Origin of the sequence: Enterococcus sp. AZ063 (assembly GCF_051715045.1) — a bacterium.
In the GTDB taxonomy this organism is placed as follows: Bacteria; Bacillota; Bacilli; order Lactobacillales; family Enterococcaceae; genus Enterococcus_D; species Enterococcus_D casseliflavus.
Map to the genome: position 1 here is coordinate 2,580,001 of NZ_JBIOTA010000001.1, position 57,671 is coordinate 2,637,671.

The 57,671-nt window shown below is 39.5% G+C and carries 61 protein-coding genes, 1 tRNA gene, 1 rRNA gene and 1 pseudogene (2 of these 64 only partly in view); 13 read left to right on the top strand and 51 right to left on the bottom strand.

Annotated elements, in window-relative coordinates; translation table 11 throughout:
* The 9 genes from IGK61_RS12080 to dnaE all read right to left on the bottom strand — a co-directional run.
* Window positions 1-1,167: ribosomal RNA gene (locus IGK61_RS12080) — 16S ribosomal RNA — on the bottom strand (it extends 392 nt beyond the left edge of the window).
* Between the two features lie 614 nt (window positions 1,168-1,781).
* The gene (locus tag IGK61_RS12085; RefSeq protein WP_034696083.1) at window positions 1,782-3,287 is read right to left on the bottom strand and encodes a HAMP domain-containing sensor histidine kinase; all 1,506 of its coding nucleotides are present in this window, start codon (window positions 3,285-3,287) and stop codon (window positions 1,782-1,784) included.
* A gap of 14 nt (window positions 3,288-3,301) precedes the next feature.
* Window positions 3,302-3,988 carry a response regulator transcription factor gene (locus IGK61_RS12090; protein WP_005229193.1) on the bottom strand — a complete coding sequence of 229 codons (687 nt, stop codon included), beginning with the start codon at window positions 3,986-3,988 and terminating at the stop codon, window positions 3,302-3,304.
* Between the two features lie 139 nt (window positions 3,989-4,127).
* Entirely contained in the window at window positions 4,128-5,549 is a 1,422-nt protein-coding gene (gndA, locus tag IGK61_RS12095) for an NADP-dependent phosphogluconate dehydrogenase (protein ID WP_005229192.1), read from the bottom strand.
* A gap of 184 nt (window positions 5,550-5,733) precedes the next feature.
* Window positions 5,734-5,913, bottom strand: coding sequence for a 50S ribosomal protein L32 (gene rpmF / locus IGK61_RS12100; protein WP_005229191.1), 180 nt, complete (start codon window positions 5,911-5,913; stop codon window positions 5,734-5,736).
* Window positions 5,914-5,969: 56 nt separating this feature from the next.
* Window positions 5,970-6,530 carry a YceD family protein gene (locus IGK61_RS12105; protein ID WP_010749661.1) on the bottom strand — a complete coding sequence of 187 codons (561 nt, stop codon included), beginning with the start codon at window positions 6,528-6,530 and terminating at the stop codon, window positions 5,970-5,972.
* A 195-nt stretch (window positions 6,531-6,725) separates the two neighbouring features.
* Window positions 6,726-8,510, bottom strand: a complete 1,785-nt coding sequence (gene pyk / locus IGK61_RS12110; protein ID WP_005229179.1) for a pyruvate kinase — start codon at window positions 8,508-8,510, stop codon at window positions 6,726-6,728.
* Window positions 8,511-8,592: 82 nt separating this feature from the next.
* Entirely contained in the window at window positions 8,593-9,555 is a 963-nt protein-coding gene (gene pfkA, locus IGK61_RS12115; RefSeq protein ID WP_005229169.1) for a 6-phosphofructokinase, read from the bottom strand.
* A gap of 161 nt (window positions 9,556-9,716) precedes the next feature.
* A complete protein-coding gene (gene dnaE / locus IGK61_RS12120; protein ID WP_074535991.1) occupies window positions 9,717-13,028 on the bottom strand; it encodes a DNA polymerase III subunit alpha in 3,312 nt (1,103 codons plus the stop codon).
* A gap of 147 nt (window positions 13,029-13,175) precedes the next feature.
* Between dnaE and IGK61_RS12125 the strand changes: the two genes are divergently transcribed.
* Window positions 13,176-13,358, top strand: a complete 183-nt coding sequence (locus IGK61_RS12125; RefSeq protein WP_008377814.1) for a YjzD family protein — start codon at window positions 13,176-13,178, stop codon at window positions 13,356-13,358.
* A gap of 47 nt (window positions 13,359-13,405) precedes the next feature.
* On the opposite strand, the gene IGK61_RS12130 is transcribed toward IGK61_RS12125, so the two are convergent.
* Both IGK61_RS12130 and IGK61_RS12135 read right to left on the bottom strand, forming a co-directional pair.
* Entirely contained in the window at window positions 13,406-14,611 is a 1,206-nt protein-coding gene (locus IGK61_RS12130) for a multidrug efflux MFS transporter (protein ID WP_005231893.1), read from the bottom strand.
* Window positions 14,612-14,712: 101 nt separating this feature from the next.
* Window positions 14,713-16,152 carry an NCS2 family permease gene (locus IGK61_RS12135; RefSeq protein WP_005237180.1) on the bottom strand — a complete coding sequence of 480 codons (1,440 nt, stop codon included), beginning with the start codon at window positions 16,150-16,152 and terminating at the stop codon, window positions 14,713-14,715.
* A gap of 261 nt (window positions 16,153-16,413) precedes the next feature.
* On the opposite strand from IGK61_RS12135, the gene IGK61_RS12140 reads away from it, so the two are divergent.
* Window positions 16,414-17,217: a Cof-type HAD-IIB family hydrolase gene (locus IGK61_RS12140; RefSeq protein WP_005229159.1), complete on the top strand. Its 804-nt coding sequence runs from the start codon at window positions 16,414-16,416 to the stop codon at window positions 17,215-17,217.
* 51 nt (window positions 17,218-17,268) lie between these two features.
* Here the strand turns inward: IGK61_RS12140 and asnB are convergent, their stop codons facing one another.
* A complete protein-coding gene (gene asnB, locus IGK61_RS12145) occupies window positions 17,269-19,164 on the bottom strand; it encodes an asparagine synthase (glutamine-hydrolyzing) (RefSeq protein ID WP_010749664.1) in 1,896 nt (631 codons plus the stop codon).
* A gap of 466 nt (window positions 19,165-19,630) precedes the next feature.
* Here asnB and IGK61_RS12150 point away from each other — a divergent pair, with 466 nt between their 5' ends.
* Window positions 19,631-19,780 carry a hypothetical protein gene (locus tag IGK61_RS12150; RefSeq protein ID WP_005229155.1) on the top strand — a complete coding sequence of 50 codons (150 nt, stop codon included), beginning with the start codon at window positions 19,631-19,633 and terminating at the stop codon, window positions 19,778-19,780.
* Between the two features lie 59 nt (window positions 19,781-19,839).
* On the opposite strand, the gene IGK61_RS12155 is transcribed toward IGK61_RS12150, so the two are convergent.
* Window positions 19,840-20,028: a hypothetical protein gene (locus IGK61_RS12155; RefSeq protein WP_074535993.1), complete on the bottom strand. Its 189-nt coding sequence runs from the start codon at window positions 20,026-20,028 to the stop codon at window positions 19,840-19,842.
* A gap of 228 nt (window positions 20,029-20,256) precedes the next feature.
* On the opposite strand from IGK61_RS12155, the gene IGK61_RS12160 reads away from it, so the two are divergent.
* Window positions 20,257-20,916: an Ltp family lipoprotein gene (locus tag IGK61_RS12160; protein WP_074535995.1), complete on the top strand. Its 660-nt coding sequence runs from the start codon at window positions 20,257-20,259 to the stop codon at window positions 20,914-20,916.
* 214 nt (window positions 20,917-21,130) lie between these two features.
* On the opposite strand, the gene IGK61_RS12165 is transcribed toward IGK61_RS12160, so the two are convergent.
* A tRNA-Ser gene (locus tag IGK61_RS12165) sits at window positions 21,131-21,218 on the bottom strand.
* 84 nt (window positions 21,219-21,302) lie between these two features.
* Window positions 21,303-21,869 carry a TetR/AcrR family transcriptional regulator gene (locus IGK61_RS12170; protein ID WP_010749693.1) on the bottom strand — a complete coding sequence of 189 codons (567 nt, stop codon included), beginning with the start codon at window positions 21,867-21,869 and terminating at the stop codon, window positions 21,303-21,305.
* A gap of 278 nt (window positions 21,870-22,147) precedes the next feature.
* Here IGK61_RS12170 and IGK61_RS12175 point away from each other — a divergent pair, with 278 nt between their 5' ends.
* The 4 genes from IGK61_RS12175 to IGK61_RS12190 all read left to right on the top strand — a co-directional run bounded on the left by IGK61_RS12175 (window position 22,148) and on the right by IGK61_RS12190 (window position 26,136).
* Window positions 22,148-22,906, top strand: coding sequence for a threonine/serine exporter family protein (locus IGK61_RS12175; RefSeq protein ID WP_074535996.1), 759 nt, complete (start codon window positions 22,148-22,150; stop codon window positions 22,904-22,906).
* Window positions 22,903-23,373: a threonine/serine exporter family protein gene (locus IGK61_RS12180; RefSeq protein WP_016608602.1), complete on the top strand. Its 471-nt coding sequence runs from the start codon at window positions 22,903-22,905 to the stop codon at window positions 23,371-23,373. The genes IGK61_RS12175 and IGK61_RS12180 overlap by 4 nt, the downstream gene beginning before the upstream one ends.
* 188 nt (window positions 23,374-23,561) lie before the next feature.
* Window positions 23,562-24,161 (top strand): TVP38/TMEM64 family protein, encoded by a 600-nt coding sequence (locus tag IGK61_RS12185; protein ID WP_005229140.1) that lies wholly within the window; start codon window positions 23,562-23,564, stop codon window positions 24,159-24,161.
* 172 nt (window positions 24,162-24,333) lie between these two features.
* Window positions 24,334-26,136, top strand: coding sequence for a glycerophosphoryl diester phosphodiesterase membrane domain-containing protein (locus IGK61_RS12190; RefSeq protein ID WP_074535998.1), 1,803 nt, complete (start codon window positions 24,334-24,336; stop codon window positions 26,134-26,136).
* 61 nt (window positions 26,137-26,197) lie between these two features.
* Here the strand turns inward: IGK61_RS12190 and IGK61_RS12195 are convergent, their stop codons facing one another.
* Window positions 26,198-26,407, bottom strand: coding sequence for a hypothetical protein (locus IGK61_RS12195; protein ID WP_005237189.1), 210 nt, complete (start codon window positions 26,405-26,407; stop codon window positions 26,198-26,200).
* A 664-nt stretch (window positions 26,408-27,071) separates the two neighbouring features.
* Between IGK61_RS12195 and IGK61_RS12200 the strand changes: the two genes are divergently transcribed.
* The 3 genes and pseudogenes from IGK61_RS12200 to IGK61_RS12210 all read left to right on the top strand — a co-directional run bounded on the left by IGK61_RS12200 (window position 27,072) and on the right by IGK61_RS12210 (window position 27,881).
* Window positions 27,072-27,425 carry a hypothetical protein gene (locus IGK61_RS12200; RefSeq protein ID WP_438844866.1) on the top strand — a complete coding sequence of 118 codons (354 nt, stop codon included), beginning with the start codon at window positions 27,072-27,074 and terminating at the stop codon, window positions 27,423-27,425.
* Window positions 27,425-27,691 carry a hypothetical protein gene (locus IGK61_RS12205; RefSeq protein ID WP_438844867.1) on the top strand — a complete coding sequence of 89 codons (267 nt, stop codon included), beginning with the start codon at window positions 27,425-27,427 and terminating at the stop codon, window positions 27,689-27,691. The genes IGK61_RS12200 and IGK61_RS12205 overlap by 1 nt, the downstream gene beginning before the upstream one ends.
* Window positions 27,585-27,881: pseudogene (locus tag IGK61_RS12210) on the top strand (hypothetical protein). Before IGK61_RS12205 ends, IGK61_RS12210 begins: the two are co-directional and overlap by 107 nt.
* A gap of 18 nt (window positions 27,882-27,899) precedes the next feature.
* Here the strand turns inward: IGK61_RS12210 and IGK61_RS12215 are convergent.
* From IGK61_RS12215 to IGK61_RS12360, 30 genes are all read right to left on the bottom strand, one after another.
* Window positions 27,900-28,373, bottom strand: coding sequence for a hypothetical protein (locus IGK61_RS12215; RefSeq protein ID WP_434237991.1), 474 nt, complete (start codon window positions 28,371-28,373; stop codon window positions 27,900-27,902).
* Window positions 28,345-29,307 carry a hypothetical protein gene (locus IGK61_RS12220; RefSeq protein WP_438844868.1) on the bottom strand — a complete coding sequence of 321 codons (963 nt, stop codon included), beginning with the start codon at window positions 29,305-29,307 and terminating at the stop codon, window positions 28,345-28,347. Before IGK61_RS12220 ends, IGK61_RS12215 begins: the two co-directional genes overlap by 29 nt.
* A gap of 685 nt (window positions 29,308-29,992) precedes the next feature.
* Entirely contained in the window at window positions 29,993-30,808 is an 816-nt protein-coding gene (locus IGK61_RS12225; protein ID WP_438844869.1) for an N-acetylmuramoyl-L-alanine amidase, read from the bottom strand.
* Between the two features lies 1 nt (window position 30,809).
* A complete protein-coding gene (locus IGK61_RS12230) occupies window positions 30,810-31,064 on the bottom strand; it encodes a DUF5960 family protein (protein ID WP_438844870.1) in 255 nt (84 codons plus the stop codon).
* Between the two features lie 38 nt (window positions 31,065-31,102).
* Window positions 31,103-31,546, bottom strand: a complete 444-nt coding sequence (locus IGK61_RS12235; RefSeq protein WP_438844871.1) for a phage holin family protein — start codon at window positions 31,544-31,546, stop codon at window positions 31,103-31,105.
* A 55-nt stretch (window positions 31,547-31,601) separates the two neighbouring features.
* Window positions 31,602-31,805, bottom strand: coding sequence for a hypothetical protein (locus tag IGK61_RS12240; RefSeq protein ID WP_438844872.1), 204 nt, complete (start codon window positions 31,803-31,805; stop codon window positions 31,602-31,604).
* A 13-nt stretch (window positions 31,806-31,818) separates the two neighbouring features.
* Window positions 31,819-35,514 (bottom strand): hypothetical protein, encoded by a 3,696-nt coding sequence (locus IGK61_RS12245; RefSeq protein WP_438844873.1) that lies wholly within the window; start codon window positions 35,512-35,514, stop codon window positions 31,819-31,821.
* Complete coding sequence (locus IGK61_RS12250) at window positions 35,514-37,004, bottom strand: distal tail protein Dit (protein WP_438844874.1); 1,491 nt, start codon at window positions 37,002-37,004, stop codon at window positions 35,514-35,516. Before IGK61_RS12250 ends, IGK61_RS12245 begins: the two co-directional genes overlap by 1 nt.
* Entirely contained in the window at window positions 37,001-39,721 is a 2,721-nt protein-coding gene (locus IGK61_RS12255; protein WP_438844875.1) for a phage tail protein, read from the bottom strand. The genes IGK61_RS12250 and IGK61_RS12255 overlap by 4 nt, the downstream gene beginning before the upstream one ends.
* A complete protein-coding gene (locus IGK61_RS12260; protein WP_438844876.1) occupies window positions 39,714-40,265 on the bottom strand; it encodes a Gp15 family bacteriophage protein in 552 nt (183 codons plus the stop codon). Before IGK61_RS12260 ends, IGK61_RS12255 begins: the two co-directional genes overlap by 8 nt.
* 27 nt (window positions 40,266-40,292) lie before the next feature.
* Window positions 40,293-40,736 carry a hypothetical protein gene (locus IGK61_RS12265; RefSeq protein WP_438844877.1) on the bottom strand — a complete coding sequence of 148 codons (444 nt, stop codon included), beginning with the start codon at window positions 40,734-40,736 and terminating at the stop codon, window positions 40,293-40,295.
* A 45-nt stretch (window positions 40,737-40,781) separates the two neighbouring features.
* Window positions 40,782-41,096: a fibronectin type III domain-containing protein gene (locus IGK61_RS12270; protein ID WP_438844979.1), complete on the bottom strand. Its 315-nt coding sequence runs from the start codon at window positions 41,094-41,096 to the stop codon at window positions 40,782-40,784.
* Between the two features lie 25 nt (window positions 41,097-41,121).
* Window positions 41,122-41,580: a phage tail tube protein gene (locus tag IGK61_RS12275; protein WP_438844878.1), complete on the bottom strand. Its 459-nt coding sequence runs from the start codon at window positions 41,578-41,580 to the stop codon at window positions 41,122-41,124.
* Entirely contained in the window at window positions 41,580-41,987 is a 408-nt protein-coding gene (locus IGK61_RS12280) for a phage tail terminator protein (RefSeq protein ID WP_438844879.1), read from the bottom strand. The genes IGK61_RS12275 and IGK61_RS12280 overlap by 1 nt, the downstream gene beginning before the upstream one ends.
* Window positions 41,987-42,319, bottom strand: coding sequence for a minor capsid protein (locus tag IGK61_RS12285; protein ID WP_438844880.1), 333 nt, complete (start codon window positions 42,317-42,319; stop codon window positions 41,987-41,989). The genes IGK61_RS12280 and IGK61_RS12285 overlap by 1 nt, the downstream gene beginning before the upstream one ends.
* Window positions 42,319-42,657, bottom strand: coding sequence for a putative minor capsid protein (locus tag IGK61_RS12290; protein ID WP_438844881.1), 339 nt, complete (start codon window positions 42,655-42,657; stop codon window positions 42,319-42,321). Before IGK61_RS12290 ends, IGK61_RS12285 begins: the two co-directional genes overlap by 1 nt.
* The gene (locus IGK61_RS12295) at window positions 42,657-43,046 is read right to left on the bottom strand and encodes a hypothetical protein (protein WP_438844882.1); all 390 of its coding nucleotides are present in this window, start codon (window positions 43,044-43,046) and stop codon (window positions 42,657-42,659) included. Before IGK61_RS12295 ends, IGK61_RS12290 begins: the two co-directional genes overlap by 1 nt.
* A gap of 29 nt (window positions 43,047-43,075) precedes the next feature.
* Entirely contained in the window at window positions 43,076-43,306 is a 231-nt protein-coding gene (locus tag IGK61_RS12300) for an Ig-like domain-containing protein (RefSeq protein ID WP_438844883.1), read from the bottom strand.
* 26 nt (window positions 43,307-43,332) lie between these two features.
* On the bottom strand, window positions 43,333-44,193 hold the full coding sequence (locus IGK61_RS12305) for a capsid protein (RefSeq protein WP_438844884.1): 861 nt from the start codon (window positions 44,191-44,193) through the stop codon (window positions 43,333-43,335).
* A gap of 2 nt (window positions 44,194-44,195) precedes the next feature.
* Complete coding sequence (locus IGK61_RS12310) at window positions 44,196-44,762, bottom strand: phage scaffolding protein (protein WP_438844885.1); 567 nt, start codon at window positions 44,760-44,762, stop codon at window positions 44,196-44,198.
* Window positions 44,763-44,884: 122 nt separating this feature from the next.
* Entirely contained in the window at window positions 44,885-46,033 is a 1,149-nt protein-coding gene (locus IGK61_RS12315; RefSeq protein WP_438844886.1) for a phage minor capsid protein, read from the bottom strand.
* A 4-nt stretch (window positions 46,034-46,037) separates the two neighbouring features.
* A complete protein-coding gene (locus IGK61_RS12320; protein WP_438844887.1) occupies window positions 46,038-47,552 on the bottom strand; it encodes a phage portal protein in 1,515 nt (504 codons plus the stop codon).
* Between the two features lie 11 nt (window positions 47,553-47,563).
* On the bottom strand, window positions 47,564-48,877 hold the full coding sequence (locus tag IGK61_RS12325; RefSeq protein WP_438844888.1) for a PBSX family phage terminase large subunit: 1,314 nt from the start codon (window positions 48,875-48,877) through the stop codon (window positions 47,564-47,566).
* On the bottom strand, window positions 48,870-49,679 hold the full coding sequence (terS, locus tag IGK61_RS12330) for a phage terminase small subunit (protein WP_438844889.1): 810 nt from the start codon (window positions 49,677-49,679) through the stop codon (window positions 48,870-48,872). Before terS ends, IGK61_RS12325 begins: the two co-directional genes overlap by 8 nt.
* A 47-nt stretch (window positions 49,680-49,726) precedes the next feature.
* Window positions 49,727-50,533: a hypothetical protein gene (locus IGK61_RS12335; RefSeq protein ID WP_438844890.1), complete on the bottom strand. Its 807-nt coding sequence runs from the start codon at window positions 50,531-50,533 to the stop codon at window positions 49,727-49,729.
* 35 nt (window positions 50,534-50,568) lie between these two features.
* Complete coding sequence (locus IGK61_RS12340) at window positions 50,569-50,775, bottom strand: hypothetical protein (protein ID WP_438844891.1); 207 nt, start codon at window positions 50,773-50,775, stop codon at window positions 50,569-50,571.
* Window positions 50,776-50,968: 193 nt separating this feature from the next.
* Window positions 50,969-52,168: a site-specific DNA-methyltransferase gene (locus tag IGK61_RS12345; RefSeq protein ID WP_438844892.1), complete on the bottom strand. Its 1,200-nt coding sequence runs from the start codon at window positions 52,166-52,168 to the stop codon at window positions 50,969-50,971.
* Window positions 52,169-52,577: 409 nt separating this feature from the next.
* Window positions 52,578-52,991: an ArpU family phage packaging/lysis transcriptional regulator gene (locus tag IGK61_RS12350; protein WP_438844893.1), complete on the bottom strand. Its 414-nt coding sequence runs from the start codon at window positions 52,989-52,991 to the stop codon at window positions 52,578-52,580.
* 192 nt (window positions 52,992-53,183) lie between these two features.
* The gene (locus tag IGK61_RS12355) at window positions 53,184-53,375 is read right to left on the bottom strand and encodes a hypothetical protein (RefSeq protein ID WP_438844982.1); all 192 of its coding nucleotides are present in this window, start codon (window positions 53,373-53,375) and stop codon (window positions 53,184-53,186) included.
* A gap of 83 nt (window positions 53,376-53,458) precedes the next feature.
* Window positions 53,459-53,869, bottom strand: coding sequence for a hypothetical protein (locus IGK61_RS12360; RefSeq protein WP_438844894.1), 411 nt, complete (start codon window positions 53,867-53,869; stop codon window positions 53,459-53,461).
* A gap of 641 nt (window positions 53,870-54,510) precedes the next feature.
* Between IGK61_RS12360 and IGK61_RS12365 the strand changes: the two genes are divergently transcribed.
* Window positions 54,511-54,894: a hypothetical protein gene (locus tag IGK61_RS12365; protein WP_434229490.1), complete on the top strand. Its 384-nt coding sequence runs from the start codon at window positions 54,511-54,513 to the stop codon at window positions 54,892-54,894.
* Here IGK61_RS12365 and IGK61_RS12370 read toward each other — a convergent pair.
* Both IGK61_RS12370 and IGK61_RS12375 read right to left on the bottom strand, forming a co-directional pair.
* A complete protein-coding gene (locus IGK61_RS12370; protein ID WP_429970196.1) occupies window positions 54,878-55,060 on the bottom strand; it encodes a hypothetical protein in 183 nt (60 codons plus the stop codon). The genes IGK61_RS12365 and IGK61_RS12370 overlap by 17 nt on opposite strands.
* A gap of 322 nt (window positions 55,061-55,382) precedes the next feature.
* Window positions 55,383-55,625, bottom strand: a complete 243-nt coding sequence (locus tag IGK61_RS12375) for a hypothetical protein (protein WP_438844895.1) — start codon at window positions 55,623-55,625, stop codon at window positions 55,383-55,385.
* Between the two features lie 119 nt (window positions 55,626-55,744).
* Here IGK61_RS12375 and IGK61_RS12380 point away from each other — a divergent pair, with 119 nt between their 5' ends.
* Window positions 55,745-55,930, top strand: a complete 186-nt coding sequence (locus tag IGK61_RS12380) for a DUF6440 family protein (protein ID WP_003126526.1) — start codon at window positions 55,745-55,747, stop codon at window positions 55,928-55,930.
* Window positions 55,931-55,986: 56 nt separating this feature from the next.
* On the opposite strand, the gene IGK61_RS12385 is transcribed toward IGK61_RS12380, so the two are convergent.
* From IGK61_RS12385 to IGK61_RS12395, 3 genes are all read right to left on the bottom strand, one after another.
* Entirely contained in the window at window positions 55,987-56,943 is a 957-nt protein-coding gene (locus IGK61_RS12385; protein ID WP_438844980.1) for a tyrosine-type recombinase/integrase, read from the bottom strand.
* Between the two features lie 64 nt (window positions 56,944-57,007).
* Entirely contained in the window at window positions 57,008-57,286 is a 279-nt protein-coding gene (locus tag IGK61_RS12390; RefSeq protein WP_438844896.1) for a hypothetical protein, read from the bottom strand.
* Window positions 57,287-57,297: 11 nt separating this feature from the next.
* Window positions 57,298-57,671, bottom strand: the 3' portion of a protein-coding gene (locus IGK61_RS12395) for a RusA family crossover junction endodeoxyribonuclease (RefSeq protein ID WP_438844897.1). It continues 34 nt past the right edge of the window; 374 of the gene's 408 nt are visible here — the last part of the coding sequence; its start codon lies off the right edge, out of view; it ends in the stop codon at window positions 57,298-57,300.

Consider the following 57,671-nt stretch of genomic DNA (forward strand, 5'->3'; position numbering starts at 1 on the left):
AGAGTGCCCAACTAAATGATGGCAACTAACAATAAGGGTTGCGCTCGTTGCGGGACTTAACCCAACATCTCACGACACGAGCTGACGACAACCATGCACCACCTGTCACTTTGCCCCCGAAGGGGAAGCTCTATCTCTAGAGTGGTCAAAGGATGTCAAGACCTGGTAAGGTTCTTCGCGTTGCTTCGAATTAAACCACATGCTCCACCGCTTGTGCGGGCCCCCGTCAATTCCTTTGAGTTTCAACCTTGCGGTCGTACTCCCCAGGCGGAGTGCTTAATGCGTTTGCTGCAGCACTGAAGGGCGGAAACCCTCCAACACTTAGCACTCATCGTTTACGGCGTGGACTACCAGGGTATCTAATCCTGTTCGCTCCCCACGCTTTCGAGCCTCAGCGTCAGTTACAGACCAGAGAGCCGCCTTCGCCACTGGTGTTCCTCCATATATCTACGCATTTCACCGCTACACATGGAATTCCACTCTCCTCTTCTGCACTCAAGTCTCCCAGTTTCCAATGACCCTCCCCGGTTGAGCCGGGGGCTTTCACATCAGACTTAAGAAACCGCCTGCGCTCGCTTTACGCCCAATAAATCCGGACAACGCTTGCCACCTACGTATTACCGCGGCTGCTGGCACGTAGTTAGCCGTGGCTTTCTGGTTAGATACCGTCAAGGGATGAACATTTTACTCTCATCCTTGTTCTTCTCTAACAACAGAGTTTTACGATCCGAAAACCTTCTTCACTCACGCGGCGTTGCTCGGTCAGACTTTCGTCCATTGCCGAAGATTCCCTACTGCTGCCTCCCGTAGGAGTCTGGGCCGTGTCTCAGTCCCAGTGTGGCCGATCACCCTCTCAGGTCGGCTATGCATCGTTGCCTTGGTGAGCCGTTACCTCACCAACTAGCTAATGCACCGCGGGTCCATCCATCAGTGACGCAAAAGCGCCTTTCAACTTTCTTCCATGCGGAAAATAGTGTTATACGGTATTAGCACCTGTTTCCAAGTGTTATCCCCTTCTGATGGGCAGGTTACCCACGTGTTACTCACCCGTTCGCCACTCTTTTTCTTTCGGTGGAGCAAGCTCCGGTGAAAGAAAAAGCGTTCGACTTGCATGTATTAGGCACGCCGCCAGCGTTCGTCCTGAGCCAGGATCAAACTCTCATAATGATTTGTTTGAATGACCATACGGTCATTAAGCTCATAAAAATTAACTTTGCTAGCTATTGCTTGCATGTATTTGTTTCAATAAATTGAAACGTCCTACACATTGGTTCGTTTGCTTGCTTTGTTCAGTTTTCAAAGGTCTACCGTGCTGTGTTAGCAACTTTTATATCATATCAGAGCGACGTTTGTTTGTCAACTCTTTTTTGAAAAGTTTTTTCAAGAAGTTGTTATTTAACTTCTTTCTTAACCTCAGCGACTTTTTTATCTTACCATCTCAACCGTTATATGTCAAACACTTTTTTGAAAAGTTTTTTTGATTTATTAGGTTTTTCAGAGATGATATTTTTTCGACTTTGTTATAATAACACTTGTAAAATGTTTCGTCAACAACTAATTTCAAAAAAGATCAATCAGTGTTTGTTACAAATGCCTTAACAAGGACAAGTAATAATATAGCAATTCTTAAAGGAAAAATCAACTAAAAAAATAGGCTTTTTGGCAACTATTTTTATAAGCGAATTATTCATTGTCAAACGATTCGAACGTTCGTTTATAAGAAGTATTTTGCGGCTAAATCTATCATTAATGGATAAAAAAAGAGAACTTAAGCTTTTCGCCTAACGTTCTCTTTTCGTCCGATCTTCTGATTGAACGATCGGTATATAGATTCGAAAGATCGTTCCTTGACCGATGACACTCTCTGCTGAAATTTTTCCTTTATAGCTTTCCAATAACTGTTTCGCAATAGAGAGCCCTAGCCCGTTTCCGCCTTTGGTTCTAGCACGGGCTTTATCTACCCGATAGAAACGATTAAAGATCTTGTCGAGGTCTTCTTTGGAGATTCCCTCACCAAAGTCTTGAATGGCAATTTCAAAGGATTGCCGATCCAACGAAATGGATAGATGAACTTCTTTTCGATCAGTGGAATATTTCACTGCGTTATCCAAGACAATAATAATGATCTGTTCAAAATGATTGCGATAGATTTTCAGCTTCAACTCATGGTATAAGTCATCATCCAATGTAAAAACAAAATCCGGATACAGTATTTTAAAGTTATTGAAGACTTGATAGACAACTTCTTTTGCATTGGTTGTTTCATTTGCATAATGAACATCCACTTGTTCCGCTCTTGAGAGATCCAACATTTCCTGTACGAGCGTCTTCATCCGACTGATCTCTTGCATACTGGCTGCCAGAGACTCATCCAAAATCTCTGGATCGTCTTTTCCCCAACGCTGCAACAGATTCATATGTCCTTCAATGATCGCCACAGGCGTTCGCAACTCATGAGAAACGTCTTCGACGAATCGCTCTTGCTGTTCAATGTATAGGCGCATGCGATCCAGCATTTCGTTAAAGATATCTGCTAAATCAGACAGTTCATCGTTCGTATTTAATTCTGGCATATGCACCGTTGACTGTGGGTTTTTCCGAACGGTTTCCATCGTATCTCGCAAGACCTTTAATGGCTGAAGGAAATACGCTGATAAAAAGAACCCAAGCACACTACTAAGAATCAGAGAAACGACTTCTAAGATAATCAAAGTCAGCAGCAGTTTGCTGCGTATTTCGTAAAAAGAAGTCAATTCATAAAATGTTTGTGCATAGCCAATCCGCTCTCTGGTGCCTTTTGAATAGATGGGTTGGATCGAGAGAAAGCCTGTGATACCATCCAGCGTTACGATGGTTGGCGCTTTGCGCTGCGTGTCGATCAGTGCTAAATCATTTTCATGGGTTTTAAACACAAGATCCTCATTCAAATTATAAACAAACAAGCTCAACGGCGCTTGGCCTAATTCCGAAATAAAGGAATCGATTTTCATTAAGTTGCCATCGATCGTTGAAGTGCGATCATAAATGCTCGTCGTCCCCGCATCATTTTTGGTTAAATTACGATATGTTCGAACCAATGTTAGTTCTTGATCCGAATTGGCTAAACGAGAAGCAACCTCTGACATCGTGCGCTCCACATTATTTTCTTCTTTAGCAACGATCAAATTCACCGATGTTTTATAGGTGATCACAGCAAAGATCGTAAATACGACGAATATAAAGAAAGAACTTGCGAAGGCCCACTTTACAGTTAAAGAAGGCCCCTTCAGTTCTTTTAATTTTTTCATTCTTTTTTTAAGGTTCACGACCGCATCACATAACCTGTACCACGAACGGTTTGGATATAGCTTTCCTCCCCTGGCACATCAATTTTATTTCGTAAGTAGCGGATGTAAACATCGACAACGTTGGTTTCAACTTCTGTCTCATAGCCCCAGACTTTGTTTAATAAAACATCTCTGGCTAAAACGACATTGACGTTTTCCATTAAAGTCAACAATAGCTCATATTCGCGTTTTGTTAGTTCAATGACATCTGTTCCACGTCGAACGACACGGTTTTCTTTTTCAATCGTTAGATCGCGGTAAGTGATCGTGGTTTGTTTTGCGACGTTTTTGTCCCCTTCGATATCGATACGGCGAAGCAACGCACGTAAGCGTGCCAGCAATTCTTCAATTGCAAAAGGCTTCACAATATAATCATCAGCACCATGATCCAAACCTGATACTCGATCAATCACAGAATCTCTCGCGGTCATCATGATGATCGGGGTGTTCTTCGATTGACGCACACGTCGGCAAACTTCTAACCCATTTAGCTCTGGAAGCATTAGATCCAATAAGATTGCATCCCATTCATTATTCAGCGCAGCATCCAGTCCCGTCCGTCCGTTGTAATGAACTTCGGTATTATACCCTTCATGCTTCAATTCTAATTCCACAAATCGAGCTAAGTTCTTTTCATCTTCAATGATTAGAATATTACTCATTATTGATAGCCCCTTTATTGATTATTCTGCCTTTAAAATAGACATTATCTGTCTTATTTTATCATGTATCTAAAAAATAAAAAAGAGATTGACCGAAAGTTCTCACTTTCGGCCTTTCTCTTTTGGATTCTCTTAAAGCTTACGCTTCGTCATACCATGAATAATGGAAAATTCCCTCTTTATCTGTCCGTTCATACGTATGCGCGCCGAAGTAATCCCGTTGTGCTTGGATCAAGTTCGCTGGCAAACGATCAGAACGATACGAATCAAAGTACGCGATCGCAGAGGAGAACGTCGGCACAGGGACACCCGCTTGGACAGCTAGCGCAACTACTTCACGTACAGAAGATTGATAGCGTTTCGTGATGTCTTTGAAGTAATCATCTAATAATAAGTTTTCGATGTCAGCATTCTTGTCATAAGCATCCGTGATTTTTTGTAAAAATTGCGCACGGATGATACAGCCTGCACGCCAAATTTTGGCAATCTCACCAAAAGGAAGATCCCAATCGTACTCTTTTGATGCTGTACGTAATTGCGCGAAACCTTGTGCATAGCTCATGATTTTACTGAAGTATAAGGCTTCACGGATCTTATTGATAAATTCTTCTTTGTTCCCTTCAAAAGCAACCGCTTCTGGTTTCGGTAATACTTTGCTGGCATTGACCCGTTCTTCTTTGTAAGCTGAGATATAGCGAGCAAAAACAGATTCAGTGATCAATGGCAATGGAACACCTAGGTCTAAGGCACTTTGGCTCGTCCATTTCCCAGTTCCTTTATTGCCTGCAGCATCTAAGATGACATCAACGATCGGTTTGCCTGTTCCTTGATCATCTTTACGTGTCAAGATATCCGCTGTGATCTCAATTAGGTAGCTATCCAATTCACCTTTGTTCCATTCGGCAAAGATATCAGCCATTTCATCAACAGATAAACCTAAAATGTTTTGCATCAAGTCATAAGACTCCGCAATTAGCTGCATGTCGCCATACTCGATCCCATTATGAACCATTTTTACGTAATGGCCTGCACCATTTGGCCCAATATAAGTTACACAAGGTGTACCATCTTCAGCTTTTGCTGAAATTTGTTCCAAGATCGGTGCAACCAATTCATATGCTTCTTTTTGTCCACCAGGCATGATCGAAGGACCTTTCAAGGCGCCTTCTTCTCCACCAGAAACACCCGTACCGATAAAGTTGATTCCTGAGTTTGCCAACTCTTCGTTACGACGAACAGTATCTTTAAAGAAGGTATTTCCGCCATCGATCAAAATATCGCCTTTGTCTAGATGAGGCAATAGTTCTTGGATCGTAGCATCCGTCGCAAATCCTGCTTTTACCATTAATAAAATACGACGTGGCTTTTCAATTGATTGAACAAATTCTTCTATCGTATAAGTTGCTTTAAAATTTTTATCTGGATGTTCTTTTACTACTTCTTCTGTCTTTGAACCAGTACGGTTAAATAAGGCAACTGAATAACCGCGGCTTTCGATGTTCAACGCTAAGTTTTTGCCCATAACAGCCATACCGACAACGCCGATTTGTTGTTTTGTCATCTTTCATCCTCCTAAGATTCAATTATCTTTTTCATTATAGCGCAAATGTACCTGCTTTTGAACTATTCTCTTTCGATGGACAAAAAAATTTCTGAAAAGTTCCATCTTTTCCAAAAAAAACAAAAAAACCTCAGGCTCCATGGTTAGCCTAAGGTTTTAGAATCCTCTTTCTGAAAAAAAGGAATTATGCTTCTTTTGTTGCTACGTCTTTGCCATCGTAATGACCACAGTTAGAGCAGACATGGTGGCTTTTTTTCATTTCACCACAGTTTGCACATTCGTTCAAACCGTTGATTGTCAATTTGTAATGTGTACGACGTTTTGCTTTCTTCGCTTTCGAAGTTTTTCTAGCTGGTACTGCCATTTTGCTACACCTCCTTGTTAATGAACGCAACCTTGAGGCTGCAATTTATTCCAATCCTACGCGTTATCGTCATCTGATTCATTGAATAATTCGGATAATTTTGCAAGACGAGGATCAACTTGTTGAGCTTGCGCTTCTTTTTGATTTGCAAAGTCTTCTTCTGACAAAACAGCCCAATCGTTGCCAGATGGCATTGCTGAACCTTGTTTTTCTTCTTCTGTCAGGACTTGCAAAGGAATCGCAAGTAATAGGTTATCAGCGACCGATTCATCTAAGCTGATGGTTTGACCTTCAATGATCAAAACTTCTTCTTCGACGATCGTTTCATCGCGACGCTGAAATTGCTCTGGTGTCATGAATTGTTCATCCACTGAAAAATCAAAAGGAATCGCTACAGGTGTCAAAGAACGAGTAGATGGCAATGTCATCGTCGTTTCCACTTGATAGTGCAGCAAGTATCCTTGCTTATCAACACTCATCAGCCCTTTTACTTTTACAGGAGACAAATCAATGATCTGTCCATCGCGTTTTATCAGTTGACTTTTTAGGTCAAGTGTTTCTTCAAACATCAGCGGTGTCTCTTGGTATTTTTTTAATTCCAATAAAGACCATTTCATTTTTATCACCCCTAAGCAACAAAAGCAATTATACAGGGCTTCTGAGGCTTTGTCAATGAAATTTTCTTGACACCTTTTTCATTTTTGATCGTGTCATTTTAATGCCTTTTCTCAAGGGATTTCGACACTCTCAAAAAAACAACAGGAAGCGCACAACGTGCACTTGCCTGTTGCTTGATCAATCGTTAAAAATCATTAGATCGCTGTTGTTTCTCCACGATAAACGATACCGCGACGAGAATCAAGAGTAACCAATTCGCCATCTTTGATGGTTGTTGTTGCGTCTTTGGCACCAACGATCACTGGTAGATCTTTCGCGATTCCGACAACTGCTGCATGAGAAGTCAAGCCGCCATCTTCAACAACTAAAGCTGCTGCTTTTTCGATTGCTGGCATATATTCTTTATCTGTTGTTGGTACAACTAAAATCATGCCATCTTTTGCTTTCGCAATTGCTTCTTCGGCACTGTGAGCGATCACGGCATTGGCAACAACTGATTTTTCACCAATTCCTTGCGCTTCAAGCAATTTTGATCCGATCAATTGGATCTTCATTACGTTGGTTGTTCCGCGTTCACCAACAGGAACACCGGCTGTGATCAAGATTAGATCGCCTTCTTTAGCAAAGCCTAAATCCACTGCTTGTTTTGCTGCTAATTCAAACATTTCATCAGTTGTTGATGGTTTTTCAGCAACGGTTGGGTACACACCCCAGTTAAGCATCAAGCCGCGTTTTGTGCGTTCGTCAAATGTGACAGCTAAAATGTCAGCATCTGGACGATATTTAGAGATCATTTTTGCAGTGTAGCCAGATTCAGTGGCAGCAACGATTGTTTTAACCCCTAAGTTTTTCGCTGCACGAGCAACAGATAAACCGATTGTTTCCGTTACATCTGTTTTATCAAATTGGTTGATTTGGAAAGTGCTGTTTTCTGATAAAGCTTTTTCTGCTTCCACGTCGATACGTGCCATTGTTGCTACTGCTTCAACAGGGTAGTCACCGTTTGCTGACTCACCAGAAAGCATTGTTGCATCAGTACCGTCAAAGACAGCATTGGCAACGTCAGAAGCTTCTGCACGAGTTGGACGTGGGTTTTGTTGCATTGATTCTAACATTTGTGTTGCTGTGATAACTGATTTACCAGCAGCGTTACATTTTTTGATGATGCTCTTTTGAACCATTGGTACTTCTTCAGCAGGGATCTCAACACCCATGTCACCACGGGCAACCATGATACCATCAGAAACTTTGATGATTTCATCGATATTATCGATACCTTCTTGTGATTCGATTTTAGAGAAGATTTGCACATGAGTCATGTCTTTTTCTTCTAAAATTTCACGAATTTCTAAAACGTCTTGCGCTTTACGTACAAATGAAGCGGCAATGAAGTCGATATCGTTATCAAGACCAAAACGGATATCTTCTGCATCTTTTTCAGTAATACCAGGTAAGCTGATTGATACGCCAGGAGCATTGACCCCTTTACGTGATCCTAACATTCCAGCATTTTTAACGACAACCACTAATTCACGGGTTGCTTCGTCTTTTTCTTTGATTTCCATGTCGATCAAGCCATCATCAAACAAGATGTGTCCGCCCACATGAACATCTTCAAATAAACCAGGATAAGTTACAGCAATTTTTTCTTTTGTTCCTTTGTGTTCTGGATCCATTGAAATACGTGTTTCATCGCCAACGTTGAATTGGATGTATCCAGCACGACCAAAGTCTGCTTCTGTCGTATTTTGTACAGTTGTACGGATTTCAGCACCTTTTGTATCTAAAAGGATACCGACATCTTTACCAGTTTTCTTTACGGCTTCACGAACCATTGTCATACGCGCTAATTGTTCTTCATGATCTCCATGAGAGAAGTTAAAGCGGAAGACATTCGCACCGGCTTCAATCAGTTGAGAAATAATTTCCACACTGTTACTTGCTGGTCCTAATGTACTTACGATCTTTGTTTTTTTCATTACTAAACGCTCCTATTCATTTATTTAAAATAGCTAATAAGCTTTTTTTACAAAATTACTGTTGCGTTGCTTAAAAATCTCTTTAGAATGAGATTTCTTTGTTCAAGTTATACAAGCTAAGATCTGGTTTGTGACGATTGTTTTCAAGGGTATCGATGATATCAGAAGCAATCATTTCATTGTTTTCGATACCGATACATAGACCGCCTTTGCCTTGTTGCAATAATTCAACGGCATATGAACCAAATTTACTTGCTAACACACGGTCACGAGCGCTTGGTGAACCACCACGGACAACGTGTCCTAGAATTGATACACGGGTATGGAAATCGCCGTATTCAGAAAGTTTGTCAGCAAAATCATTTCCGCCCATCACACCTTCGGCTAAAACGATCAAGCAATGTTTTTTCCCGCGGTCGCGTCCTTCACGGATACGATCAGCAACAACTTGCATGTCAAAATCATGTTCTGGGATGATGATTTCATCCGCACCACCGGCCACACCTGACCATAAAGCGATATCGCCAGCACCACGACCCATTACTTCGATCACGAATGTGCGGACATGTGATGTCGCTGTATCACGGATACGGTCAATCGATTCCAAGACAGTATTGATCGCTGTATCAAAACCAATCGTGAAATCTGTTCCTGGAATGTCATTATCGATCGTTCCTGGAATCCCGATCGCTGGGAAACCGTGACGAGTAAGTGCCATCGCACCATGGTAAGACCCATCTCCACCAATCACGACTAGCCCTTCGATGCCAAATTTCTTTAATTGTTCGATTCCTTTTAATTGTCCTTCTTGTGTCGCAAATTCTGGATAACGTGCTGAATATAAGAATGTTCCACCACGTTGAATTTTGTCACCAACATCAGCAACATCTAAGCGACGAATGTCGCCTGCGACTAGTCCGGCATAGCCATAGTTGATTCCGTATACTTCAAGTCCGTCAAAAATACCCTTTCTGACAACTGCGCGAATCGCTGCGTTCATTCCTGGTGCATCGCCGCCACTGGTTAGAATTCCAATGCGTTTCATTATTCTTTCACCTCATCAAAAGATTTTGTTTAGGGAAGCCCCTGTTTGCTAGTTTTCAAGTAATAACCACGAGACATATTCTACCATTATTCCATGAAAATGTCTTGAAATAGTGGGAAAAAGTTGAAAAAAGTGTAAGTTGAATTACCGTTTTCGGAAAATTACTTGTAAATTACATTTCCATTTCCTAATAATGCGATCAGTTGTTTGACAAAGTTCGGCTCATCCGTCACCCAGTTTTCTTCTGCTAATAACACTTTTTTGCCACTGCTTTCATAGAACATCACCACTGGAATATTTCCGTGGTGCTGCTTCATTTCCTTCGACAATGCTTGCAGGTGCGACGTTTCAGCTTCAGCAGAAATCTTTAAGTAACAAGTTTGTGACGCAATTTTATTTTGAACGTTTTCTGCTAAGTCTATTTTATCAGCAATGAGTTGGATTTCACCATTGTAACGACTTACCTCGACCTTTCCTTCGATGTAGAGAACAGCATTTTCTTCAATCAAGGAACGTACTTGTCGATAAACGATGGGAAAAATCGTTACTGACACTTCTTTGCTGGCATCTGTTCCTTCGACAAACGCCATTTGTTCGCCCTTTTTCGTTCGAATCTCTCGAATCTTGCGCACATATAAAAGGATACGCACCCGTTCATTCGGAACCAGATCAGCAATATCAGTGATTTGTTTTAATTGGTGCAATTTTTGAAACTGTTCCACGGGATGGCCAGACAAATAAACACCTAAGTATTCTTCTTCCAAAGCCAGTTTTTCTTCTAGTTTGTAATCGGCAACGGCTTCTTCTTTTAATGCCATAGTTTCTAAGAGATCCAAACTGCCGCCACTATAAGTAATGTTTTGGATCTTTCCTTCTAGCTGGATCAGTGCTTGTTTTCGATTGGGGGCGATCCCATCGAATACGCCGATGCTCAAAAGCGGCAATAAATAATCCAATTTTAACCATTTGCTGTTCCGCTGATTCAAGCGAAGCAAAAATTGATCCATAGACGTGAAATTACCATGCTCTTTTCTTTCTGCCAAAATGTCTTGGATCATGTCGCGTCGGATTCCTTTGATACTGTTGAAACCAAAACGAATTTGTTTTTCATTTTGCAGTTGAAAACTAAACCCACTGGCATTGATCGAAGGCGGCAGTACTTCTACGCCATAACGTGCGGCTTCATTTAAATATTCTTTCATTTTGCTGGCGGTGTTGCGTACCGAGTGTAAGATCGAAGCAAAAAATGGTGCAGGATAGTGTACCTTCAGATAGGCCATTTGAAAGCCGATAAAGGAATAGGCAAACGCATGGGATCGATTAAACCCGTAATTGGCGAACCGCTCGATATAATCATAGACCAAATTGGCGGTCTTTTCATCGTACTGATTGGCTAAGGCGCCTTGCACAAAATGACGACGTTCCTCATCCAAGACGTCTTTTTTCTTTTTACTGATTGCTCGACGCAAAATATCTGCTTGTCCTAAGCTGAAACCAGCCATTTTGGAAGCTACCTGCATGATCTGCTCTTGGTAGACAATGATTCCGTAAGTGTTTTGCAAAATCGGAATCAAGCTGTCATCTGGATAAGAGACACGCTCTTGTCCTTTTTTCCGCTTAATAAAGGTATCGATATTTTGCATCGGTCCTGGACGATACAAGGCATTGACTGCGGCAATATCCTCGATGCTTTCTGGTCCTAACTTACGCAGCACATTGCGTATCCCCGCTGATTCAAATTGGAAGATCCCTGCGGTCTCGCCTTTTTGAAACAAGCGCAATGTTGCTGGATCATCAAGAGGAATCTCCTTTTGGGTAACGATTTGTTGGCTGATTCGTTTAATGCCTTTCAAGGTATTATCAATGATCGATAAGTTTCTCAAGCCTAAAAAGTCCATCTTCAATAGGCCGATGGCTTCTACGTCATTCATGGTAAATTGGGTCAGCCAGATCCCATCGCTGCCTTCTTGTAAGGGAACCAGATCAAGCAAATTCTTGTCACTGATCACCACACCAGCGGCATGAGTCGATACGTGACGTGGCAAGCCTTCTAAAATTTTGGCGACTTGAAACATTATTTGGTTTCGCTCATTAAACGACACCAATTCTCGCAGCTGATTGGATTGTTCATAAGCAAGATCTAAGGTCATTTTCAAGGCATTGGGGATGGCTTTTGACCAGCGATTGGCTTCACTTTGCGAAAGACCAAAGACACGAGAAACATCTCGCAGAACCATTTTGGCCGCCATAGTGCCAAACGTCGCAATCTGTGCCATATATTCTTGCCCGTATTTTTGGCGCACATACTGTAAAATCTCGTCTCTGCGATTGTCAGGAATGTCTAAATCAATATCAGGCATCGTGTAACGTTCTGGATTCAAGAATCGTTCAAACAAAAGATCGTATTTGATTGGATCTACGTCGGTGATCGATAAAACATATGCCACCAGTGCTCCAGCAGCCGATCCCCGTCCAGCGCCGGTAACGATCTCTTGTTGGTGGGCAAAGTCCATGACGTCCCAAATAATCAAGAAATAGTCATCAAAGCCCATCTTATGGATGACGGACAACTCATAATCCAAACGCTGTTCGTACGCCGATGTAACGTGGGCAACACGCTGAGGCAGACGCTCAAAACAAATTTTCCGCAAATAGTCCGCAGCACTTTCTTCGGCTGGTAGCGGGTAATGAGGCAACAGCCGCTGATGCAGCGGCAGCTCGACAGCGCATTCAGCTGCAATCCGCTGATTATTCATCAATGCCTGCGACCATTCTTCAAATGCCGCGGTCAGTTGGTCTGCTGGTTGTAGAAAAAGCTGCGCAGCCCCTTGCTCTTTAGCCTGACGAAAGTCTTCAATTTGCGAGCCCTCTTTGATATGCGTCATCACTTTGACTGCAAAGGCTTCTTCTTGTGCTAAAGCCGCGATTGGTTGATACGCACATGGTGCAATGTTTTGCTCGTTAAACCAAGCGATCGTTTCTGGATCTAACCCTTTGCTAGTAATACCTAAAAACAAGCTCTCAGAATCAAATTTATGGCTGATTGCTCGCAGTGCTTCTTGATTGGCTTCTAGATCATCGTGCTGAGAAGGCAGAAATCCCTCGCCTTCAGGCAGCAAACCAAAGAGGTCCTGCAAAGAATCACAAGAAGCCAAATTCAACTGCTCGGTGATCATTTTTTCACTTGATAAACGCATCAAGGTTTGATAGCCCTTGAGGTTTTTTGCAAATACGTACAATGGAAAGGACATTGATCCCTCTCCGAAGGTACAGTCGAACAAAGCGCCAAAAATCGGCTTGATGCCCTGTGCTAGGCATTGCTGATAAAACTCGACCGCGCCATAGAGAACATTATGATCGGTCAGACCCAACGTCTGATAGCCCATCTTTTTGGCTTGCTCTATATAGTGAGGAATTTTGATCGTACTTTGCAGCAACGAATAGGCGCTTAAGGTGGTGAGCTGTGAATACATTGAAATCCCTCCAAAAATGAAAATTCTCTTTCTTTCTGCTAGTAATTAGATTTGAAAAACAAAATGAAAAAGTGAAAATCTTTACAATAAATATTTTTGTGATAAACTAAAGTCGAAATGGAAGATACGCAGAAAAGAGGTGTCGTCATGCGTTACTTAGTCACTTTATTTTGGACTTTTGTATTAGGTCAAGTCGTTGGCTATCTAGGCAGCTCACTTGCTGGAGCAACTTATGATTTTCAATTAACTTCAATCATCTCTTTGGTCACAGGTGTGGTGATCATTCTTGTTGGTATTATCGCACCAGCGCCTGAAAAGACAAGCCATTAAAAAAAAACCAGTTACCTTTATTGTAACTGGTTTTTTTTTCTTTTCAACTATTCACTGATGTCCGTTTTACGCAAGCTTTTACGGAAATTAAATCCTGAGATAAAAATATTGATCAGTACAAACCCGCTAGTTACCCAAAAGACGGCGGGATAACCAAAGCCAGCTGCCACCGTTGAGCCGACCATCGGACCTAACACTTGTCCAAAGTTAGAGAACATTTGGTTGTAGCTGTAGATGCGGCTGACCCCTTCCATCGGGGTGATCTTGCTGATCAGTGTGTTGATCGACGGCATCAACGCACCTGTCGAAAAACCAAGCAAGAAGCGCAGCACGCCCAACTGAAACGGTGTGGAGACAAAGCCCATCGGAATGAAACAGAAAAATGACAGCAATAAACCGCCTAACAATACCTTGTGATTGCCGTAACGATCACCGATTTTGCCTAAAAATGGCGAAGAGATGATTGCCGAAACACCAGCAACAGAGACGATCAATCCGCTGACAAACAAAATATTGCCACTGTTCCCGCTTAGATCACGAATATACAATGTAAGGATCGGGCTGATACTCGTTACACCTAGCTGTAAAATCAGTGACGTAATAAACAAACCGACAAGCAACTGCATATTTTTGATTTGACCAAAAATTTCTTTGATGGACAGCAAATCGCCCTTTTCAACCGGCTCAAAATCTTCTTGAACGAGAAAAATCGTAAGCAAGAGCGTAATTAGCAGCACAACACCAGTAATGATAAAAACATTTTTCATGCCGAACCATTGCGCCAACGCCCCACCCATCGATGGACCGATCAAATTCCCTGCGATGGCTCCTGTAGCCAATGTCCCAAGCGCCCAACCGCTTTTTTCTCGAGGCGCCTGCGAAGCAATCAATGCAGTCGCATTGGGAATATACCCCGATAAAATTCCGGTAAAGAAACGCATGATCAACAACCAATAGACATTCGGTACAAAAGCCAAAGACCCCATCGTCACTGTCATCCCCGCAGCCGCGCGAATCATCATTAAGCGACGACCTTTTTGATCTGCTAGATTTCCCCATACTGGAGCAATGATAGCCGCCGCAAACGCCGTTACTGAGATTGCTAATCCAGAAAACAACTCAATTTGACTCTCTGGAGCGCCTAACTCTTCTATATATAAGGGAATGAATGGCATGACAAGACTAAAACTGGCACCCGTAAAAAAACAACCTACCCATGAAATCAGTAGATTTCGTTTCCAATCAATCTTCATTTACAAACCTTCTTTCACAAATACTATACCGTATCGTGAGTAATAATCAAATAAAAAAATCTTTCTGCAGGTAACATACAGAAAGATTTTCTTCATTAAACTTAACTGATCAAAGCCAAAATGACAAAGTTTAGGATAAACAACGCATTGACGACCCAGATGATCGGAGACACTTCGTTGGCTTTTCCTTTCACTACTTTCACTAATGCGTAGAAAATGAAACCAACAGCGATCCCATTGGAAATACTGTAAGACAAGCCCATAAAAATAGACGCGAAGAAAGCGGGAACTGCTTCTTCTAGATCGGTCCACTTGATGTCTGCAAACGAAGCCATCATCATTACCCCAACTAAGATCAACGCTGGTGCTGTCGCTTGTGCGGGAACGATTGAGATCAGTGGAGAAAAGATACTGCTGATTGCAAAGAGTGCTGCCACTACAACAGAAGTCAAGCCCGTGCGTCCACCAGCACCGATACCAGCTGCTGATTCCACATAAGTCGTTGTATTTGAGGTCCCTACGATGGCACCTACAGAAGTGGCTACGGCATCTGCAAAAAGGGCTTTATCCATCTTCGTGTTCAACCCGTTACTGTTTTCAACCGCTTCTTCATCTTTTTTCGAAAAGATCCCTGTACGACGTCCAGTCCCGATAAAGGTACCGATCGTATCAAAGACATCAGATAAGCTAAACGCTAAAATCGTCATGATTACTTGAGGGATTTTGGCAGAATCACTGAATAGTGAGCCCATTCCTTCAGAGCCAAACGCAGCGCCAAATGTGATGCCTAGTTCGCTGATGGAACTTCCTAATGAGTTCCCGTGCCAATCAATGGCACTTAAATCCACCACACCCATCAAAATACCGATGATCGTCGTTCCTAAAATACCAAAAATAATTGCCCCACGAACATTTTTCACCACTAATAAAGTAGTCACTACTAAACCAATCACTGCTAACAAAACAGGTGCATTATTGAAATTCGCCAAAGCTGGGACGATCCCCCCATTAAAATTGGCACTCACGATCGTCTCACCGTCGACAACTGAACCCGTCACTGCCGCAGTGTCTGCACTGAAGTTTAGCAAGTTGGCATTTTTGATCCCTACATAAGCCACAAAGATCCCGATCCCGCCGCCGATTGCATGCTGCATGCTTTCTGGAATCGCATGGATGATCATTTTTCTGATACGAGTGACCGTGATAAAAATGTTGATCAAGCCGCAGATGAAAACCATCGCTAATGCTTGCTGCCACGTATACCCCAAACCAAAAACGACGGTAAAGGTGAAGAATGCATTAAGGCCCATTCCAGGTGCTTGCGCGTAAGGCACATTTGCAAATAAGCCCATGATCAGGGTACCAATCACTGAAGCGATGATCGTTGCTAAGAAAACAGCTTGAAACGGCATGCCTGCAGCAGATAAAATCGTCGGATTCACAAACAAAATATAACTCATCGCGAAGAAGGTGGTGACCCCAGCCATCACTTCTGTGGAAACCGTCGTTTTATTCTCCTTTAATTTGAAAAACTTTTCCATGTTATGTTTCACTCCTGAACTTTAATCGTTTCTATGAAAAGAAAAAATGAATAATTGCGCTTTTCATCGAACAATTACAAATTATAAGGGAATAATTTTCGCTTTTCAAACCTTTTTCCGAATAAAACTAACCAAAAACGTTTAATGTTCGTGTTTTGCTTTGTAAATATTATGAAAACTTATCGAAAACTTACTTGTATTGTGAAATGACAGAAATATGTTACACTTAAGCCACTACCATAAGAGAATGGAGCGAGTCTTTTGAAACCAAAAATCATCGCCATTGATTTAGATGGCACAACCTTAAATACTGAATCCCAACTTTCCCCTCGCACACGTGAGGTACTGGTTCGCGCCACCAAAGCGGGACACTTTGTTACCATCGCTACAGGAAGACCTTTTCGTATGAGCGATCAATTCTATAAAGAATTGGCGCTCACAACACCAATGGTCAATTTTAACGGTGGGTTAGTCCATAAACCTCGACAAGTCTGGGCAAATGAAATGGAGCACTCGATCTCTCGAGAAATTGCGTTTGAGCTCATGGCGCAAAAAGAGCAGCTGGGGCTGACGTTTGTGGCAGCAGAAAATCGCGAAACCTTTTTCATCGATGACCTAAGCGGATTTGATCAGCACTTTTTCTTTTCGGGCAATGCTTCCGAAAAAAATCTATTAGCAAATTTAAAAACGGACCCCACTTCATTACTGGTGAAAACCGAAAATGAATTAGCAGAATCTGTTTCTTTACGTATCAAGGATCAATTCGACGATGCGGTCGATGTTCGAACATGGGGCGGACCTCAAGCTATCTTAGAGATCGTACCAAAAGGGGTCCATAAAGCACTTGGTCTTTCGGTGATCGCGGATTCTTTGTCTTTGGATCGACAAGATATCATCGCTTTTGGTGATGAACACAACGATTTGGAGATGCTGGATTATGCGGGTTGGGGCGTTGCCATGGCGAATGGCACGCAACAATTAAAATCGATCGCCAATGATGTTACCGACAAAACCAATGCGGAAGATGGCATGGTCGATTACTTGGAAAAATATTTAGGTCTATAAAAAAAGCCGATGCGGGATGTCCGCATCAGCTTTTTTTCTGCCATATTCAAATCAAAGTGTTTCATAAACGATTTCTTTGGCTTCTGGAATCGATTCATCAATAAAGAATACTTTATACCAGGTCAAGAACGTAAAGATCGTCCAGATTTTTCGCTGAAGATTCGGTTTTCCTTGGCGATGGTCTTCAAGCATTTGTAAAATGGCTGTTTGATCGAAGAAGGTTGCCGCAAAGTCTGACTCAAAAAGGCTCTTGACTGCTTCATATCCTGTTCCTTCTTTCAGCCATGCCTTGATAGGTACAGGAAAACCGAGTTTTTCACGGTTTGCCCACTCTTTTGGCAAATGACGGTTTGACGCTTGTCGAAACACATCTTTGGTGTTGTTTTGATTGATCAAATATTTCGTCGGGATTGTTTGCGACAGCTTTTGCATCTCAATATCCAATAAAGGAACGCGTAATTCCAAGGAACTCGCCATGGACATTTTGTCTGCTTTTAACAAGATATCCTTTGGCATCCACTGATGAAGATCCAAATATTGCATCTTATTGACCTCGTCTTTGAGACCATTGACTTTCTCATAATGAGGCGCAACGATTTCAGCAACAGAGGGTCCTTTTTGATAGGTTGGTTTTAAAAGCTGCAGTGCTTCCTCTTCTTCAAAGACCAGTGCTTGCCCGATAAAGAAGTCTTGGGCAGGTGCCGTTGCTTCATAAAGATGGATTCGACCATGGAAGTTTTTCATTTTGCCGATTTGACGTCCCAAACGAAAGCGGATGTTTTGTGGCAATTTTTTCAACCCTTGGGCAAAAACGCGCACCGCTTTAGAGTTTGTGTGGAAGCCATAAGCAGCATAACCGGCAAATAATTCATCTGCCCCTTCCCCAGATTGAACGACTCGCACTTGCTGTGCTGCCAGATTGGCTAAAAAGTACAAAGGGACACAGCTTGGGTTAGAATCTGGTTCGTCCAAGTGATACTGAATCAACGGGAATGCCTCAAAGGACATTTCACCATCGATGACCGCTGCTGTGTTGTTCAAACCAAGTTTTTCCGTCAATTTGCGGGCCTCGATCGCTTCGTTGTAGGTTTTGTCATCGAACCCGATTGAAAACGAGCGATCTGGTCGCAAGACAGAAGCTACGTAACTTGAATCGACACCACTGGATAAAAATGAGCCGACTTCAACATCACTGATTTGATGAGCGGCAATTGATTCTTGGACTGCTTGATCGATTTTGTCGACCCATTCTTCTCTTGAATGATTTTCTTTCACTGAAAAATCTGCATCCCAATACTGCTTGATCGTCAATCCCTGTTCATTAAACAAATAATAATGCCCTTCTTGCAAACGATGAACGCCTTTAAAGAAGGTTTCTCCGTTCAAAGGCGAGTATTGAAACGTCAAATAAGGTTTCAACGCCTCTTGGTTCAACTCTTTCTTGAAATCTGGATGAGGCAAAAAGCTCTTGATTTCAGAACCAAACATAAAACTGCCATTCATTTGCGCATAGTAATATGGTTTGATCCCAAAGTGATCCCGTGCGCCGAAAAGCTCTTGTTTTTGAGTATCCCAGATGGCAAAAGCAAACATTCCCCGCAGGCGCTGCAAAACATCAATGCCCCACTCCTCATAGCCATGTAAGACTACTTCGGTATCCGCATGGGTAGAAAAAACATGACCCGCTTGGATCAATTCTTCCCGCAACACTTGAAAATTATAGATTTCCCCATTAAAAATAATGACTTTTGTTCGATCCTCGTTAAAAATCGGTTGTGAGCCACCTTCTAAGTCGATGATCGATAAACGACGAAACCCTAACGCTACTTGGTCGTCGGTAAATTTTCCTGAACTGTTTGGTCCGCGATGAACGATCCGGTCCATCATGCGTTCAATAATGATTTCTTTTTGGTCTTTTGAATTGACAAAGCCGACAATTCCGCACATATTTTCACATCCGTTTTCATAATCCATTTTCATTTTTCTAAAGTAAATCATACCATAGAATTCAAGAGATACGATCTCTTTTCCAAAAAAATACAATCAATATATTTTTGCACAAAACATAATTTGGAGATAAACCTTATGATATCAAGGTTTCTAACCAACTCATACTCTCAATCTTACAAATTTGTTATCTAAGAAAATAGCTATCCTCAAAATTCTTAAGAAATTTTTTATGAATTCTATTTTTCTGAAAATATACAAAGATACTTTTCCCGAATTTACTGACTCCAGGAAACTTCTTTTGCTGCCATTCTCAGGCATTGATTTCTTGAAAAGGATCAGTCAGATTCGTTCGTTTGATAGTTTTATTGGACGAATGTGAAAAAAAGTGTTATTCTAACTATGGAATTTCGTTATCAACTAACCGTTGCCTTTCAATGACAAGTTTTAAGAAAGGAGAATGACTATGACATTCTATAACACAGATCTACAATATCGTGTAACTCTGGATACCAAATTGAATTTATTTATCGTTTTCGATAAAAAAGATGCGAATCATTTTGCGACTGGAATTACGATCGAGCAAGCTGTACAAGAATTGAAAAAAACTGCATAAGGAGTTTATCCAAATGAAGGATACCGATTCGTACTGAAAGCACCTCGCTAAGGAAAAAATTAGCTAGGTGCTTTCTTGTTTTTTGGCTCGCTTTTGTCTTTTGCAGTATCCGCTTTTTGCTTCTGTCCACTTTGCTGTTCATCTAGCTGTAAGATTTCATCAACAGATCCTTGCGTAATAAATTTGCTCAATCCCTGTGCCGCAACTTTTGTGTAACGCATAAAATAATCTTTTTCTTGAAAATCCATCTTCTTCCCTCCTACTGATACAACCATACTTTCATTTCGTTTACTAGCGATTTTACCAGTAATTCTTGAGCGTCACTTCTTTAATACATATGAATGATCCATTAATAGCATACACGTTACATTTGTCAAATCATTCTTTTCCTCTATTCATGAAAAGACAAATCTGTTTTCTGATTCCAGACATAGTACTATTAACTTTAGGAAACTGTTTTATTAGGGGGGATGCTTATGGCTACATTTTTCGCTGGTTTGTTTTTTATCGGTTTGATCGGTTTCATTTTTGGCATTATCTTATTTTATATTGGGTTGATAACTCAAAAAAACAAACGAGATCGAAATGTTTTTCTCATTGTCGCTTCCGCCTTTATTGTCTTGTTTTCGTATGGTGGCTTGTCCTTCTACCAAGATGTGACGTCTTTCGATAGCATCACTGCGCAATTCAGCCTTTCTTTACGTAACGAAGCAAGGAAAAATGAATCCTTTGGCGATGCCACTGCTTCCATGGAACAACCACAAGGAGAACAAACAGCTGGCAACAACGAAGCAAGCAGCGCGCAACAAGAAGAACCCGCAAACAACGAGCAACATACACCTCAACTTTCTCGTGAAGAAAGAAATGCACTGAATCGTGCAGAAAGATACTTATCCAGCAATGCGTTTTCTCAGTCGAGCTTGAAACGTCAACTACTCTATGAAGATTTTTCTGAGAGCGCAGCAGACTTTGCCGTAGCCACCGTGGATGCCGATTGGAACGAGCAAGCTTTGAAAAAAGCAATTCGCTACTCGCAAAATTTATCCTTATCAGATGAGCGTGTGGCGAGCCAACTTTCCTTTGAAGGCTTTACTTCTGAACAAATTGAATACGCCTTAGCGCGTTTGCCCGATTGATTCTTTTCGTTTGTTGCCGCACCACAAGAAAAAAGGGTCCAGCGAATTGGCGTACATTTCTGTTGATTTCCCGATTGAGTGTAAGCTGAGGGTTTTTCAGATGGTCATCGAGCAAACTCGGCAGTCAGTTAGCTTCTCGGCCCATTTTTCTGCCCACAACAAACAAAAAAGCCTATCTCGAAAGATAGGCTAAACGCTCCAAAGCGTTGATATAAGGAGAGTACAGGATTTGAACCTGCGCGCCGGGATGAACCGGGTCGGCGGATTTCGAGTCCGCTGCATTACCACTCTGCCAACTCTCCATAACAGTTATTTTCGCTAGTTTTATTAAAAATGTCAAGAAAAATCTGCACCCAATAAGTAATGGGATGCAGATTTTTTGTTCTTTAATCGAAGATGTAGCTATCTTTCTTTTCGATTACGCCTTCAATGGTCTCGTTGATGATTTTGATGATCTGGTCATCGGTGGGTGTGATGATACCCGCCGACATTAAGGAAGCCAAACCAGTCACAACGATCCATGCGCCATTATGTAGTGCATTTACCGCATCTTCTGAAAGATCCGCATATTTTTCTTCTGATTTGATCAAGGATTTGAAATAGGTCGATGAAAAATCATGCATCAATTTCCCACCGCCATAGTCGTCGATAAAAAGGGCGATGTAGAGATTGTGCTGCTCTTGAGCGAAGCGTATATAATTCAGGCCTAAATCAACAAGTTTGTCTCCTGTTCGAACAACTGGAAAAACATTTTCCGATAAATCTTTGAAAACAGCCTCCACCAAGGTATTTTTTAAGTCCTGCATATTTTCGAACTCAAGATAAATCGGTTGAGTAGAAATTCCCATGTGCTTAGCGATATTCCGGGCCGTAAAATTGCCAAAACCTTCTCTATTGATCAGTTCATAAGCGGCCTTCAAAATGTGTTCTCTTGTATAGACCTTCCTTCGCATCAATAAATCCCCCTTTTTATATTTATTTAATTGTAACCGAGATATTCATTTTTTTAAAATAAAACACTCCATCCGTTATCTTATTTCTATTCACTTTGTTCATTAAAAACGAATGTTTACTAATTAAAAGAAGTGCTTCTCCTTTCATTTATCACAAAAAATCCTACGCATTGACTGCTAGTTATTTTTCAAATCTACTTTTCTTCCTTGTTGAAAACTCGCTGAAATTGTACACTAAGAATGTAGTGCGCAAATTCGATTGAAAAAGGAGTTTGGAAATGGCTGAATCAAAAGAGCTATTATTGGAGACCTGTTTGTTGGCAGGAAAAATCATGATGGAAAACGGCTCGGAAGTCTATCGAGTGGAAGATACAATGAATCGAATTGCAGCAAATGCCGGGGAGCAAGGCAGCATTAGTTATGTAACAGCAACTGGACTTTTTATGGGCTTACGCAGTAGCCACTATGCACAAGTAGAAAATGTTCATGATCGAGTCATCAATCTCGAAAAAATTGTTGCCGTCAACGGATTGTCCCGTGCCTATGCTGAAAAAAAAATCTCATTAGTGGAACTGCACGAGGCATTAAAAAAGGTCAATCCAACGACACCAAGTTTTCCTTATTGGCTGCAGGTGTTTAGTGCGGGCGTGGTCAGCAGTACTTTAATGATTATTTTCGGCGGTGCTTGGTTTGATTTTCTAGCAACGTTTGTCATTGGCTGTCTGGGATTTTTATGCGCCTATTGGGTCAAAAAAGTCATCGATATCCGCTTTTTGGATATGTTTTGCGCCTCTTTACTGATCGGCACTTTGTCTCTTCTAGCGGTCTTTCTTCATGTCGCACAAAACGTCGATAATTTGATTATCGGTGCCGTCATGCCCTTAGTTCCTGGTGTAGCGATCACCAATTCCTTTCGGGATATTTTGGCAGGCCATCTCATCAGTGGGACTGCTCGGGGAACTGAAGCTATTTTCACAGCTGCCGCGATCGGTGTTGGCATCGCCACGGTCTTCACCTTATTTGGAGGGATCTCATGACGATTTTTATTCACCTTTCCTTTAGCTTTTTAAGCACCGTGACCTTTGGTATCTTGACCAATATTCCTAAAAGAGCCTTAGTTGCAACAGGCATCGCTGGAACGGTTGGCTGGATGATCTATTGGTCATTGAAAACGATTGGCTACGGTCTAGGAAGCGCCAACTTCTTAGCCGCATTTGCCGTCGGTTGCGTCAGCATCTTTTTTTCCCGCAGAAAAAAAATGCCCATGATCATTTTTAACATTCCTAGCCTCGTTCCTCTCGTACCGGGTGGTCCTGCCTACAAAGCCGTTCGAGAATTCGCTTTGGGCGACAACTTTGTCGGCTTTGAAAATCTGATGATCGTTGTCATCACCGCTGGGGCGATCGCTGGAGGCTTCATGATGACGAGTGTGGTTGAAAAGATCGTTAATCGTTGGCAAATGAAGCGAACGAAAAAACATCCCTCAGATAAAAAAATCTCCTGAAACTATTGGTGCGCAGAAACTATAAATTTTTCTTATTTCAGACTTTAGTACAATGTTTTCTTTTCGGACTTCTTTTATAATAAAGGCATACCTTACAAAACTGTTTGACGTTTGTCATTTGTTTTACTGGATTTTTCTGGTCTCACCCCGTATAGTGGGATTATGAAACATAAAGGAGATGAAGTCCTGTGAGCATAGCAACTTCTCGTCGTATCATTAATACGATTTCTATTATTGGCTTAGGTTTATCTATCGCATTAACGATCTATTTTATCAATCTAGGTGTTTTCAAAGACATTAATGCACTGCGAGGTCTAGTTGGAAATTCCGTTATCTTAGGACCAATCGTCTTTATCCTTTTGCAGATCTTGCAAGTAGTGATCCCGATCATTCCCGGTGGTGTCTCCAGCGCTGCGGGTGTCTTGATTTTCGGTCCTTATCTAGGATTCGTTTATAACTATGTAGGAATCAGTATTGGTTCTGTCATTATTTTCCTGCTAGGCCGACGATACGGTAAACCATTCATTTTAAGTATGATCAGTGACAAGACTTACGATAAATATATTGGCTGGTTAGATAACCAAAGCCGATTTGAAAAACTTTTCGCCCTTGCAATCTTTCTACCAGTCGCCCCAGATGATGCCCTTTGTCTAATGGCTGGCTTGACCAACATGACAGTGAAGAAATTTACGTTGATTATTTTGTTGGCAAAACCTGCTTCAATTTTCTTGTACAGCATGGCTTTGATTTATGGTGGAACATTCTTAACTGGTTTGTTAGGCGGATAAGAAAAATAGGTAAGAAAAACGATCAATTCATTGAGCCGAACATGAAGGAGCTGCTTTTCATACAGGGATCTATACCTGTGGCGAATGTGCTTCTGAAACTGTTCGACTCTTTTTTTCCGCCTTTCTAGAATAAATAGGAACCAAAATACTTACTTTTGTTAGGATGACGACCATGAATTATTTAAAAAACAGCTTAGTCAACACTTGGGATTTTTTGAAAGACAGCAACGCCTACTTCCGTGATGTGTTACTGATGCACGGTGCTTTGTTGTTCTTAGTGATCCCAATCTTATCGGCTTCCACCAAGTTCGTCTTAAAACGCGGGGGCTTGCCTTACCTTTCTTTTGATAATATCGGCAGTATCTTTACCGACCACCCAGTCGTGCTGCTCTCATTAACACTGATTTTACTTTTGATTTTATTAGCCGTCTTTTTTGAGTTTACTTTTTTGCTGCTAAGTGTCTATTTTATTAAAAAGAAACAGCCGATCAGCTTGCGGCAATTGTTACGGATGACTGTTTTGCAGTTGCGTAAATTACGGCCGATGACCTTTTTATTTTTCCTGTTTTACTTCTTACTGATTTTACCGATCGGTGGGTTGAGTTTTAATTCTGATTTACTCGCAAAAATCAAAATTCCCGCATTTATCATGGATTTCATTTTTGCCAACCGTGTCTTGATCATCGGGGCAGTGCTGTTGGTTTATGTTTTGTTGATTTACTTGGGGATTCGCGTGATCTTTGCCTTGCCAGAAATGATATTACGTGATCTGCCCTTTCGAAAAGCGATCAAAGAAAGCCTCCAAGTAACAAAACGACGTTTTTTTGCCATCGTTGGACAATTTGTCTTTATCGGTGGTAGCATCTTGTTGATTTCAACACTGGGCTTCACTTTGCTGATTACCATTCAGGCGGTGATTGAAGTTGTTACACCGGACTATGCGTTGTATAGTGCTGTTTTTATTATGACTTTCTTGCAATTTATCTTGTTACTGAATGTCATTTTATCGACGGTAGCCATTTTTTACATCATCGTTGATTTCATGGATGATGAAGGCTTTTTACCAGAGATTCCTTCATGGTTCCACCAAGAACCATTGAACCAGCGTCATTTCTTAGGTCTAAAAAGTTCGTTGTTTACCTTGGTAACGGTGCTTTTCGGTGTCGGTGTTAGTCTATATAATATGAACTATCTGACTTCAGCTGCTTCAATCCATCCGGTAACGATCTCCCATCGAGGGGTCAGCGACGGACAAGGGGTCCAAAATTCTCTTGAAGCACTACGCTTTACTAGCGAGAAGTACCAACCGGATTACATTGAAATGGACGTCCAGCAAACCGGTGATGGTCATTTTATTGTTTATCATGATTTTTCTTACCGTCCGTTGACAGGTGGTCAGGGCAAACCAGAGCAATTGCCTTTGAGTTACGCCGAATCACTGACGGTTTCGGAAAACAATCAGACAGCACGTATTCCAACCTTTGATGAATACTTGGCGCTTGCCAACCAATTGGACCAAAAACTGCTGGTGGAGATCAAAACGCAGCGAAAAGATACCGAGGAACTTGTAAATGCCTTTTTAGCAAGATATCAAGAGGACCTCCTTACAAATGGTCATATTATGCAAAGCCTCTCCTATACAGTGGTTGAAGAATTAAAAGATAAAGCACCTGAATTGACGTCAGGATACATCATGCCCTTCAATGTCGTGGGGCCACCACTGACTAGTGCCGATTTTCTGACAATGGAATACAGTACGATCAACCGCAACTTCATCGCTTCTGCCCGAACCGATGGCAAGGAAGTGTTCGTTTGGACCCCCAATGATGCGGATACTATCAGCCGGATGCGTTTTTACGGGGTGGACGGGATCATTACTGACCAGATGGGGATCTTAAATGAAGAGTTGAGTGTGACGGAAGAAGATATGACTTATTCAGACAAACTATTGAATTTTGTGATCGGCGTTGGCTGATCTCACACGAAGAAAAATGCTGCTCACGGTGTTCCGTTGAGCAGCATTTTTTGCTAGTTGGTTAGGCAACGTTCGTTTGCGTACAAATTTTATTGAAACTGACGATCATCCGACGATTACAAGCTTCTACTTGTGCTTGATCTTCTTCTTCATAACTTGAAACGACGATCAACGCCGTATGTACGTATAGTTTTTCCACCACACCAATCACAGGCTTGCTCGCCCCGACAGGTTGGCAGACATATTTTTCACCGATCGTAATATTCTCCATATCCTCACCTCAACCGTTTTCTTTCTTAAAGATATAATAACAAAAAAGCATCGAATTGAAAACGTTTTATTTCAATTCATCACGCATTTGTCACCAAAAAATGACAGTTTCGTTCGTTGAAACCCACTGCTTTGTTCGTGCGACTTCTTAAAAAGCATTTTATACTAAAGGAAATCAAAAGGAGATGAGTCAAATGCCAATTATTCAAACCTGTATCTTTGGACTATTGTCTGCTGCGTTGCTTTGGGGATTAAAAGAAGACCGCTGATTTATTGGACCAACGATCTAGTAACACAACAAATGCGAAAATAAAACAACGCCTTGAGCCAATCAGACTGGCTCAAGGCGTTTCTTTATCGAATTATAGACGTTCGTTCAATTCTTTTGCAAGATCTTCAAAACCTGGTTTGCCAAGTAAGGCGAACATGTTTTTCTTGTACCTCTTCCCCATTTCCTATTGTTTCCCATTTACCAAAACCTTTTAATAGCAGTACTTTTATTAGTGTTTTTTGTTTCTAACTTTTCTTATATTTAGATTCACTATCACCAAAACTATCACCAGAAATTTTAGATGTTTCTATCGATTCTAATTTTAAATTTATAATTCTGTTCGCTTTACATAGGGAACAAACGTTCGTATACTTTTTCGTAAGGAGTGATAATTATGGGAATGATTAAACCTTATGAGGATCGTAAAAAATTAAAGTGGATAGGATTCTTCTTATCTGAACATACAACTGATATTGATAGAGTTGACAAAGAGTTAGCTTATGTATGCCCTCCTAAACCAGAAATGGATGAAGAAGAAATAGGAAAGTTTCTTCAAGAAGCGCTTATTAAACACAAAAAGTTAGCCGTGCAACTAAATTATACTCAGTTGGGAAAATTTATGCCTGATATAACCGGGTTTCTGTCTGGTCATAACGATCTGGGAATCTACATCGGATCCACCCTCATAGAATATGGTGAAATTCGAAACATAGATTTCTTTTCTGAGAAAAAGTGGTTTGATGTGTAATGAACATAATCAGTCAATATGAGCAGGGCTACATCTCCTACTCCAAGTTTCTTGAAGAGTTTCCGGATTCGATTTCTGAATCTCAGGAGTACTTATTTGGAACTCGCTGTGTAGAGTTTTATGTTGCCGTCAAATTAGTCAAAACTGATTGTCATTATTATGTGCAAAAATACGGAGGCGATCAATGTGAAATCATTGAAGGGTGTAGTTTCGAAGATACGAGTGTTGAAGATGAGCAAGACCCCTTTGGTGCGGTTCTCGCTTGATGGAGTTAACTGCTTGATTGCAGCGCATAGTTTAAACTTCCTAGCCGATGTAGATGAGGGAATGCAAATTGTGGTTGCTGGTGAGTTTAACGATCGGAAGTAGTTTGTTGTGAAGAAGTACACTGTCATTGGCAAAACGAAGATGATGATTGAATTTGAAACAATGAAAAAAGACCTTAGCTTTCGCTAGGGTCTTTTTATACTTGATTTATTCATGATCTTTTTCGACTTGCGACTCATAATAATGCTCAAAACCTTTAATTAAGATTGCAATAACGTAAAATGTGCTAGCAAATCCCATTGATGTAAAAGAAATCCAAAGTGTAGTTACTATATTTGCAATCAAAGAGTTAGAATTACAATCGAAAAAAAGTAGTATAAAAGTCATCAATGAACTGATAAAAAAAATTAATGTAGATATTAACAATCTATCCATTATTTTTATATCCGTACCTAATTCTTTTAATGCGTTTATAAACTTTGAATTTGAAAAAGCTGGAATAAGCGAGAAACTTGATAGAAACATTGCTGTTGCCAACGCCGAAAAAGATAGAGAAGCAGACATTATGTCAGTAAAATTGTTAATTTTTGAAGGACTAATTTTAAATATCCCCCCCGCCAAAATTGCTGCAATTCCAACTATGAGCACAACTTTATTTCGCTTCATTCTTCCTTTCTTCATTCTGTATTTCCTCACTTTCAATGCGGGATATTTTAAATTTTGTCTTTAGAAAATCATAATGTACATCAAATGCGTTGTTTAATAATCCGTAAGCAGCCTGATCATCAATTTCCTTTTCAAAAAAAATCTTTCCTGAATAATTTAATTTATTCTTAATTAAATCGATACTATCTGTAACTCCATCGGCAATACCATCAACTTTTAAAGCCTTAATTTCAAGATTATCGACAGTCATTAAGTCTTTGACCTTTTTCTTAATGCTAGGTTTTGACAATTGATTAGACTTTAAAACCACATATAGTTCTTCTCCTTTGGCTTGTTTAGCAAATTTAAAATCACCAAACTCATCCCTAGTATCATCCTTATACGATTTAAAATTATCTGGGCTTGCTACTTTATATGAAATTTGGTCGACTATATCAAGTTTTTCTATTCTATTATAGCCATCTTTATTTAATACGATTTCAAATTGTAATCCTCTAACATCAACTAATTTACATATAAATCTTCTTAAATCATAGGTATTTATAGTACCTCTTCTGGCATAAACTGCAAGGATATTTCTGAAAGGATCAAAAATTATTTGAGTGTCAACAACAATTCCTTCATTCTCTTCATGCTCGATCTCGCGTCTTCTCTCATCAATAGTTTTAGATACATCTGCAACTACGATTTCTTGATCAAAATTTACCCGAGAAATTGTTATCAACCAATAATAAACAAATTCTCCATGAAATTTTTCTTCGAGAGTTCTTTTTTGCATAGCTTGTATATAATAATCATCACTGTCTATCCTTAAAGTAGGTATTTTGCTCCATTTTCTTGTTTCAAAATTTGTAAAAGTCGATTCTAACACTTCTCTAAATTCATTTATACCACCTTTTCTTCCGGGGGTCAGTCTAAAAAAATTAACTTTTGCGTCTCTGTTTTCCATATTTGTTTTCTCCTTATTTTTTTATCTGCTAACTAAATTAAACCAAAAGGAAGTCTCAAAAACAAGCGTTTTCTAAGACTTCCACAGCAGATATGATTATAAGAAGATCACATTCCAATTGTACCAAACATAAGTTCTTATTTCAACAACAAACAACCACTCCTGGGGAGGAGTGGCACAATTAGATGAAAAAGTTTTTTATAAGGTGATTTAATTATATGAACTATTTCTAAATCGTTCAAACCATTTGCTCAAAAATAACCCACCCTCAAGGAGAGTGGGCCTGAAAAAAGATATAAAATGAAATAGCCCCGGTCAAGGCTATGATTCCATTCTACAAGAACATAGTTTTTATTTCAACAAAAAGTCCACCCTAGTTATGATAGAGTGGACTAAAAGAAGAGTAAACAAATGAAAAATTGGATTGGTTGGTATGAGTCTACATTACAACTTTTATTAATTAAACTCAACCAATTTATGACGATTTTCTAATCAAGAATATCTATTACATTGAAATAATGCTAAAATAAAAAAATCGAGGAGTACTAGGCACACTTCCCCAAGCATTACCGCCTAATACTCCTCGTAAAGTATTGCACGCACCTACTAATCTATAGGATAAAGTTGGTTATTGCAAGTAAAACGAATATGATTTATGTAAAAGCCCGCCCTAGCGGGCTATTTTTTAAACTACTGTTTTTTGAAGCTCTGTAAAACTTTCTACAGTTTTGATTTGTTCACTCCCACGAGGCCAACGATATTCCCTGCAAGCTGCACCTGTTGCATTACGTACCATCGCTCTAAAGTGTTTGACTTTTTCATCATTGTTCAGATGAAATCGTTTATTCCCCCATACGCCATATCCATCACTGATATTTCCTTTTGCTTGTGGTTGCCAATAAATAAACATGCCAATTCCTCCTAAGATTTTTTCGATTTCTGGTGTATCCTTGATTACTGATTCTTGATTATTTGAATTGATCGTATATCCAAATAATTTAACAACTTCTTGAACTGCCTTATCAAGATTTGGAAGCAACTTATTCATGTCACCCAGATTATCAATAAAGCCCCATTCAATAAGTAATGTGCGCCCATTTGAGTTGCGAATAACGTACAAGCTAGTAGTTGCTTTTGCACCACGGTTAAATAGCCCGGTTACTTTGGCAATAGTAGCAGAGACTTTTTCTGCCATTTGTCTAGCCGATTCATCGCCCGCCCAATACCAAACTTCGACACCGTTCGCAGTACCATTAAAAGCATTCAAGTGATTGCTAATATGATAATCTCCCGGAAAGTTGTTCATATTCGTCACAATATTACCCAAGTTTTGATTGACTGAGGTCGCTTTATAATCTGAAGTATCCGGTGCACCAGTATAAGAGCGCATCAGCTCATTTATTTTATGTGCAATTTCAGCTTCTTTATATCCGCAGCCTAAAGCACCAGGATCCATCATATTTAATCCCCAATGACCACCATGCGAATCTTTAAACGCCATTCTATTCACCTCTTCCTACATAAAAATAATCTTCTAATACTTCGCCTAAATCAGAACCCGTCTTTTCACGCAGATTCTTCGCGAAAATGAAGGATTCATCCTTGCCTGTTTTGCTGAACTCAGTTGGAAGTACATATTTAAGTTCATTTGATTGATTCATTGCATGTGAAGCATCTTCTACTGGATCAACCGTTCGAAGTGTTTGCTCGTTAGCAACTTTTTCAAAGTCACTTATAAAATTCTCTTTGTTTCTCATATTCATCATCCCTTCAAGTTAAAAAGAGCAACCAGTGGCTACTCCTTCTTTTTTGTGAACTCCTGTCCATCACCATAGTCTGGTTTTTCTTCAGTCGGAGTTTCATTATTTACTTTTAATCGTTTCATAATAGGATCAAAGATATTTGTTCCAACACCTAGCTTGTTTAAATTCTCCAAGATACTAATCAATTCATTTACCATTTCTAAGGTGTAAACACTAATGATCACGGTGACTGAAACAATACCAGGCAACACCACTGTTAAAGGAACGATTGCTACCATAACCAAGAGCAAGGCGAATTTCTTCAACAAACCAGTACTCATCTTTCCTGACTTCAAATCATGATTGGTGTAAGCTTGAATAAAGCCAGTCAATACATCAATCGCCATTAGAACCAAAATAAATACCAGCCAAATCACAATTTTCCCGTATTCATCCTTCATCATTTCCTGTGCCCATAACAACATTTTCATATCCATATATCTCACTTTCCTTTTCTATTTTTGACAATTAGCAACATAAAAAGAGCAAGCACTATGCTTGCTCCTCTGTTAACATTTCAATGAGTTTTGCTTTAGAAACACGATTGATTTCACTTAGATCAAGATCTTCTGGTTTAACAGTAATTTGTCCATACGCAGATTCCCTTTGATCATTTTGTGCATCTACAGCAATGTTGTATTCCAAAATTGTCCCGTCTGCTGAATAAACGGGGCTAATGCTGGTCCATCGAAACATAGTCTCTCCTCCTCTACAATGCAATTCTTATCCCACCAAAGGAAACATAGTTTCCTCCATTTGGTGTGTTGATTTGGATTTCCCCAGTTGCCAATACAACTACCCGAGCACCTCTTTTGGTGCTATCCGCAGCGGGTACCAGTTCATTCCTTGTTGGTCTAAATCCAGCAGGTAATATTCCTCCTGTTGGTGAGGCTGATGTACTAAAATCACCAGAAGTCGGCTTAATCTGGCCTCTAAGTTGCAACTCCCAAGATCCGTCAACTAATTGAACTTTCCGATACTGACAAGGGTTATTTTCTGCTGTTGTAAATCCTGATGCATAAGATAAATTTGTCCAACTTGCAGGGTTTAAAGCTGCTGCAGGAAGGTAGCCACCCACACCAGCTTCCACCATATATAATTTTCCTTGCCCTAATTGAGTAACTCTAGAAGGTGCTGAAGGACCAGATTTGTAGGTATCAACAAACCCTTGTACACGATCCATTGTGGTCGTCCAAGTTGATCCGTCTGAACCTGTTCGTGAGATAGTCACATTCCCATCTTTCATAGTAGTAGTTCCAGTATAAGTTACACCAGAATCTGTATAGGAAAATGTATTTACAATCTCTGCTCCTTCTAACCTTTTGAACACCCCATTCTCAGAAAGAATGTTGGTAGCAAGTAAGTTATCAATAGGCATCCCCCACATACTCCAAGCAGTGCCGTCAAATACTTTAATGATCTGAGGAACAACGCTGCTATCTTGCCATAAAGTTCCTTTTGTTGGATTGGCAGGTGCTGTATCAGAGATAACGATCGCATCTTTGCCTTGTTGAGCGACAAGATAGAAATAAGCACTGTAGGTATTGTCCGTATATTTGAATCTGGTACGTGTCCACATATACCATCCCGCTTTAGGTGTGGGTCTTGTCCCTGACCATCCAGACGTTGGCGGAGTTGTTCCATCTTGAGAAATAGCATAGCTGATTTCTTCTGCAGCAACCCCTTTGCCGGGATCTCCGGGGTCGCCTTTTCCACCTTGTAAAGATAGAGCGTAAGAAAACTGCTTCGTAAATGTTTTGCCATCAGCTATGATTGTGATCGGTACAATACCGCTTTTTGATACTAATGCAGTTGTAGCTGTTAATGTGATTATTGATCCACTCACACTAGAGGAGAGTCCTGTCGGCTTAGTCCCTACAGTAATGCTAGTAGGCGTAATTTTATTGATGCCTTTATATACGATCACTTCTGTTGTTGTTGAGCCAGCCAATGCTGAAGTTGTTGATCCGGCAAAGGTGTAGGATTCGTTCGTAAGGAAAACAGTATAAGCATCTGAGCCAGAAGGCCCTTCTCCACCGTCTTTGATTCTAGAAATGGTGAATACATCGCTCACAGTCGCATCTGCCGCCTTGATGGTTAACGTATCAAATACAGCTTTTGTAGGATCGATCGTCACAATGTTACCTGATCGAGTAACTCCTGTAGGAACAGCTGAACCAAAATTGCCACCGTTTAGACTATACGTCCAATTTGAGATAGCGGTGTTCACTGCAGTTCCGGTCACCGCAAAACTAGAAGCTGGAGTGATCTTTCCATCTTTATCAACTGTGATCGCTTGTGTTGCTCCTGATAAAGAAATGAGTGGTGCTGAATCTCCTTTGGGGCCTTGTCCCCCTTGTGGTCCCATGAATGGTGTCCATGGTTTGTAATCGTCAGGATTATCAGACCCAACTTGATTCGTATCTGAATAGAATCCTTCGTACTTAGGATATGCTGCACTATAATTCTCACTAGGCGAAGATGTATCCGCAGTAGCAACTTTCCCCAACTCAACCTTAACATTCTTAATAGTTGGTATACGTCCACTATCGTATACCCCGTAAAATGCCAAGAGCGCTTGGGTCATAGTTGTTCCTGTTTGTAGTTGCGGAGTAACCGTCACACTATAGCGTTTGTATTCAGTTGTTGCTTGGACTGTAGTTGTTCCAATATTGTATTTAGTTCCAGATCCGTTTTGAGAATAAACTTGTATCGGACCTGAAACGGCAGATTTCAAATCAAACGATATTGTATATTCAATCCCGATACCATATTTTTCAAATATAGGAGCTAAATCCCATCTGGAATCATTTACAAATTCCCTAGAAGCAGTTTTTTCGAATCTAGAAATTGAAAGTAAATTCTCATTCGGATAAACCTTGGTAAACGTCCCATCTGCCATCAAATATCCACGATGTGGGTAGTATGTTTCGCCTGGTTCTCCTGGTTGTCCATCGTCAATATTAGTGACTGTCACCTCAGCGCCACCACGCACATTCCCCGAATCATCTGCTACTTCAAAACGAAAGACTGCTTTTTCTTCGATATCTGCAGCATTGATTGTCACTGTCTTGGTATTTGAAAACGAAATACCATCTTTATACCATTTCAGACTAAAGGTGTCTGTTACGTCCTTGATACCATCTCTAACACGAGCAGTTAATGTGGTACTGCCGAATCCATTCTTAAATACGATTCCGCTGCTTGTAAGGATTTCGAAGTTGTATGTTTTGTTCGCTTCAATTAAAGCTTGAACCTGTGCTAACAGCGAAGCATCGATTTCAGAGCTTAATTCTTTTACATTTGAAATAACTGCTTTACGGATAGATGGATTGGAGAGACTCTTTTCAGTTTCAGCCACACGTACAGATAAATATAATGTAGGATTATAGCCGTCATCCTCAACTATGATCGTATCCCCTACATCCACATCGAATTTTCCATCAATTTCATAGGTCACTTCTGGTGTACTTAGCTTTTTGAGTTCAGAAAGCATATATCCTAGTAAAGCTTCTTGCGAAGTATACTCGGTATCATCCGCTTCATAACCAATATAGCGCTCATTTTCACTGGCAAATAAGTTGGATGGAAAATTATCTCTAGCTAATGGGGCATAAATTCTTGGTTGTCCTTTTCGTGTGAAATATTCCAGATTGCCATCTTCGTTGTACCAATTACGTTCGATGTCGTTGATTGAAAGACCGTCTTTTCCATAAGCCAATATAGCGGTATAGATACCATCACTTATATCAGAGGTTTTAGTAATACCTGTTATTCCTTTACCATACTTTAATATGACATCTGAACGATTTTGACCTATCCCTTGATTGTGTCCATCAGAATATTCTTTATAAACATTCAAGGTAACTTGTTTCAGGGTATAGTCATCATTCAATTCTGTTACGAATTCAAGCTCTGCTGAGAATACAGTTGCTAAAGAAAACAATCTGGCAAGGATTGTTTGGGTCCCTTCCCACTTATTCGAAATTTTAGCTGAAGAAACTTCATTTACTCCTACAGCAAGAACATGCTCTGGATCAAAAACATTTAGATACTGTTCGAAAGTCATTGAATTTCCGGTATATTCTCTCCGAGTCTCGTACAGAAGTTCAAACATAGTTGAATAAGCTGTGATCTCAACGACTTTTTCGTCTCTAACAACTTTGACAATATTCAAGTCATAGTCTTTATTTTTCCATCGAAAAGCAAGTTTATTGCCTTCAACAAGATACTGAGAATCTGAATGTTTTGCTGCAGTTTTAAATGTGAACTGACTAGCATTTCCTTTGACATATTCGTGGAGACGATCGTTTTTGAAATGCATCGCCTTTGGTGCTGCATTATTAAAAAAAGCCAGTACTTGATCGTACTGACTCTTTACCGCTATGATTGGAATCTCTGTCATCATCCATACACCTCTCGCATACTTACTACAACATCAGGTCTTGGATCGCTGAAGTCTGAATAAGAAAACTGAATCTTTGTTTCTCCTGGCGGTACAAGAAAGAAATTGCTACCGATTACATGTGCAATTGGTTTCTCATTCTCATAAGCCTTTCCCGCTTCACCGTCAATATAAACATCCGTTGACTTTGCAAAACGATTTGGAACATCTTTGTCATAATACACGTTATCTTTTCTTAACTTGACATAAAGCCACCCCATATTTCGTAAAGGAGTGCTGCTTCCATGTGCAGCAGACATGATTGTCACATTTGTATAGTTAATCGAATCATCGGAATCATTAATTGTATGTGTGCCTCCATCTGGAAACTTAATGACAATTTGCTTTCCTTTTTTGGAAATTTCGAACATGCCACTATCCCAAGCTGTAAATTTGTTCTTAGCTTCTGCTAAATCAAAATACTTGGAAGTAAATTTGGTAGTTGCGGCTCCTTCGTTTGATAGTCCACCATCAAACACAATCATTTTGAAGTTATTATTCCATCGGCGATCTTTTTGGATCATAATGCCTGTCCGATATTTTCCATCTGCAGTAGCCAAGATAATTGCCTGTACTCCTCCACCCTCAATTTGTGTATTCGCAAACCAAGGTTTAAATTGAAGAGCCCACTTGTCACTAACTCCGACCTCTCCATGACTATCGGCAGGCAGTTGTAACTGTTTTGTTACACCATGGTACTTAGAGCCTGTTCCAAGATTTGCCCAACTCAGATATGATTGGCCTTTGTTTGTCTCCGGTCTCCACGAACCACCTGCGACAAAATCTGATGGTTTAAATGGTACAAAACCAGCATTAGTTGTCCAGGTATTTAATGCATCATAACCAATCGCGTTTACTAACCATTCCGACTTTTCAGCAGGAACAGTATCCGTTTCATCAACTTTTCCAAGTTGAATAGCGCCATACTCAGATGCAATCCCAATATAGCCGTTTTCATAGTTCATATGAATATCATAATCTAACCATGCAGATTCTGATCCGTTGTTTGATACAGTCGCTTCGAGAATTCCTTCCGAATTTAATGTTGCTGGAAATTGTTGGACAGTAGTTGATCGAGCGATACTTTCTGGAATCAGCCAATTAATAGTCCCCTTACCTAAGAACACTATTTCATCAAAATTGAGTGTTTCTTTTGGAATTGCATAGAAAACTCTATTTGGAAGATTACCAAATATTAAAGGTTTAGGTTCAGTAACATTTAAAATACGCTGTAAATCATCATACTTTTTGCCTAAATCATTTCTCATGATAAATGGCATCGGTATCACTTTAGATTTATATGTTGTATATTCAAAATCAGATCCTCTAGGAGTTCCTTCTGTTTCTGATATCGATGGCTGCCAATTTGCACCAACAAATGGAGTGAATCCTCGTAATATATCGATATATTCTCCCAGTTCGTATCCATTAAATTTTACAGAAAATGTCATTGTTTCGGTTTCACCCCATTCAGCATGTTTTTAAAAGATTCGGATGTCGCTTGTTCTTCGTTAATTGGTTCAGCGAAGATTCTAGAGAATTCCCTCTTGTCTACCTCTTGTTTGAATACAGCAGGACGATTGGCCAGTTTTACAATAGCATCGATCATACCACTATTTGAATTACCTGTGATGTAGCTAGTATTTATTATCTGATTTAAAGAACTTGTATTCCCAATATTTCCCACGCCTAGAGCAGATTCTGGTGTCACGTTACGCATTAGGTCACTAGAAAGTTTGTTCATAGCCTTTACAGCCTTTCCAGCGTCGGCTTCAATACCAATTGCAATACCTTGAGGAATATATTTCCCTACTTGATCTCTCATCCATCTAGAAGGAGAGTGAATACCCAAGGCTCCGGTGATTTTATCTTTGATTCCTCCAGCAACTTCTGATATTTTATTCTTTACAGCATTTACCATCGATCCGATTCCATTTATTAATCCTTGAATAACATTTTGGCCTATTGAAAATAGATCTATATCTCCGATACTTTTAAAGAATCCTTTGATAGCATCGATTTTCCCAGAAACAACCGACTTCGCAGTTTCTAAAACATTTGTAATAGTATTCTTTATTCCTTCAAGAACCGAAGAAGTTACCTGCTTAATGCCTTCCCATACTTGGGACCAATCACCTTTTATAGCGCCAGTAATAACTTTGATAATCCCTTGAATAACGCCCATAACTGTATTTATTATTATTTGAATGTGGTTCATTACACCGCTAACAACAGCCATTATTGTGCTAAGCGATGATTGAAAAGTAGCTTTGATTGCAGACCAGATAACCTTAACGATTGCTGTAATTGTTGATCCCCAAGTATTCCAAAAATTCTGAATTGCTGTAAGAACAACTGTAACTATAAGTTGAATTGCACCTAAAGCAATTGAAAATGCTACTTGAATAGCTCCCCAAACTGTTTGAACAGTCGTTAAAATCAGTTGCTGATTCTCGTTCCACCAGGTTACAAGCCCGCCCCATATCGACTGAACAAAGGAGACAATAGCGGTTATTATCGGCTGCATAAAAGCTTGTATAGCATTCCATGCTGTTATAACGGCATTTTTAAAGCCTTCGTTAGTGTTCCATAGGTAGATAATAACCCCAACCAGCGCACCGATAGCTAACGCAATCAGCCCAAACGGATTGGCAGCCATTGCAGTCTTGAGTAAGCCAAAACTTACTTTAAGTGTATCGATCGCACCCTTTACGTTATTGATTAAATCAGTAATAGCGAGGTACCCTTTGAACGCTAGGAACGCGCCGCCTACTGCGACAATTGCTCCTGTTAGCAAATCTATGACGCCTTTATTTTGACTAATATAGTCCATGAAATTTTGTAACGCTGGTACTACATTATTCAAAATCGCCTCTGTAACGGTTGAGCTAACAGTCCAAAAAGCATCTACAATGGTATCAAATAGCGGCAACAAAAATTGCTGCAGTTTATCGAATACACCTAGTATAATGTCTATTGCTATCGGTATAGCGTAAGATAGCACTGCCGATATTGCCGTCGCCCAGCCACTAATAATTGCTGATAGCTTTGTAATGGTCGACTGTATTCCTTGTAAAACACTTTGAAATACCGCTTTTATCTTCCCGACTCTATCTTGAATCTGAAGAGAAAGATTTTGCAAATCCAAACTAATCCATTTAATTGCATCTTTTATCCACAAAAATGAACCAGAATTAATTGGAGAATCACCGTTCATCCCTTTTGCTAGATTACCTATAAATTCTTTTCCCACTTGTAAAATCATAGGACCAGCACTTGCAAAAAGAGTTGCAACTGCTTCAGGCAATGCTTTCAAAATATTGATTACCATTGGTAAAAAATTCCCAAGCAAAAAGGTAGAAGTAGTTTCTGCTAAAGCATTGAGTGCTGGTAGGATATCTTGGCCCAAAGCCATTTTACCTAACACATTAGAAGCTGCTGCTTTCATAGCAGCAAATGATCCGCTGAATGTTTCTGCAGCTTCTTTTGCAGTAGTTCCGGTAATATCAAGGTTTTCTTGAATAGCATGAATAGCATTATATACATCACTGAGATTATTAATGTCATACTTAACACCAGTTAATTTTTGTGCATCTGCGAGTAGCCTCTTCATCTCCTCTTGAGTCCCACCATAGCCAAGCTTCAAGTTATCAAGCATCGTATAATTTTGTTTTGCAAAACCTTGATAAGCATTCTGAATGTCTTGCATGTTAGTACCCATCTTGTTGGCATTGTCAGACATGTCAATCATAGCCATATTAGCTACATCAGCAGCTTTTGCTGTATCTCCACCAAGGGACTGTAAAAGACTCGCGCTAAAACTAGTGACGTTTTCCATATAGGCATTAGCTGATAAACCAGCAGTTCTATATGCTTCATCAGCATACTTTTTAACGGTTCCAGCGCTACTTTTAAATAATGTTTCAATGCCACCAAGAGATTGCTGTAAGTCCGCTCCCTCTGTAATAGCAGATGAGATTGTTTTACCTAAAGCAACTCCAGCGGCAGTTACTGTTGCTACTGCCGCACCTAATACAAGTTTTAATCCTGTTCCAATTCTTGATCCAGACTGTTCTGCAGAATCTGCTAAATTTTCAATAGAATCTCTAGCGCTTTTAACTTCTTTATCATTGACTGAAACATCAATAACAATTTTTCCATCAGCCATCAGCATTCACCTCCTTGTTTAAGGAGTATTTGAGTTGCAGTTCTCTCATGCGCTCTTTTTCCTTTTCGCTTTCACCTTTGCTAGGCGACCAGTTGCGGATTTGAACAATTTTTGGAAGAATTGTGTCATCAGGAAGGCTTTCTAGGATAGCTTGAAATTCTTCCCAGTGCATTTTCCCTTGCTCTTCAAAAAGATTAATGCCGATTTGACGAAACGAAGCATATATGTACTTAGCATCTTGGACCAAGTCCATACTTTTCTTATCGCTAGATGATTTAGGTGTTGGCATAGGATTGCCTTCTAAGTCATAAATCACTTTCTCTTGAATCCCGATCTGGATATGTCGATTCAGAATCAACTCCCAAAGCTCCATTTGTTTCTCGAAGGTAAGATTAGATTCACCTACAAGGAGATTGATCGCCAAATCAACCTTTTCCCAAGCCATCAAAGATTTATCAGAGATGGCATCTAAAACATCCAAGACATTATCAAAAGCCAGATCTAGCTGATACACACTGCCTTCAAACTCAATTTCAGTGGTCAATGGGTCGTTCAACCGCATCTAGATCACCTACTTTTTCTTCTTTTTGTTTTTAAGAGCTTTTTTCTTCAGCATATTTGCTTTGCGTTGTGCTAATTTGTCTTCACGCTCTTTTGCATCGTTTTCAATTGCTTTAGCAACGTTCTCAGCGATTGGATCAAACAAATCGAATAGCCGAAGTACATCTTTGTGTTTCGAATAGATTTTTTCATATGAACCTTCGCCTAATAATGCATCATATTGAATAGCATTAAGTTCATTAGAGATCTCAATAAGACTTTCAGCATCACTTTTAGTAATATTTTCTTGATCGATCACTAATTTTTCTCGCTTTTTCACCAATGGCGCAATCTTTTCTTCGACTTCGTCTTGAACATCGAAAAAGCGTGTTAATTCCTCGACTGTTGTTCCAAAGAAAAACTCAATTCCTCCGATGTTTATAGGAAATCCAGAACGTTTAATTTCAAATTGCATTTTTGTTTCCTCCTAATAAAAAAAGAGGGCAATAAGCCCTCCCTTTTAGTCTTTAGTTAAAATTGTTGGCGTTGACCAAGCTGAACCGGTATAAGGACCGTCATGCAAGAAACGAGCTTTCTCAACATCCGTTGCGCCAACACCTTTTTCTCTGTAAGTCTGAGCATAGAGATAAATCTTATCTCCAGCTGTCAAATCTGGTACATCTCCAGTCGCTAAAGTCCATGAGTTTGTTTCTGTATAACCCATATTGACAGCTTGTGTTGGCTCTGACTGATTAGCATTTCCATAGTGGATAATGTAGCTCTGCGCCTCTTCGACAGCATCCCAACTAAGCGAGATTGATCCATCTTCTTTAATTTCCCCGGTTACATTCCGGGGCGCATTAGGGTGTGGCTTCCGTTACTTCCGGTGTTTTATCATAAGTGATGGCACAGCTGAATTCTTCCCAGTCAGAAGCTTCTCCAGAGCCTGCTACGATCTTCTCGCTAAGAGTTCCAACTCCTTCGATTGTCGTTCCGTCTGTTTCAATGATCTTATGCCAAACTTTCCGATCATCACCTTTAGTACGTTTTTTCTTTTTGACTAGTTGTTGAGCTTCTTGCTCTGGATCCCAATAACCAGAAAAATTCCATTTTTCGGTTACGCCAGTAACATCGGTTGATAAAGTACCATCTCCTGCATAATCGGCATAATCTTCTGATTGTACATCGCCATCGTCTTCCACAGTTGTTACATAGCGCCCAAATTTCTTGTAGGCGTCTTCCAATGGTTTAGTGTCTGGCTTCGTTGCATCATAATCAGCAACAAAATGTTGCCGTAAGGCGTTCTTTTTTCTTGCCATTAGTTTGTTTCCCCCTTAGGATAATTTGTGATTTTTGCTTTAATATCAACCAAAAAGATGTAAGTACCTGTTTCATCCAGTTGATTGATGAATGGTTTGTTTGTAATGCTAATAGAGTCGAAATCAAAAGAGCCATCAGAACTATTTAGCTCCGACAGCTCTTCTAGATAATTTTGTACAAGCCAAAGTGCATTACTTATTTTCTGCTGATCTTGTGACTTCATTGCAAATTCAAAGTTCAACTCTTGATCTTTTGTACCGTCAAAGAATTCTTGGGTCACTTGACCGCCTGCTAGAGGATATAAAACAAAAGCCTCATCTTTTGGTGGTAAATATCCCAGAACACATTTAAGCGGTAAATTTGGAATAGTGTTCACTGATTGATTTAAGCGTTCTATAAAGTCCACTATAACCCGGCTCCTTTCTTAAATGCTTTTATCCAGTCACTCATAAAGATTGGTTCTGCTTTTAGATCCCATCTCGGACCGGTGCCTGGCGTTGTGTAATTCCAACCGCCCGGCGCATAGAATTGACGTCTAGCGTAAACGGAAATCCATTCTATCTGGCTACCATCCGGTGCGACATTACTCATTTTACGTAGATCACCGTCTTTTTCAGGAACAAAGTTTTCATTCATTGTTGAATGCATCCTAGATGCCATATTGAATTGACCACGCTCAAAGTTTTCAGTTGACAACTTTTTTCTAACTCCACTTAAATCAACTTTGATCCCGGACATCAGACTACCTCCAGTCGCCAACCGATGGACTGTCCGTTCAAAATTAACGGTTTAGAAGTAATGATAGTAAACTCATCGCCATTGAACTCAATTTTGGTTGCTACTTTGAAATCCGGTAGCGGTCCACAGTATCGATCTGTCATAGTGACTGAAGCGCTTGGAGCATCATCAGTAGAGTTTATTCCTGAACGAGTAAGCTTTGAAGCAAAATTAAACCAGCAGTTTTCAACAGTCCAGTCTTTAAAAATAGGTTTCTGCCAATCATCTTCTCCGATTACTTCCTTATAGGTAATCGTGTGACAAAAAGCCTTTTTAGGTGGCAATCGATAATATCCCACTATCCTAACCCCCTAAACAGTAAACCTGTACCGGATAGAAGTAAGATAGCATCGTCAGACATAATAGAGGGAGACTCGTTTGCTCCTGTATTATTGTATCTGCTAGCTTCAGTTACGCTCATACCATCTACTGACCACGATTGTGGACTATTAATTTCAAGTGTTGAGTTAGCGCTGGCTTGATACATATACTCTATTTGAGCAGCAACCGCCTTCTTAAATTTCTTTTTGCGAAAAGCTATGTCTGATTCTAAATCATTGAACTGATAAAAATTTCTCGTTTGTACATCAACAAGATCACAAGCTTTGTTGACTAACTCATCGAACTCGTCTTCAGTCATTGATGTATATCCGATTTCTTGGTATTCCGTATAAGTCAAGTAAGCCATAAGTCCCTCCTTCCAAAAAAGAGAGCTTATTAAGCTCCCTCCGTCACGGTGACTTGGCAAGTTGCAGTTTTGCCATTTACTGTTGTTGCTGTGATCGTTGTAGATCCAGCCGCTACCGCTGTTACTTTCCCTTGTACAGGAGTGACAGTCGCAATTCCCGTATCGCTTGAACTAAATTGAACTGATTTGTCACTTGCTTCTGCAGGCGAAACGGTAGCTTTCAACGTCGCTGTGCCCCCAACTTCAAGAGATAACGTCATTTGATCTAACGTCACTCCTGATGGGGCTACGCTTTTGGGACGTAAGATACATAAATTGCTTTTTTAGCATTATCAAATACAATCGCATCGTAATAGTCCAAACCTTTAATTGTATCACGGTAGCCATTGCGATCTTGACTAGCCGGAACAGTGTCAACCGTACCAAATTTAACGATTGGAGCAATTGCTGTTAGTGGTGTAATGATAAAGTTTACAGTGTCTTCAATTGTCAAACCAGACATACGGCCTTTTGCAACTTTGATGATTGGCACACCACCGTCAATTTGAGCAACCGTACGATTGATTCCGTTAATCTGCATTTGATTTGTGGAGAAAGTTTTGCTGACTCCATCAGCATTTTTCAATAATCGATAAGTAGCTGCCGAAACAAACATCACATATCCGCCAGGAACTTCATTGTCTGTCATGTATTCTTCTGCAGCGTCATATGCAGTGAGAATATTTGCCGCAGTCAAAGTTTCATTGATTTTTTTACCTGCATTGTCGAACATAACTTGAATAGCCACTTTGTCACGATGAGGAACGGTAATCAATCGTTTATGTTCAGTTACAACATTGTTAATTGTCAACGCTGCACTCTCAGATTGATCTAACTGATCTACATCATATGCAAACCAGTCTTCATGAGTAAGTTTGATCGTTTCCTTCTCAATGCTAACTGCACTTCTAGCATTGTCTTGGTTACGTTTGTATTGTGTTGCTTCCACAAATCCACTCATTTTATTGATTCGAACTTCGTTTGCTCCGACAAAGTCAGCTGTAGTGATGCTCTTTGCTCCTTGAGTCAGAACATCCCAAACTTGAGAATCGGCACGGAATTCCTTATCAATAGTTGCTAAGTCTTTACTGTCTAATACTAAAGCCATATTTATTCACCTAATCTTTCTTGAATTTTTTGTACCATCGATTTTTCATTGCTGCCAGCTCCTTTAGGAATGCCCCCAGCAAAGATCGTAGGAGTTGGTTTATCCTCGTTTTGTTCTTGTTGCTGAAATAAGAATGCTTTGCTTTCTTGTAGGGATTTTAGTTGTTCATCAAATCCTTGTAATTTGCCATCAACGACTTTAATCGTGTCCTTGTCTAATTGAGTAAGGACAATGTCCTCATCAAGCGCCTGTGCTTCTTTAAGCGCCAATTTGATAGCAAAATCTTTCTGTTGTTCAGCAAGTTGCTTTTCGGAATTGGTTTTTGATTCGTCAAACTTTGTTTGTAAGTCAGCAAGTTGCTTTTCGAGATCTTCATTACCTTTTGCTGATTCTTTCAACGTGTCTAATTCAGCTTGGTTGGCTTGCAGTTCCTGTTTCGCACTGTCACGCTCACTTTCTGCTGTAGCTACTTGCGCATTAAGTTGCGTTACTGTCTTACCGTGCAAAGCCATCACATTTTTAGCCATATCTTCGTCAATTCCTAAAGCGATTAAGTCTTCTTTTTTCATCAATATTCCTCCTAAGTGTTTTTAGAGCGGCAACTCCCGCTTCGAGTCCGTCTTTTAGAGACATCCGAGCAGGTCTAAAGCAAAACAAAAAAGCCCAGCAATACTAGACTTTTGGATATGGATTATGAATAAACTTGTTCCCGGTCATATGATCGATGTAAAAGAGTTTTGTTATCTTCAATAAATTGACGCAGGACAGCTTGTCTTGCTCGTACAATCGATTTAAAGTGTTCGATATCTTCTTGATAACCTATCCATTCCGAAGCCTTGAGCGACTTCTTAGCCATTCTAATTGATCGCTCTAATCTTCGTTGTTTAGCAATAATTTTAGCGTTTTGTTGAGCAACTTCAGGAGAAACTGGATCTTTCATGCCAGTATCTTCCATAGGTAGTTGAGAATACCAACGGTGATTACAATTAATACCGTTACATCCGGCAGGTGTCTTCCAACCATAGTCATATACGCTAGGTAAATGTTTGAATTCTTCTGGAGCTTGATTCTTGGGAATCATCAGAACATATCTGCCCTGGATTTTGCTACAAGCGTCACGAGCCGCCGGATGATGGCTCATAAGAGCTGTAACTATTCCATATTCGCTTATACCTCTTTCGATCCTCAAATCATTAAATACAGTGCCTGTTGTTGATTTGATCACTTTACGGACATACGTCTCAAGCGTCCACGACTTCCCTGACTTGTCTTTTAGACTGACATCAATCCCTTTTTGAACCATTTCATAGATTGCCCATCTAAAAGCTTTCTGTGGCGTTACCAGACCCCCGATGATTCTTGCGACCGTATCATTCAGAACTTGCTGATACATCTTTGCAATTGAGTTCACTTGATAATTAGTAGACAAAAGTGTCTGATTGATATGATTTTCAAAATCTAACCATTGACTTTCGAAATATTGGTTGAGTATTTGATCGAGATTCGTCCATTCTTTAACAGGCGTTTTAACCAAATTAGCAAGTTTCTTATTTTCTTTGAGATTTTTCTCATAGCCATCCTTAGTAATAATCTCAGCTAGTTGTTCTTTCGTGACACCATTACACTCTTCAACTAACTCGTTAATGGTATCCCAATTCAAAAGGCCTAACTGATCTAGCTTTTCAAGATACCACTGAAAAACAGTGTCTTGAGAAAGTTCGACATTAGTTTTAATCTTTAATCGATCAACAACTAGCTGCATAATTTCTTGTTCAAGAGTTAAGTAAGAATCTTGTATTGCAGCAGACTTAATGTCTAATTGTCGTTGAGTGATTGCCATTTAATCACTCCATTTCCTCTGGCAGACCTGCATTAGACATCATTCCGGATAACTTATCCGCACTTTGCCGCAATCCTAACTGATAAAGCTCCATCGCTTCGTCTTCTGGGAGATTCAAAATTTTCTCAAAAGCTTTATTAACTGGATAACCTAGCGTTATCAGTTGTTGATAAAACGTGAGTTTCTCACTCGTCGATGTAAATGCTCCATCGTCAAAGTTGACACCTACATCATCAAATGACGGAATTGGACCATCGTAGACATTTAATGATTTACCCAGCTCGCAAACAGTGACGGCCAGTTCCTTAACAAACTTTTCAATATTAGTGATTTGCATCGATCGTGTCTGATAAGTTTGAGAGTTTTCGCTGACCACTTCTGTAGCTGTTTTTGTGGATAACTTTCCAGAACTATCGAAAATAAATGTTCCGCTAGAAAGATTTGTTTCCATTTCCAAGGTTCTCAGATGATGATTGATCGCAGCAACGTACTCAGTTGTTCGAATGTCACTTGTTAGATCTTTGATTGTGTAATCATCCATATTTGCACCTGGGATAATTTGGAATGTGTCTTCGTCATCATCAAAGTACATTTTGACTTGACCATTCTCTACACGACTTTTCAGAAGCATCTCACTCGCAGCGATTCGTCTTTTGCCTCGTCTGATTTCCTCATTGAATTCGTCAAACGTCCGGTTAATGCGGTCTAATGTCTTCTTACAGTTATCACAAACACCTAATCCCAAGGGAGAATATGGAGAAATATTATTAAACCCACTTGTTTTTAGATATGCGAATAGCGGTCTGGACAATACGCCTGTATTGAAAGTTGACTGAGGTTCTAGATCATCATAAAGCAAAGATAAATTGACCTGCGATCCTACTATTTCTGGAATCTCCGATCGATATAGCTCATTTGTGACTGTATACATCCCATTTTCTTGCCATTCATGAAATTCTAGCAATGTGTAATAGACCTGTCTTCCGCCTTCTGTTCGAATAGCCCTGAAAGGAATAGCACATTCACTGATATTGTTCGAATTACTGTCTAATGGATAAAAGGCATCTGCTAATGCCCAAGAAAATTCAATTTGATTGGTTTTCTTATCCAAATACGGTCTACATGCTAGGCCACCAAGTGCAAACATTGGCTCTAGATACTTAGCAAAGTTCTTCTTGAAATCGTTGTGTTCGAATACATTTTCGATGAACTCTTTTGCATCACCATCTACTTCAATTTCACATTGCTCATTGAAAACTACTGTTGCATACTGTCCTGCGACTTTTTTCATCATATTGATGCTAGAAAATGGGCGTTTCTTTTTCCTTCCGTTGCTATTCTTAAATTGAATATCGTCATACTTGCCTTCATAGTATCTAAGGCTTTCAATGATTCTGTTATATTCTTCTGACTCTAAGTTGATCTTCGGATGGTCCAAGATCGAGTTAAGACTTTGAACTGGCAAGATAGCCTCAGCCCCCTTTCTAAATAAACTTTTAATTGACTGAATTAGTCCCAATTTTTCACCTCCTAGACTGCTATTCCTAAAATGGATGCATTATCTACGCAGAAATATTCAAATGCATCACAGGTATGGTCATCTTCTTTGATTACGACCGGGTTATCCGTATCGGCAGTACCTTCTTTGTACCGGTAGTGCTTATGTTCTTCATAGAAAATCTTGTTGCTTTCTGTATCGAGATAATAAAAACGACCTTGCGCAAATAAATTTGTCGCAAAGTCAATCATGGTTTGTTTATCTTTCTTAGCGACTGGATTCCAGCGTATTTGATAATCGAGATAATACTGATTTCTAAGAGCCGCCTCAGCGCTATCAATCGTTCTATTAATAACTTGAGCATTCTTCCACCGATCATCTTCAAGTGTCTTAGAAATGAACTTATGCACCTCTGTGGAAAGCTGGGAAGGTGCAAGCTTCACGCTTTTTCCGGCAGGTGAATAATAGTAAGTGTCTAGCAATACGACTTTTTGTTTTGCCGTCAATCCTAAACAAAGAACTGTTGTTGCTGACTGAGCATGACCACCGTCAAGGGAATAAAAAATAGCGGTGACATAGTCATCGCTAGGCAAATCTACTATTCTTCTGAATGTTTCAACGTTGTACACATTATCCTGGAACCCAACCGGCAACCCTTCATATAGATACAAGTAATAGTCATAATCATTTTCTTTGATCCGGTTGATCTCATCTATCATTTGCTGCGTAACAAAGCCTAACTCATCATCTTTATAGCTTGATGAATGAATCAAGTAATCTTTATGTCCTTCTAATTCCTTCGTCCACTCATTAATCCAGTGATATGGATTTCTTGGAGGGTTGTATGAATAGAAGAACTGAACTTGCTTGGCATCTACAGGCTTCTGCCGCATAAACGTAGCCTTCATTTGGTCAAATTCTTCTGCACTGTTAAACTCTGCAGCTTCTTCGACCCAAACAGCGATGATGCTTCCGATGTCGTTAGATTTCAGCTTTTGAAAATCATCTTGGCCATAAAAATAAAATGTAGATCCTGTTTTCCTATGTTTGATTTTAAATGGAGAAACAGTACAGCTGAACTGACCTAGGAGAAAGAATTTTCCAAGCGCCCATTGGATTTTTAAGAATACTGAATCACGTATCGTATTAGCCACCTTACGAATGATTACAACATTTGCTTTTCTTCCGGTCATAATGTATCCAACCATCATAAAAACAAGCTTAAGCGCAATGACAGACGATTTGAAACTATTCCGCCCACCTCGTAAGATATTGTATGGTTTCTTACTGATCCAAACTGATTTAAAATGAGGGTTTACTTCTTTTTGAATGTCGATTCTATTCATTAGAATCACCCCAAACATCGATAATAACAATATCACCACCGCTGCTGTTCGAATCATCATTAGTAGTTGATTTGAGTTTGGCAGTTTGGGCATCCATCATACTACTGCGCTTATCGTTCATCGTTAGATCAGCAAGCTGCTTAACTGCACGCTGCAATTGTGCGCTCACTCGTGTTAAGGCATCTTCAATGGCCAAGATATCTTCAATTTTCCTGAATAATTTTTCTTTTCTCTCCGTCAAGACTAATTCTGGAATATCAACCTGAATTTTTCTTCCAAATTTTTTTGATTCGACAAGCGTTTTACGCCCTCGTAGCTCTAGAAGCTGTTCAGTTTCTTTCTCTGTTAGTCCGGATTGCACATCAGCAATACGCTTCATCATTCTTCGCTGTCTTATTTTTAACAGTCGAACCTCTTCAGACATAACAAAAAAAGGATCATCATTCAAATTCGAATAAAGATCCTTCTCTTCTTCAGTTAGATAGTCCGCAAATATGGTTTCATACTCACCTGTTTTCAATGCGTTTTTATTGCCTGATGGTGGAGATGCCTGTTTGTTCCCTTTGTTCCCTTTGGCATTTTGATTTCCTGGCGGCGCACCTCCTCGATTGGTAACGTTACTTTTGTCATTGGTAACATTACCTTTCAATTCGGCGGCCCATTTATCCTGTGATTTCCACTTTCGGATTTGGGAATCGGAAACGCCAAGTTCATCAGCGATATCCTTCAAAAGCTTTTCGCCATTAGATCTCAGCCAAATTTCTCTTGCTTGATCCCTTCTCGGATCCCGTTGCCTAGCCATTCAATACACACCACCTCGCGATCACTAATTAGTTGAGTTTTGTTTTCTTACTCACCATTTTTCGCTTTATCCCATTCAATTTTTAAATACAAACTTATGATGATGGAGAACTGATCTATAGCTTTGTGATACCCTTTGAGTTTCTCATCTGCTTTATTACGAGCATTTTCGTTATTATCAAGTTTCTCTTCAATTTCGTAATAATTACTTTCATATCCTTCTTTTGGAAAATAATCATAACTTGTAGCTCTTTCCCCATTATCAAATTCAACTTCTTCTTCAGGAACATATTTAGTAATTTCATTTTGATCAGATAAGAAATTACTGTACGCTTTTAACAATTCCCGCTTGTTCTCTATAGTGACTCTATAACTATCGTTTCTGAAATTATCGACTAATACATCAACACAACTTATCAAATACTTATTTTTTCCTTTGTTATCATCGTTCTTTTCGATAATACTTTTAGCTTTTTCACTAAACGTAATACCTTCATCTCCAAAAGATACGTCATTAGAAATATCTTCAGTGTCATTATAACTAAAGTACAGTTTTAACAACTCTGAAGCTTCTTCTATTTTTAACCATTGTTCATTGTAGTCAATTTCTTTTTTTTGTAAAGATAATAAGAGAGATATTAAATCTGAAGACTTATGACGCACTTCATTGATCCATTCTATTCTTGCTTTTGCTTTTAAATTTGCGTCTATTTGTTGTTTTGCTATTTTCCTTTGTGTGTATATATTCATAATTACACCTGCAAACACAAGGCCAGTAGAGATAACTGAAACAGTAGCTGAAATAGCTGACCATACAATCTCTCCATTTGAATCATAAAAAATATCTGGTAACATTTTATTACCTCCGTTAGTTTTAATTTAATTATCTACTAACTATCAATATCTTTCAACATAAGATCAGCTTCAATCAATACTTTCAAATCACTTACAGAATTGAGCTTAATTTCCCCAGATTGAAGGTTGGACAGCCATTTTCCAAGAGCAACTCGAATAATTCGTTTATACTCATCAACCGTTTCAGCTCTCTCCTCTGCCTTTTTTAGTTCATACTCAAAATCAAAATCTTCTATTCCCATTGTGCAAGCACCCCGCATTAGATATAATGCTAAAAGATACAGAGGGTATCGAAAGACCACGCGTGGGCATTCTCTGTATCTTCGGGGAGCGATCCTCGTGGAAAGGGTCGGTGTTAGCGCACCGGCCTCTTTTTTATTAGTAAGCTCCTTTCAAATGACTTCGTTGCAAGTTCCCAAAAAGGAGCTTTATAACCTAATTTGTTAGTACTGCTTTTTGTCCAGTAAATTTTTCCCAACGATCAATAATCACATCGACATATTTAGGATCAAGTTCCATAAGGCATGCACTTCGTTCATTTTGCTCACAGGCCAGTAATGTGGTCCCTGATCCCCCAAATAAGTCAAGAATCAGATCACCAACTTTAGAGCTGTTCTTTATTTGATAGTCAAATAGCTTGATTGGCTTCATCGTTGGATGTTCCTTGTTAGCTATCGGTCTATCAAAATCTAAAACTGTCGTTTGTTTCCTATCTGAATACCAAGAGTGCGATCCATTTGATGCCCAACCATATAAACAAGGTTCGTGCTTCCAGTGATAGTCTTGCCGACTCATTACCAGAGAATTTTTATTCCAGATTAGCTCTTGCTTTACAAAAAATCCTGACTTTGTCAAAGAGGTATGAAAAATAACAACCTCAGATGATGCATACCATACATAAAATGAAGCCCCATTCTTAAGATTTTCGATGGCAGCAGTAAAAGCGGAAAATAAAAATTTACCAAAGTCAGTATCTTCTTTGTTATCATTTTTAATTTTCATTGATTCCTTGCCTTTACCTTCATAATTCACATTGTAAGGAGGATCTGTGATCAATAAGTCTGCTTTTTGATTCCCTAGCAGTTCCTTCACTTGGGCAATGTCTGTGCTATCGCCACACATTAAACGGTGCCTTCCCAATCGATAAATATCACCCAATTTCGACTTCGGTTCTTCTGGTAGTTCAATTTCATAGTCATCTTCATCAGCTTCTCGATCAATATCGAGTGTTAATTCATAGTTCTTAATTAAGGAATCAATTTCAGGCTCATCAAAACCACTGAAGTTCAGATTATCTTGATCTAAATCTTGTAGTAGTATTGCTAATTTATCCTCATCCCATTGCCCTGAAATTTTATTAAGAGCTAGGTTGAGAGCTTTTTCTTTTTCAATAGGTAAGTCGACGATTGATACTTCTATCTCTTCAAATAGATTTAAATCTCGAGCTACAGCGACACGTTGATGACCTCCTACTAGATTTCCGGTCTGGATGTTAAAGATTGGTGGATCAACAAATCCAAACTCCAGAATGGAATTTTTCAGTTTTTCGTATTCATCCATTCCTGGTACCAAATCGACCCTAGGATTATAATCAGCAGCCTTTAAATCTGATAATTTCATTAGTTTAATTTCCATATTTTGTACCCTTTCTCCATAAAAAAACAGCCCCGAAAGGCTGTTAAGTAGGAAGTATCAAAGATCATGTGAGTAATCCAATCGACAACTCCCAAAGTCACTGGCAAGGATTTGCACCCTGCAAGAGCTACTGACCACATTTAAGGCTATCCCTTCGCTCTCTTCTATACAGCAACATAAAAAGACGGCTAGCGAATGAAGAAAAGGAGTGAATTCAACTCCATTCTATAATAGATTTTTTTTCGCCGTCTTAGTTTAAATACAGGGCGCTGAAAATGAAATTCAGAAAGGAGGTCTGCCAACACATCATAAAGGAGTGCGCCCTGTTATTTACAATAGTTGATACTACAATAATACTACGCAAAATCATGTAAAAACCGCAGTATTTCCACATAAAAACCACATCGATTCAGCAATATTCTATTAATTTTCCTTTTCGATAGGCTTCAGCGAATTCAATCAAGGCGGTTGCTTTGTAATCTTCGATTGTCCTAACCGAATAACCCATTTGCTGAGCAATTCCAACATTTGAGTATCGATCAACAGTGCAATACGAGTAATACAAAACTTGGCGGCTATCTATTCCCAACGCCAAAAGAGCTACTACAATAGCATCCCTTTCTGCCTCTGCATCCATCATCTGAATGATCGCATCTTCTGATTTGTTGCCGTTACTTGGTGTTTTAGGCATATCAGTGATGATCGGTGAGCGGACATCAATCTTAGATCGACCAGCAATCCGCTCCAACCGACGATAATTTCTCAAAATGCTTTTTGCATTCTGCCTAGTCCTACGAAAATCTATCTCTCTTAATAGCTTCATTGCTCAATCGCCCCTTTATTTGGTATAATGAAATTACCTTGGCGGGTACAAAATCATTATTTTGTAGGGCATTGGGCGGCTGCTTAATGCTTTTTTATTTACCTTCTCTTTCGTCCATCTTCTTTCCTACAACGACTGCAACGATTATCAAAAAAACGAATACAGTGAATCCTAACACTGCAAAAGTCATAATCATCCTCCTGCCTCCGCTGCATCACGAACCAGCGGATCATTGATAATAATCTTGTACTTCATCTGCTCATGCTGCAGCTGTTCTTCAAGTTGATCTATTTGCTTTGATTGCGACCAAATTACGTACGTTGATCCCCAACAAGCAATTGCAAGCATTGCTAACAAGATATAAATCACACGTTTACTTTTCATCTGTTTCCCCCTCTAATTCAGCAATTGTATAGGATAGCCAGCTCAAACCAGCGATCGTCAGGAGTATTATGATGATTGAATGGCTAGTTTTCATTGGCTTGCACCAATTCTATTTCTGTCCCAGCTTGCTTTATAACAATATAGTCTCCGATAAGATTTAAATTGTGATCAACGATAATTTCGTAGCATTTATTCATCGAAAAATACTGGGCTAATCTCGATTCAGGATGAAATTTATCCGCATTTTTTAATTCAGACATATGCGCGATCTCGTATTCTTCGCTATACCAAACCACTTGCCAAAAAATCCCTTTGGTTAATTTTCTTCCAACAACTATGCAATATTTTTCTTCAGTATCTAAGCGAAAAACTTCTGTTTCGATCGGCTTATCTGGGATATAACCCTCAAAATAAATATTGTTGCCTGCTAAAGTCATCTTCAGTGCCGTACCGTCATGTTCTCCGTTTATAAAAACATCGTATGCGGTTTTCATCTTATCCCTCCTGTTCATTAAGGTTATTGCTAGGTTTAAATATAAACATTTGCTAAAATTAGTTTGTCAGGCGGAAAACTGACTGTTCACTGTTGAGATGGCGAGTGGTCTGCCATCTCTTTTTGTTTTCTATCGCTGACGATAGCGGAATTAATTTTCGTGTACTAAATGCTTTGTCATTTTGAATTATAATTTCATATCTTGTTCACCAAATTTTCAATTGATATGATACAATCAGAATGTAAAGGTGGTGCTCAAAGTGTGGGATTTTCTTGGCAAGTTCAATTCAATAACTGGGTTTTTTCTATTTTTTACTACTCTAGCTAATCTTTTTATTTCGTGGAAAATTAACACTAAAATACATAGCGCTGTTGATTTACAACGGTTAAAAGTTTCAAAAGACAAGGAAATAGGAACTCTTAAATCTATAATTCGAAAATTGGACGTTGACGAGAAAATTTCGAATGAAAGTAAGCTGAACATATTGAAATGTTTAACTGATATTAGAGCTACTTACCCAGATATAAAAAAACTCAACCAGAAAGATTTCTTAAAAAAAATAGAGTCAGGTAAGTTGGACTATTTAAAGACCCGCGAAAAACTTAGACGCCTAATCACAGAAATAGAAAGGCTGGTATAGTATGGACAATTCTGAAAAAGTAATAGATAAACTACTAGATATTACCGCTAGAGACAACTCTAAGTGGTGGAGCTTTGCCTCATTCCCTGAAGACAAAACTATGCCGTACTACGGTTATCAACACATCGATACTAAAGAATCTTATGGCTATAGCGTTGAAGAAGGGTTCTTTTTTCTAGCTACATTTAAAGCAATGGATTTTGAATCCGGCAAGACGATCAATGAACTCTTATTGGGTTTTAAAAAAAATACCGGTAATTACGAAACGATATCGCAAAATCAACAGAAATTATTTGAGTTAAAATCCTTGATTGAATACGAAGAAACTGTACATGATTTATCAATTTCTGATATTCTTGATAAATTTCTTAACGATGAAAACTAATATCATTTTCTTTTAGCCATTTTAAAATAGACGGATTCATTAACACGTCTATTTTTTTTACGCCTGCATATTTTTTAAACAATCGTAAATTTGTAATTAATTGGATGATTTGAAGCAGCATTGAAAATACTAGTATCAAACTTAATCCTAATTTAATCATCTTCATTCCTCGCTTTCTCCTGTTTACATTTTTTCGAAAAAAAGGCAAAGTGTTAACATTGCATGTGTTGATAGAGTGTTTTTCTGCTATTTCGTCGGATAACCGACTTGGTAAAATATAAAATATGTTACAATACCTAAAAGGAGGTATTGCTTTGGGAACTTTTTTAGCTTTTATTTGGTATATTTTTATAGGATTTATGCTTTATGGAATCATCAGATTGGCAGTTAAACACGGAATTTCAGATTCCAAAAAAAAATAATTTATGATTCTGTTGCTACTCTTTTAGGGTAGTTTTTTTATTTCCACAATTTTGGTGGCTTACTGACTATTCAACAGCTAATTTATAAACACAAAAAGTATCTTCATCTTCACTTTCTGCCTCCATCACTACCGCTTTTAGTCCATAATCAAAATATTCATGATTGACTTCTGCATCAAAACCATCACTTCGTTTAGACTTTACCCAGTCATCAAGCCACTTAGCAGCCGTTCCCTTCGATCCAGTCGCTTGAATTTTTTCAATTCCATTATCTTCTTTCACCGCTACATAGATTATTTCTTCATTCATCATTAATTCCTCCTAGTTGGTAATATCTGTCGTTACTAAATTTTCATATCTACAAACATTTATAGTATTTATTTATTTTGTTTGTTTATTATGGTATTTTATTTAAAAGGAGTGATTCTATGGCGAACAATATTGAATTTGAAGTTGAAAAAGTTTATAAAGGCAGAACCAACGAAATCTTTGTTATTACTGATCCCGAGACACAGGTACAATATATTCAAACAATTGTTATCGGTTCTGACGGAAAAGGCGTCGCAATTACACCAAGACTAGAGCCAGATGGAAGTATTCATTATAAGGATTAATTAGATCAACTTGTGTTGGTCTTTTTTCTTTCCAAGTTGGTAATTTATTCCGATTCTTAACTAACATATTTCTGATGTGACAACTTGAGCTCCTCGTCGCCGATCATCGAATACTTCAATGTTGTATCTATGCTTTCGTGGCCCAAGAAGTTCATCACCAATTCGATCGGCATTCCGTGTCGTCTGGCCATAGTAGCTGCGGTTCGTCTGAATCTGTGAGGATGAACGTTTGTTACTCCTGCTCGTTCCCCTAACCGTTTTACAAGCTTCTGAACTCCTGCTGCAGTCATTTCTTTTCCCTCAATCCGACCAAAAAACAGTGGACCAGTAATGTGCGGGACATCTTTCAAATAGTGGTTCAAAGCTATCTTTGCTTTCGCATTCAGATATAACGTTCGCTGCTTGTTACCTTTGCCAATGACTGTGATAGAATCATTTTCTTGATCGAAGTCACAAAAGTTTAGTGACACTAATTCTGAAACCCGGCATCCGGTACTAAGTAACAGCTCGATCACCAAAGCTTCTTTGGAATTTGCTGTTACCGACCGTAGTTTTTCAACTTCTAATTCGCTGAATTCCTGTTTTCTGCGTTTCGGCACTTTGATATCTTCTAGTCTAGCCCCGGGATCCCGACTAATATATTCTTCGTTACATAACCATTTGAAGAATCGAACAATACAACCTCGCTCTCTTGCGAGTGTGCCTTTAGTCACGTTGTCGATCATTTCTCTGTTTGCAATAAACAATCGAATGTCGTTAGTGGTAACATCACTGTATGGCTTTCTTACACTCCTCATGAAGAGATTGATTGTCTGCATATAAAGATTCAAGGTTCCATTTGAAAGGCCCTGGATCTTTTTTGAAACGAAGAATTGCTTGTATGCTGCAATGTCAGATGTTTCATCATAGATCACGACTTCATTCTTCTGTTCGGCGATTGAATACTTTGAGCATTCAACCGTCAAAACGTCTTGCAGCTTCTTCAACTCACTACCGTTAAGATTCTGTTCCATTTGCAGCAAGATCCTGTTTATAAATTGCTCTTGCAATGGATTCACTCCAATCCAAATGATTAAACTATCTAGCAAAAACCATATTTTTCAGCTTTACCACAGTTTGATCACCAAGAACTTTCTGCCGCCACTCGTCTTGTTCTTTGTGACAGACAATAATTCTCACATGTGCGGATTTCTCATAGATTTTCAAGCATTCCGCTCTAACAAGTCCCGAAAATCCTTCGATGGCACAGTTATAGATTTGTCCTACTTTTACTTTCGTTTTTGCTCTTCTGAACTTCGGTTGAATTTCAAAGCGACGTCCTTCCGGATGAATGACAAAAGTATCTCGTATTCTCATGTTTTCCCCTCCTAAAGTGGTTGAATTTCAATTTCTGTTCGTGGGTTCCAACTGTATACCTTGCGACTAATACTCACAGCAATCTGTCCGTCATCCTTATACAAAATGCCGTTTACTGCATCGGTTACAGCTTTAAAGTAATTGTCAACGTCTGGCTTCTTATCGCAGTACATGGTCTCATCATCAAGCAAAGTCCTGTTTTTCTTTAATTTCGAGATATAAGCCGGTGGATAGATAAAAAAGCAGACATCAACCATCACAGGTCCTTTCTCAATCAGCGGCGGCTTTGTGGCCATAGCATGATATTTAACCGCATTTTTGTATGATTTCATTGCTGTTTCCTCGTAAGGAGTCTTACGGTTCCTTGTAAACCGTGGCCTTGATT

Coding starts and splice junctions, on each gene's coding strand:
- IGK61_RS12085 (WP_034696083.1), bottom strand. CDS start 3,287: ATGAAAAAATTAAAAGAACTGAAGGGGCCTTCTTTAACTGTAAAGTGG.
- IGK61_RS12090 (WP_005229193.1), bottom strand. CDS start 3,988: ATGAGTAATATTCTAATCATTGAAGATGAAAAGAACTTAGCTCGATTT.
- gndA (WP_005229192.1), bottom strand. CDS start 5,549: ATGACAAAACAACAAATCGGCGTTGTCGGTATGGCTGTTATGGGCAAA.
- rpmF (WP_005229191.1), bottom strand. CDS start 5,913: ATGGCAGTACCAGCTAGAAAAACTTCGAAAGCGAAGAAAGCAAAACGT.
- IGK61_RS12105 (WP_010749661.1), bottom strand. CDS start 6,530: ATGAAATGGTCTTTATTGGAATTAAAAAAATACCAAGAGACACCGCTG.
- pyk (WP_005229179.1), bottom strand. CDS start 8,510: ATGAAAAAAACAAAGATCGTAAGTACATTAGGACCAGCAAGTAACAGT.
- pfkA (WP_005229169.1), bottom strand. CDS start 9,555: ATGAAACGCATTGGAATTCTAACCAGTGGCGGCGATGCACCAGGAATG.
- dnaE (WP_074535991.1), bottom strand. CDS start 13,028: ATGTATTCACAGCTCACCACCTTAAGCGCCTATTCGTTGCTGCAAAGT.
- IGK61_RS12125 (WP_008377814.1), top strand. CDS start 13,176: ATGCGTTACTTAGTCACTTTATTTTGGACTTTTGTATTAGGTCAAGTC.
- IGK61_RS12130 (WP_005231893.1), bottom strand. CDS start 14,611: ATGAAGATTGATTGGAAACGAAATCTACTGATTTCATGGGTAGGTTGT.
- IGK61_RS12135 (WP_005237180.1), bottom strand. CDS start 16,152: ATGGAAAAGTTTTTCAAATTAAAGGAGAATAAAACGACGGTTTCCACA.
- asnB (WP_010749664.1), bottom strand. CDS start 19,164: ATGTGCGGAATTGTCGGCTTTGTCAATTCAAAAGACCAAAAAGAAATC.
- IGK61_RS12150 (WP_005229155.1), top strand. CDS start 19,631: ATGACATTCTATAACACAGATCTACAATATCGTGTAACTCTGGATACC.
- IGK61_RS12155 (WP_074535993.1), bottom strand. CDS start 20,028: ATGGATTTTCAAGAAAAAGATTATTTTATGCGTTACACAAAAGTTGCG.
- IGK61_RS12160 (WP_074535995.1), top strand. CDS start 20,257: ATGGCTACATTTTTCGCTGGTTTGTTTTTTATCGGTTTGATCGGTTTC.
- IGK61_RS12170 (WP_010749693.1), bottom strand. CDS start 21,869: ATGCGAAGGAAGGTCTATACAAGAGAACACATTTTGAAGGCCGCTTAT.
- IGK61_RS12175 (WP_074535996.1), top strand. CDS start 22,148: ATGGCTGAATCAAAAGAGCTATTATTGGAGACCTGTTTGTTGGCAGGA.
- IGK61_RS12180 (WP_016608602.1), top strand. CDS start 22,903: ATGACGATTTTTATTCACCTTTCCTTTAGCTTTTTAAGCACCGTGACC.
- IGK61_RS12190 (WP_074535998.1), top strand. CDS start 24,334: ATGAATTATTTAAAAAACAGCTTAGTCAACACTTGGGATTTTTTGAAA.
- IGK61_RS12195 (WP_005237189.1), bottom strand. CDS start 26,407: ATGGAGAATATTACGATCGGTGAAAAATATGTCTGCCAACCTGTCGGG.
- IGK61_RS12200 (WP_438844866.1), top strand. CDS start 27,072: ATGGGAATGATTAAACCTTATGAGGATCGTAAAAAATTAAAGTGGATA.
- IGK61_RS12205 (WP_438844867.1), top strand. CDS start 27,425: ATGAACATAATCAGTCAATATGAGCAGGGCTACATCTCCTACTCCAAG.
- IGK61_RS12215 (WP_434237991.1), bottom strand. CDS start 28,373: ATGAAGAAAGGAAGAATGAAGCGAAATAAAGTTGTGCTCATAGTTGGA.
- IGK61_RS12220 (WP_438844868.1), bottom strand. CDS start 29,307: ATGGAAAACAGAGACGCAAAAGTTAATTTTTTTAGACTGACCCCCGGA.
- IGK61_RS12225 (WP_438844869.1), bottom strand. CDS start 30,808: ATGGCGTTTAAAGATTCGCATGGTGGTCATTGGGGATTAAATATGATG.
- IGK61_RS12230 (WP_438844870.1), bottom strand. CDS start 31,064: ATGAGAAACAAAGAGAATTTTATAAGTGACTTTGAAAAAGTTGCTAAC.
- IGK61_RS12235 (WP_438844871.1), bottom strand. CDS start 31,546: ATGGATATGAAAATGTTGTTATGGGCACAGGAAATGATGAAGGATGAA.
- IGK61_RS12240 (WP_438844872.1), bottom strand. CDS start 31,805: ATGTTTCGATGGACCAGCATTAGCCCCGTTTATTCAGCAGACGGGACA.
- IGK61_RS12245 (WP_438844873.1), bottom strand. CDS start 35,514: ATGACAGAGATTCCAATCATAGCGGTAAAGAGTCAGTACGATCAAGTA.
- IGK61_RS12250 (WP_438844874.1), bottom strand. CDS start 37,004: ATGACATTTTCTGTAAAATTTAATGGATACGAACTGGGAGAATATATC.
- IGK61_RS12255 (WP_438844875.1), bottom strand. CDS start 39,721: ATGGCTGATGGAAAAATTGTTATTGATGTTTCAGTCAATGATAAAGAA.
- IGK61_RS12265 (WP_438844877.1), bottom strand. CDS start 40,736: ATGCAATTTGAAATTAAACGTTCTGGATTTCCTATAAACATCGGAGGA.
- IGK61_RS12275 (WP_438844878.1), bottom strand. CDS start 41,580: ATGGCAAGAAAAAAGAACGCCTTACGGCAACATTTTGTTGCTGATTAT.
- IGK61_RS12285 (WP_438844880.1), bottom strand. CDS start 42,319: ATGTCCGGGATCAAAGTTGATTTAAGTGGAGTTAGAAAAAAGTTGTCA.
- IGK61_RS12295 (WP_438844882.1), bottom strand. CDS start 43,046: ATGGCTTACTTGACTTATACGGAATACCAAGAAATCGGATATACATCA.
- IGK61_RS12300 (WP_438844883.1), bottom strand. CDS start 43,306: ATGACGTTATCTCTTGAAGTTGGGGGCACAGCGACGTTGAAAGCTACC.
- IGK61_RS12305 (WP_438844884.1), bottom strand. CDS start 44,193: ATGGCTTTAGTATTAGACAGTAAAGACTTAGCAACTATTGATAAGGAA.
- IGK61_RS12310 (WP_438844885.1), bottom strand. CDS start 44,762: ATGAAAAAAGAAGACTTAATCGCTTTAGGAATTGACGAAGATATGGCT.
- IGK61_RS12315 (WP_438844886.1), bottom strand. CDS start 46,033: ATGGCAATCACTCAACGACAATTAGACATTAAGTCTGCTGCAATACAA.
- IGK61_RS12325 (WP_438844888.1), bottom strand. CDS start 48,877: ATGAATAGAATCGACATTCAAAAAGAAGTAAACCCTCATTTTAAATCA.
- terS (WP_438844889.1), bottom strand. CDS start 49,679: ATGGCTAGGCAACGGGATCCGAGAAGGGATCAAGCAAGAGAAATTTGG.
- IGK61_RS12335 (WP_438844890.1), bottom strand. CDS start 50,533: ATGTTACCAGATATTTTTTATGATTCAAATGGAGAGATTGTATGGTCA.
- IGK61_RS12340 (WP_438844891.1), bottom strand. CDS start 50,775: ATGGGAATAGAAGATTTTGATTTTGAGTATGAACTAAAAAAGGCAGAG.
- IGK61_RS12345 (WP_438844892.1), bottom strand. CDS start 52,168: ATGGAAATTAAACTAATGAAATTATCAGATTTAAAGGCTGCTGATTAT.
- IGK61_RS12350 (WP_438844893.1), bottom strand. CDS start 52,991: ATGAAGCTATTAAGAGAGATAGATTTTCGTAGGACTAGGCAGAATGCA.
- IGK61_RS12355 (WP_438844982.1), bottom strand. CDS start 53,375: ATGAAAAGTAAACGTGTGATTTATATCTTGTTAGCAATGCTTGCAATT.
- IGK61_RS12360 (WP_438844894.1), bottom strand. CDS start 53,869: ATGAAAACCGCATACGATGTTTTTATAAACGGAGAACATGACGGTACG.
- IGK61_RS12365 (WP_434229490.1), top strand. CDS start 54,511: ATGGACAATTCTGAAAAAGTAATAGATAAACTACTAGATATTACCGCT.
- IGK61_RS12370 (WP_429970196.1), bottom strand. CDS start 55,060: ATGAAGATGATTAAATTAGGATTAAGTTTGATACTAGTATTTTCAATG.
- IGK61_RS12375 (WP_438844895.1), bottom strand. CDS start 55,625: ATGAATGAAGAAATAATCTATGTAGCGGTGAAAGAAGATAATGGAATT.
- IGK61_RS12380 (WP_003126526.1), top strand. CDS start 55,745: ATGGCGAACAATATTGAATTTGAAGTTGAAAAAGTTTATAAAGGCAGA.
- IGK61_RS12385 (WP_438844980.1), bottom strand. CDS start 56,943: ATGGAACAGAATCTTAACGGTAGTGAGTTGAAGAAGCTGCAAGACGTT.
- IGK61_RS12390 (WP_438844896.1), bottom strand. CDS start 57,286: ATGAGAATACGAGATACTTTTGTCATTCATCCGGAAGGACGTCGCTTT.